Source organism: Cellulomonas humilata (assembly GCF_013359775.1).
Taxonomy (GTDB): Bacteria; Actinomycetota; Actinomycetes; order Actinomycetales; family Cellulomonadaceae; genus Cellulomonas; species Cellulomonas humilata.
In genome coordinates this window covers 227,496-284,219 of the sequence record NZ_JABMCI010000071.1, presented here as the reverse complement: position 1 = coordinate 284,219, position 56,724 = coordinate 227,496, and the positions used below count along the sequence as shown (strand labels likewise).

The window sequence follows — 56,724 nt, the reverse complement described above, 5'->3', positions numbered from 1 at the left end:
CCGGGACGTCGACGACGGTCCAGTGCCACCAGCCGGCGGGGCCGGGCGCGTCCGGGTCGAAGCAGCTGATCAGGAACGACCGCGTGGCCTCGGGGAAGCCTTCCCAGGACAGCTGCGGCGAGACGTTGCTGCCGGCGTCGGTGTTCGTGTGGACGTCCGGCAGGCGCTCGCCGGGGCCGACGTCGTCGCTGGTCAGCGTGAAGTCGGGGACGGCCGGGAGCAGCGAGTACGGGTCGGGGGCGACGGGACGGGTGAGGTTCACGGACATGGCGACATCATTCCGCGGGGACCAGCGACGCGCGCGGGGTCGGCTCGGGTTCGCGTCGGCCGACGATCGCCCGCGCGGGCAGGAGCCGGTCGAGGCCGACGAGCACCAGGCCGAGCACGAAGAAGCCGACGCCGTAGATCAGCACGTTGAGCACCAGCCCGCCGTATCCGAGCTCCGAGACGTCGACGAAGCCGTACGGGTAGTCGCTGGTCGGGCTCAGCAGCCCCCGGACCGTGCTGAACGAGCAGTACGCCACCGGGTAGAGCAGCCAGTACGCGGCGGTGCGGATGCGCAGGCGGCGGTGCGGGACCAGGAGCAGGAAGTGCACGAACGTCGCGATCGGCGTCAGGCGGTGCACCAGCTGGTCGTGGGTGAGACCGAGGGCGATGACCTCCTCGCCCGGAGGGGCCGGGTCGAGGATCAGGTAGGAGACGAGCCCGGTGATGAGCAGGAAGAGCGTCACCGCGCCGAACAGCCACGGCGGCGGCTCGGCCCGCCGGGCGAGCACGGCGACGCCGCCCCAGAGCATCACCACGGCGAGCAGCAGGTTCGACTGGTTGGTGAAGTAGACGTAGTCCTCGAGGTCGAACGTCACGCCGGTGCTCGGCGCCCAGAACAGTGCGAGGAACGTGACCGCCGCCAGCGCGAGGCGGTAGATCCCGACGACGACTCCCATGACGTGCCCTCCGTGCTGGTGGTGTCCCACGCCGGCGACGCTGCCGGGCGACGAGAACCTAGCCGAGACCTGCGACGTCACCCGGTCGGCTCGCCGCGGATTGACAGTGCCGGGAGTGTCAGCGTGTACTGAGATACTTCGAACAGATGTTCGATGAAGGTCTCGAGAGCACCCTCTCATCGGCCGATCGAGGGGAGGTCCGCATGTCCGTCGGCACCATGTCGCGCGAGGACCGGGTCCTGCTCGCGCGGGCCGCCCTCGCGCGCGCCGAGCAGCGGACCGGGGCGCGCAGCGTCCTGCCGCTCGGGGGTCTCACGGCTCCCGGCGAGGTGGCCTCCGCGGTCGCTCCTGTCTCCCGCGAGATCTCCCGCGAGATCTCCCGTGAGATCTCCCGCGAGGAAGGGCCGGTGACGCCGGTGGTCGCCCTGGTGCCCGACCTGCCGGTCACCCCCGTCGAGCAGCCCACCGCCGGCATCATCACCAGCGAGCGCCCCCCGATGGCGGTCCCGCCGCCGCTGGCCCCGATCCTGCCCGAGGGGCTGCGCCGCGGCGGCACCACGGTGGTCACGGGGTCGACGTCGCTGGTGCTGGCCATGCTCGCCCACGCGTGCGCCGGCGGGGCGTGGGCGGCCGTCGTCGGACAGCCGACCATCGGGCTGCTGGCCGCGTCCCAGGCGGGGGTGTCGCTCGACCGGCTGGCCGTGATCCCGCACCCGGGCCTCGAGGCGCCGACCGTCGTGTCCGCGCTGCTCGACGGCGTCGACGTGGTGGTGGTCGGGCCGGGGGCAGCCCTGACGGACGCGGAGCGCAGGAAGCTGTCCGCCCGTGCCCGGGACCGTGGCTCGGTGCTGCTGTCGACCGCCGACTGGCCGGGCGCCGGCGTGGTGCTCACGGTCGAGTCGGGCCGGTGGACCGGGGTCGACGCGGGTGAGGGGCGGCTGCGCACGCACGAGATCCGGCTGGTCCGCACCGGTCGGGGGAGCGCCGCCGTGCCCCGTGCGCTCGACCTGACCCTGCCGATCGGTTCCACCGTCGCGCCGCAGGTCGAGGCCACCTCACCGGGACTGAGGCTCGTCGGATGAGCACGCGCACGACCGTCCTGTGGGTCCCGGACTGGCCGGTGGTGGCCGCGGCGACGTCCGAGCAGGTGCCCCCGCACGTGCCCACCGCCGTGCACGACGGGCGGCAGCTCACCGCCGTGTCGGCGCTCGCGCGGGCCGAGGGGGTGCGTCGCGGGATGCGGCGACGGCAGGCGCAGGGCGTGTGCCCCGAGCTGGTGCTGCTGCCCGCGGACGACGCGCGCGACGTGCGGCTGTTCGAGCCGGTCGCGGCGGCCGCGGAGACCGTGGTGGCGGGCATCGAGGTGGTCCGCGCCGGGATGCTGCTGCTGCCCGCGGGCGGCGCCAGCCGGTACCACGGGTCGGAGGAGGCGCTCGCGGAGCTGCTCATCGACGCGGTCGCGGACGGGTCGGGCCACGAGTGCGCGGTGGGCACGGCCGACGGGCTGCTCGCGGCGGTGCTGGCCACCCGGACCGGCGCGGTGGTGCCTGCCGGGGCGTCGGCGGCGTACCTGGCCCCGCGCGCGATGAGCGAGCTGGTGCACGCGGCCGTCACCGACGAGGCGGCCTCCGCGGTCGCCCAGTTGGTGGACCTGCTGCACCGCCTGGGGCTCCGGCAGCTCGGTCAGCTCGCCGCCCTGCCGCCCACCGACGTGCACGCCCGCTTCGGGCGGCTGGGCACGTGGGCGCAGACGCTCGCGCGCGGCGACGACGAGCGCCCGCCGGCACGGCGTCGCCCGGAGGCCGACCTCGAGGTGGCCACCGACCTCGACCCGCCGCTCGACCGGGTCGACTCGGCGACGTTCGCCGGCCGCCGACTGGCCGAGGAGCTGCACGCCCTGCTGATGCAGCACTCGGTGACGTGCGGGCGCCTGCAGATCGCGGCACGCACCGACGAGGGCGTCGACCTGGTGCGCACCTGGCGGACCGACCTGGGCGGCTGGGGCGGGCTGACCCCCGCCCGGATCACCGACCGCATCCGGTGGCAGCTGGAGGGCTGGCTGGCGTCGAGCGCGGTCGAGACCGCGCGGAGCCGGGCAGCCGACGACCCCGCCGCCCGCGCCCGGTCGAGGACGGCGCGGGACGCCGTCGCGTCCGGGAGGGACCCCTGGGCGCACGACGACCTGCCGACGAACCCGTGGCCCGACGACGAGTCCCGCGCGGTCACCCTGGTGCACCTCGCGATCACCGCTCTGGACGTCGCGCCCGCGGGCGCCGAGCAGGGTCGGCTGTGGGGCGGACCGTCGGGCGGGGACCTGCGCGCGCACCGGGCGCTCGACCGGGTGCAGGGGATCGTCGGGGGGTCGGGCATCCTCGTCGCGACGTTGCAGGGTGGGCGGGACGTGCGCGACCAGGTGCACCTGCAGCCGTGGGGCGAGCAGGCCGAGCCGGCGCGGCCGGTGGACCGGCCCTGGCCCGGGCGGCTGCCTGACCCTGCCCCGGCGAGCGTGCTGGACCCGCCGGAGCGGGTCGACGTGCGCGACGCCACCGGGATGCCGGTGGTGCTGGACGTGCGCAGCGGGATGAGCAGCGAGCCGGCGTGGGTGCGGTGGCTACCTCGGGGGTTCGACGACGACCGTGGGGCAGGCCCGGACCGCCGCGCGGGTGCCCCGCGTGGGCACGAGCCGCGTGAGGCACCCGTGAACGCGTCGCGTGGGCGTCGTCGGGCCGAGCCGTGGGACGTCGCCGTCGCACAGGTGCGGTCCGCCGCCGACGAGCCGCGCGCCGTGGCCGGGTGGGCCGGACCGTGGCTGCTCAGCGAGCGCTGGTGGGTGGCGGCCGACGACCGCCCCGGCCTGCGGGCGCACCTGCAGGTGACGTTCGACGACGGCCGCGCGGTGCTCCTCGCGTGCGCGGCGGGCGGCTGGACGTGCGAGGCGACGTATGACTGAGCGGTCTGCACACTTCCCTCCGCGGTACGCCGAGCTCCACGCGCACTCCGCCTTCAGCTTCCTCGACGGCGCCAGCCAGCCCGAGGAGCTCGCCGCGGAGGCGTCGCGGCTCGGGCTGGGCGCGCTCGGGCTCACCGACCACGACGGGCTGTACGGCGTCGTGCGGTTCGCGCAGGCGGCCAAGGCGGTCGGGCTGCCCACGGTGTTCGGGGCGGAGCTGCACCTGCCCGCGCCGGACGGTCGGCGACACCCCCGGGAGGCCGCACGGGTCACGCCAGGCCCGCCCGTGCTCGACCTGCCGACCGGCATCCCCGACCCGCGCGCGTCCCACCTGCTGGTGCTCGCGCGCGGCCCCGACGGGTACCGCGCCCTGTCCCGGTCGATCGCGGAGGCCCACCTGCGCACGGGCAAGAAGGGCGCCGCGGACTACCGGCTCGACGAGCTCGCGGCGACCGCGGCCGGGCAGTGGCTGGTGCTCACCGGCTGCCGCAAGGGGTCGGTCCGGCGTGCGCTCGCGGGCGGCGACCCGTCCGGGGTCACCGGCGTGACCGCGGCCGGGGTCGAAGCGGCCCGGACCGAGCTGGACCGGCTCGTCGCGCTGTTCGGCCGGGACAACGTGGCGGTCGAGGTCACCGCGGTCGGCGACCCCTACGACGCCGACCGCGCCGACGCCCTCGCGCACCTCGCGGCCGACGCCGGCCTCCCGCTCGTCGCCACGGGGAACGTGCACTACGCCACCCCGCGCGACGCCGATCTGGCCGCCGCGCTCGCCGCCGTCCGGGCGCGCTCCTCGCTGGAGGACCTGGACGGCTGGCTGCCCGGCGGCCCGATGGCGCACCTGCGGTCGGCCACCGAGATGCTCGCGCTGCACCGCCGGCACCCGTCGGCCGTGGTGACAGCGGCCGACCTGGCCGACGAGTGCGCGTTCGACCTGTCCCTCGTCGCGCCCCAGCTCCCGCCCTACCCGGTCCCACCCGGCCACACGGAGGCCACGTGGCTGCGCGAGCTGGTACGCCGGGGTGCTCTCGAGCTGTACGGGCCGCCGGAGTCGGAGCGGGTGCCCGGCGCGTACGCGCAGCTGGCGCACGAGCTGACCGTCATCGAGGACCTCGGCTTCCCCGGGTACTTCCTCGTGGTCTACGACCTGGTCGACTTCTGCCGCCGCAACGGGATCCTGGCGCAGGGCCGCGGCTCGGCCGCCAACTCGGCGGTCTGCTACGCGCTGCGGGTCACGGCCGTGGACGCGGTGCGGCACGGCCTGCTGTTCGAGCGGTTCCTCGCGCCCGAGCGGGACGGGCCGCCGGACATCGACGTGGACATCGAGTCCGCGCGCCGCGAGGAGGTCATCCAGTACGTCTACGAGAAGCACGGCCGGTCGCACGCCGCCCAGGTGGCCAACGTCATCTCCTACCGGCCGCGGTCGGCCGTCCGGGACGCCGCGCGGGCGCTCGGGTACGACGCGGGGCAGCAGGACGCGTGGGCGTCGTCGATCGAGCGATGGGGGAGCCTGCGGGCGGACGCGCCCGCGCCTCCGCCCGAGAAGCCGTCGTCGTCAGGACGGCCGGCGCGCCCGCACGTGGACCACGTCGGTCCCGTGCCCACCACGGCCCGCGAGGTGCGTCGGCGCACGCAGGCCTCGATGTGGGGGAACACGTGGGAGCCGCCGTCGGTGGTGCGCGCCCCGAAGGGTGTCGACACGCCGGGCATGGCCACCGCCGACGGGCACGACGTCGTCCCGGCGATCCGGCCCCCATCGGCCAGCGACCTCGACGAGATCCCCGAGCACGTCATCGACCTGGCCGACCGGTTCCTGCGCCTGCCGCGGCACCTCGGCATCCACTCGGGCGGCATGGTCATGTGCGACCGGCCGGTGATCGAGGTGTGCCCGGTGGAGTGGGCGCGGATGCCGGGGCGCACGGTGCTCCAGTGGGACAAGGAGGACTGCGCGGACGCGGGGCTGGTGAAGTTCGACCTGCTGGGTCTCGGCATGCTCACCGCGCTGCGCATCGGGTTCACGTCGGTGCGCGACCACGAGGGCGAGGAGCTGGACCTGCACGGGCTGCCCGCGGAGGACCCGCGCGTGTACGACCTGCTCAGCGCCGCGGACACCGTCGGGGTGTTCCAGGTGGAGTCGCGCGCGCAGATGGGCACGCTGCCGCGCCTCCAGCCGCGCACGTTCTACGACATCGTCATCGAGGTCGCCCTCATCCGCCCCGGTCCCATCCAGGGCGGCTCCGTGCACCCGTACATCGAGCGCGCGCACGGCCGCCAACCGGTCACCTACCTGCACCCGCTGCTGGAGAAGTCGCTGGCCAAGACCAAGGGCGTGCCGCTGTTCCAGGAGCAGCTCATGCAGATGGCCATCGACGTCGCCGACTTCACCCCGGCGGAGGCCGACCAGCTGCGCCGGGCGATGGGCTCCAAGCGGTCGACCGAGCGCATGGAGGCGATGCGCGGGCGGTTGATGTCCGGCATGGCGAAGCACGGGATCGACGCCGAGACCGGCACCCAGATCTTCGACAAGCTCAAGGCGTTCGCCGACTTCGGGTTCCCCGAGTCGCACGCCTACTCGTTCGCGTTCCTGGTCTACGCCAGCGCGTGGCTGAAGGTGTACCACCCGGCGGCGTTCTACGCGGGGCTGCTGGCGGCGCAGCCGATGGGCTTCTACTCGCCGCAGAGCCTGGCCGCCGACGCCCGCCGGCACGGCCTGGAGGTGCTGCGCCCGGACGTGCAGGCCTCCGACGTGCAGGCGTGCGTCGAGCGCCTGGGTCCGACGCGGGCGGACGGTGAGCCGCGGCTGGTGCCGACCCCCAGCGGGACCGGACCGGTCACCGCGCCAGGGGTGCGCACGGGGAACGGCGACCGGTCGCTCGCGGTCCGGCTGGGGCTGGCGTCGGTGCGGTCGGTGGGGGAGGACGTCGCGCAGCGGGTGGTCGACGAGCGCCGCGCGCACGGCCCGTTCGCGGACCTGCGACAGCTGGTGCGGCGGGTGCAGCTGTCGACCGCGCAGCTCGAGGCGCTCGCCACGGCCGGGGCGCTCGACAGCCTGGGAGTCACGCGCCGAGAGGCACTCTGGGCGGCTGGTGCGCTCGCGCAGGAGGGACCGGACACGCTGCCGGGGGTCTCGGTGGGGGTCAGCGCCCCCATGCTGCCCGGGCTCAGCGACGTCGAGATCGCCACGGCGGACGTGTGGGCCACGGGGGTGTCCGTCGACTCCTACCCGACGCAGTTCGTGCGCGACGGGCTCGATGCGGCAGGCGTCCTGCGGGTCGAGCAGGCGTACACGCACGTGATCGGCCGGCGGGTGGCCGTCGCCGGGGTCGTCACCCACCGGCAGCGACCGGGGACGGCCGGTGGGATCACGTTCCTGTCCCTCGAGGACGAGACCGGGCTGCTCAACGTCATCTGCTCGGCGGGGTTGTGGCAGAAGTTCCGCAAGGTCGCCCGCACGTCGCGCGCGATGGTGGTCCGCGGGCGGCTGGAACGGTCGGACGGGGCCACCAACCTGGTGGCCGAGCACCTGGCCGCGATGTCGTTGAAGGTCAGGTCGACGTCGCGCGACTTCCGCTGAGGCTCAGGGCTGCTTGACGGCCTCGTCGTCGTCGATCTCCTCGACCGAGTCGACCGGTTCGACGTCGTCGTCGGACTCGTCCTCCTCCATCGGAGGGTCCAGCGTCCGCAGCCGGGAGAAGATCGCCCAGCACACCGCCACGAGCGGCACCGAGATGACCGCACCGAGGATGCCGGCGGTCAGGGTTCCCGCGGTGACGGCGAGCGCGATGACGACCGGATGGATGGACACCTGCTTGCCCATCACGATCGGCTGCAGGATGTGCCCCTCGAACTGGCCGATCAGGGCGATGCCGATACCGACGATCGCGGCCGAGAGCAGACCGTTCGCAGCGAGCGCCACGATCATCGCGATGACCATCGCCAGCGGCGCACCGATCAGCGGGATGAACGCACCGATGAACACCAGCACGGCGAGCGGCGCCGACAGGGGCACGCGCAGGATGCTCAGCAGGATGAACGCGAGCATGCCGTCCGTGACCGCGATGATCACCGTGCCGCGGGTGTACCCGGAGAACGTGTACCAGCCGGCGCCACCGGCCGTCTTCCAGCTCTCGCGCACGCGGGTCGGCAGCTGGTTGAGGAACCAGGTCCACATCTCGCGGCCCCGCGCCAGGAAGAACACCGTGCAGAAGATTGCGAGCGCCAGGGCCGTGAACACCTCGACCACCGAACCGGCTCCCGCAGCCGCCTGACCGGCCAGGTCCCCGGCGTGCTCCTGCACCCACTGCTGACCGTTGCTGATCCACTCGGCGATCTGGTCGTTGGTGATGGTGAACGGCAGCGGGCCGTTCTCCAGGAACTCGGTGATCTGGTCGATGCCGTCGCTGAACTGCTTGGTCAGGTCGGTCCACTGGTTCGCGATCGAGTAGCCGACGTACGTCAGCAGCCCGAGGAAGAACACGATCCCGCCGAGGATGCCCAGCGCCGTGGCGAGCCCGCGGGGGATCCACCGCGCGAGGAAGTCGACGACCGGCCGCAGCACCGCGGTGAACACGAACGCGAGGAACACGGCGATGAACAGCAGCTGCACCTTGGAGGTGGCGTAGAAGATGAGCCCCACCATCGCGATGACCACGAGCAGCCGCCACGACACACCGGCCGCACCGCGCAACCAGCGAGGGGCCGTGTGCTCCGTGCCGTAGGCGCTCGGGTTGCGGCGCGCACCGGCAACCTTCCGCGCCGTAGGGCTGGCAGGAGCCCGTCCCGTCGAGGTGCTGGTGTCGGTCATCGGGCTCCCCGCTTCGCGGCCGAGGGGTTGCTGTCTCGGCGTCTGCCGTCAGTCTGCCCCGGGGGGCCGATGCGTGCTCGCCCGCCGCGCCGTGCTATCTTTTTTGCCGCACCTGAGGGCGCCTCCGGGTGCCCTGCGGTCCACCTGTCCGGGTGGCGGAATGGCAGACGCGCTAGCTTGAGGTGCTAGTGCCCTAACGGGCGTGAGGGTTCAAGTCCCTTTCCGGACACTCGTTGAGACAGCGACGAAAGTGCCCCTGATCTGCGGAGACGCGGACCGGGGGCATTCTTCGTCCGGGGCCGGGTCAGCGGGTGGGCGCCCGGCGGTCCAGGCGGGCGGCGAGCGCGTACAGCCCGACCGCGACGATGACGACCCCCCCGAACCGCACGGCGGTGCCGGGCCAGGAGGTCCAGAGCTGCTCGTGGGACGCGACCAGCGACACGAGGAGCGCGAACGCGACAGCCGGGACGGTGAACAGGGCGATCAGGCGCGGGTTCGTCATCGTTGACCGTCCGGCTCTGGTCCGGCGCGGTGCCGGCCCCACGCCGGCCTCGATGTCGACGTCCCGACAGGATGAGGCAGCCCGTGACGTACGTCACCTCCGGTCTCGCGATCCGGACGCGGGACGCCCGCGGACCGGCTACCTGTCGACCGGGTCGACTGCGGGGACGGACGCCGGGGACGCGGGCTCCTGGCTGGTGCCGCGCCAGTCGGCCAGCACACGCATCAGGTGGTAGATGATCAGCGCGGCGGCGGTGCCCAGTGCGATCCCGCCGAAGACGAGGTCGCCCGGCGCCCAGGTGAAGTTGGCGATGCCGATGACCAGCGCGACGGCAGCCGTCGTGAGGTTCTTCGGGTCGGAGAAGTCGACCCGGTTCTGCACCCAGATCCTGGCGCCCAGGATGCCGATCATCCCGTAGAGGACCGTCGTCGCGCCGCCGAGCACCCCGGCGGGGATCGAGGCGACCACCGCACCGAACTTCGGCGACAGGGAGAGCACCAGGGCCGTGGCCGCGGCGACCCAGTACGCGGCCGTGGAGTAGACCTTGGTGGCGGCCATGACGCCGATGTTCTCGGCGTAGGTGGTGGTGCCCGAGCCGCCGCCGAGCCCGGCCAGGGTGGTCGCGATGCCGTCGGAGAACAGGGCGCGGCCGGCCAGCGGGTCCATGTCGTGTCCGGTCATGGCGGCGACGGACTTCACGTGACCGATGTTCTCGGCCACCAGGACGAGCACCACCGGGACGAACAGCCCGAGCACGGCGATGTCGAACGTCGGCGCGAGGAACTGGGGGAAGCCGACCCAGTCGGCGGCGCGCACGCCGGAGAAGTCGACCTCGCCGCGCAGGTTGGCGACCGCGTAGCCGACCAGGACGCCGACCAGGATCGAGAGCCGCCCGAGGATGCCGCGGAACAGCACTGTGCACAGGATGATCGCGAGCAGCGTGCCCAGCGCGGTGATCGGCGCCGCACGGAAGCCGTTGCTGCACGTCTCGACGATCTCCCCGTCGACGACGCTCTGCGAGCACGTCCCCCACGCGACCGGGGCGAGGTTCAGGCCGATGAGCGCGACGATCGTGCCCGTGACGACGGGCGGCATGAGCGTGTCGATCCACCCCGACCCGGCGACGTGCACCACGGCGCCGATGGCGGCGAGCAGCACGCCGACCACGACGATGCCGCCGAGCGCCACCGACTGCCCGCCGGTGGCGGTCGCTGCCGCGATGGGTGCGATGAACGCGAACGAGGAACCCAGGTAGCTCGGCAGCTTGTTGCGCGTGATCAGCAGGAACACCACGGTGCCGACCGCGGAGAAGAACAGGGTCGTCGCCGGCGAGAAGCCGGTGAGCAGCGGGACCAGGAACGTGGCGCCGAACATCGCCACGACGTGCTGCATGCCGATGCCGATGGTCCGCGGCCAGCTCAGGCGCTCGTCGGGTGCGACGACCTCGCCGACGGGAACCGTCCGTCCGTCACCGTGCAGACGCCATCCGATGCTCATGGGGCAGTCCCTACTCGTCGAAGTCGATGGGCAGCGGTCGCCCCCGCGCACCTGTGCGGCACGCGGACGCTAGCAACGCGGCCCTCGGTTGCGCCAGCAGCGTGCTCCGCCGGCTCAGCGCGGGTCCGCGACCAGGCGCAGCGGCCTGCCGATAACCGTCGACAGCCGCTCGACCTCGCGCTCGACCGCCGCACGCGCGGGGGCGTCCTCGAACCACGCCACGGCGACCTCGTCGTCGGACTGCGACCACGTCCCGCGCACGACACCCCCGACCACCGCAAGGTTGGCCCCGCGGCTGATCGCAGCGCGCTGGGCGACGGGCACGACGTGCGGGTCGGCGGTGCCCGGCCCGAGCACCCACTGGTCGTACCGCGGCAGCAGGCGGACCGTCGTCGACGGGCCAGCCGCGGTCAGCTCCTCGACGTCCTCGCGCAGGACGAGTGCCGGTTCGCCCTCCACCTCGACGGAGGCCAGCTGCTCCCCGAGGCCGGCGATCCAGGTCCGGAGGTGCCCGCGCCGGACGCCCAGACCCTCGCCGAGCCAGTACTGGAGGTGCGCGGGGGTCGTCGGCCCGTACGCCCGGACGTAGGACTCGACGGCACGCGGTCCTGCGACGTCGACCTCCACGAGCCCGCTCCAGCCGGGGTTGCCGTCCAGCCGCTGCAGCGTCGCCTGGCCGTCTCGCGCCGGACCGAAGCACAGGTCGCCCTGCCACGCGAGCGCCTTGAGCAGGGTCCACGGGTTGTCGGCGAAGACCTTCTGGAGGTGGCGAAACGCGGGCTCGGCGGTGAGCGTCTCCCCGAGGTCGTCGGGCGTCAGCGGCCCGTCGGCGAGGGCGTCGCGGACCGCCTGCCGGAACGCGGGCCAGTCCGACGGGGTGAGCCCGTAGTAGGTCTGCCAGCTGGGCAGCTCCCACATCCGGCTGGAGGCGCGCAGCGCGAGGAAGACGCCGGCGTCCTCGGGCGTCGCCACATGGACCGCGCCGCGGAACGCGAACGTGCGGACGAGCATGCCGTCGGAGATCGCGTGGACCAGCTCGCCCGGCCGCGGACGCAGCTGCCGGGCGCCGAGCGCCAGCTCCGTCGTGGCGTCGCTCTGCGCGGCGACAGCGCCCAGCGCCCGCACCACGTCGGTGGCCGACACGTCGGCGACCGGGTCCAGCAGCTGTCGCCGCATCCGCCAGGCGAGCGCCTGCGGCCACGTCACCGGCTCAGGCGGCACCGGGCACCTTGTCGGTGACGTCCTCGTAGCCCTGGGTTCCCGGCAGCTGGCTCGGCGCGTAGACCAGCCGGACGACGCCCGTCGGGAAGACGTCGGAGCGCAGGAGCCGCAACGGGTAGATGGGTTCGCCGTCGTCGAACAGCCGCTCGCCGTGCCGCGCGGCGACGGGGTGCACGAGCAGGCGCAGCTCGTCGAGGAGCCCGGCGGCGAGCAGCTGGCGGACCACCGAGACCGACCCGGCGACCAGGACCTTCCCGATACCGACGTCCGCCTTCAGCGCCGTCACGGCCTCGACGAGGTCAGGTGCCGCCTCGGCGTGGCGCCAGCCCAGCTCCTGGGCACCGCGCGTCGCCACCACCTTGCGCACGTCACCGAGCTGAGCGGCGAACGTGGCGTCCTGGCCGCCGGCGGCCTCCCGCTCCGGCCAGGCGCCCGCGAAGCTGTCGTACGTGACGCGCCCGAGCAGCAGCACGTCGACGTCCTCGTAGTCCTCGCCGACGGCGGCGCCCATGTTCTCGTCGAAGTACGGGAAGTGCCACGCCGGATCGATCTCGGCGACTCCGTCGAGCGAGATGAACAATGTCGAGACGATCGTCGCCATGTGCGTCCTCCTGGGTCGTCAGCGGCCGCCCACGCGACCGCCCGACACGATCAGACCGCACACCACCCACATCGGGACAGACCCTCAGCCCACCGGGACCGACGCGAGGAACGCCCGGATGTCCCCGGCGAGCTCCCGCGGGCGCTCCATCGCGGGGAAGTGACCGCCCCGGGGATGCTCCGCCCAGAAGGCGAGACGCCCGTCGGGGTCGAGGATGCGGCGCATCAGAGGCTCCTCACCGAACGCCACCATGCCCTGCGGGCGGTCGTGCGTGCGTCCCCACGCCATGGGGGAGTGCGCCGCTTCGTAGAGCAGGTTCGCGCCGCCGTCGCCGCCCCGGCCGAACCACGCCACGCTCACCAGCGTGAGCAGGTCGTCGACGTCCACGGCGTCCTCGGGCAGCTCGCGCGACGGGTCGGTCCACTCCTGGAACTTCTCCGCGATCCACGTCAGCTGCATGACCGGGGAGTCCGTCAGTCCGTACGCGACGCTGAGCGGCCGCGTCGTCTGGACCTGGAGGTACCCGAAGTCCTCGGCACGGGCCGCCTTGAGGGCCTCGTGCCGCTCCTTCTCCTCGGGGGTCAGGTGGTCGGTCGGCGGGGTGTAGGCGGTCGCGATCGCGCCGGGATCGGTGGCGACGAGCGAGGCGATCACGCGGTCTCCCGCATCGAGGCAGAGCTGCTCGCTGATGCCGGCGCCGACGTCGCCACCGAACACGGTGTAGCGCTCGTAGCCGAGCGCGACCATCACGGCATCGAACGCGGCGCCCGTCCGGACGAGGTCCCACCCGTGACCGGTCAAGGGGGTGGAGAACCCGAAGCCGGGGATCGAGGGCGCCACGACGTGGAAGGCCGGGCCTCCGTCCTCGGGCTCCGCCAGCGCGGGTGCCAGCGTCGCGAACTCCACGAACGACGCGGGGTAGCCGTGGCAGAGGAGGAGCGGGGTGGCCCCCTCCTGGCTCGACCGCAGGTGCAGCCCGTGGATCGGCTGCCCGTCGACGTCGGCGACGAACTGCGGCATCCGGTTCAGGCGACGTTCCTGCGCGCGCCAGTCGAAGCCAGTGCCCCAGCGCTGCGCCAGGTGCTGGGCGTACGGCACGGGGGTGCCGCGTTCCCACCCGGAGGTGAGGTCGGCGGGCCATCGCGTGCGGGCGAGCCGCTCGGTCAGGTCGGTGACCTCCGCGGCGGGGATGGCGATCTCGTACGGTCGGATGTCCACGGCGTGCGTCCTGTCTCCCGAGGTGGTCCCTGCCCTCGTGAGTCAGCCACGCGGTGCTCGCCCTGTCTTGAACCAGAGCGACACTCAGACGGGTTCGTCGCGGTCCCGGGACTGTCCGGGGGTGTACCCGGTGAGCCGCTTGAGGTCGCGGGTCAGGTGTGCCTGGTCCGCGTAGCCGAGGGCGTGGGCGACGTCCGCGATGCCGCCGCCGCGCTGGAGCCGGTCCACGGCCTCGCGCGCACGGGCGATCTGCCGGACGCGCCGCGGGCTCATGCCGGTCGTGTGCGTGAAGTGCCTCTCGACGGTGCGGGTGGACAGCGGCACCGGGTCGCCCGCGAGCGCCGTCTCGACGACGTCGTCGCGGGCGAGCAGACCGCGGTCGGCCAGGGCCTCGACGAGCGCGTCGACGCGCGCGTCGACGAGAACGCCGTCGGTCCCCGGGAACGGCCACGACGAGCCGGCCAGGACGAACGTGTCCGGCGAGGGCATGGGGAGCGCGACGGTGCGGTCCCGCATCGCGTCGACGGGGACGTGGGTGAAGTAGGCGCCGGGAGCGAACCGGATGCCCAGGTTGCGGTTGCCGGCGACGTAGGGGACGACCGTGGGCTGCGACGACGGACCGCTCAGGAGCACCCGGCTGCCGTGGGCGCCGACCGTGAAGATCATGTCCCAGCGGGCGTCGGCGGACGCCAGGTAGGTCCCGTCGCTGGTGTCGACCGTGTGCCAGACGACGTCGACGTAGCGGGAGGCAGAGGTTCGCTCGTCGTAGACGAAGCTCATGCCCAGTCAGCGTAGACCGGCCCCGCCGACGGGCGGCTTACGCGGCGGTGCCGAAGTCCGAGCGCGGTGAGCGGCGTGCGGGACCGAGCACGACCGCGCCGTGGGGGACCACGGTGTCGGTGCTCACGCGCGCCCGGGTCGCGACGATCGCAGCCTCCCCGATGCGGGCGCCGGCGTTGATCTGCGCCCCGTCGGCGATCCGGGACCCGGAGCCGAGGTGCACGTTCCGGCCGATGCGCACGCGCGCGCCGATCATCACGTCGGAGTCGATCCAGCTGCTCGCGCCGATGTGGGTGCCGTCGCCGACGATGGCCCCGGCCTCGACGTACGCGGACTCGTGCACGGTCGCGCCCACGTGGACGCGGGCGGTGACCTCGACCAGCCCGCCGCCGTTCGGGTGCCTCACGTACGCGGCCACCCGGCCGTGAGCGCTCTCGACCTCGACGTGCCCCGGCTTGCGTTCCGTCCTGCTGCCTGACACGTCTGCTCTCCTGCTCGTCGCGACGACTCGGGCGCCGTCGCCCGAGGCCCCCCGAGGGCGCGGGCGTGTGGCGCCGGGCCGGCAGGGACAGAGCAATCGTCCGAGGTGACGCGGCCACGGACCAGTGACCAACGGCCCACCACGGAGGAGCTGTCGCTCAGGGGACCCAGACCGGCGTGAGCGGCGGCACGAGCAGCAGGGGGTCGGTGTCGAGGTCGACCACCTGCGATCGCGCCGGGGGCGTGTCCACGCTCTCGAACCTGACCGTGGCCTGACGGCCGCGGACGTGCACCACCCAGCCGCGACCGAGGACGGGGTGCTCGACGTCCAGGCCCGGCCGGGAGTTCTCCTCCGTCAGCGGCCCGAGGCTCGTGGGGGCCTCGAGCGGCTCGTCGTCGACGACCGGCGGGGGTTCCTCGTCACCCCACGGCAAGGTCAGCTGCGCGTGCGCGGACAGGTTGTGGAACGACACCCCGAGCAGCCGCACGGAGTCGCTGATGCCGGCGGCGCGCGCGGCCTGGTGCGCCGCCGCCCGCAGCTCGGCCGGCTCCGCGGACGGCTGCGGGAGCGTGACCGAGCGGGTCAGCGTGGTGAAGTCGGCGAACCGCACCTTGGCGACCACGGTCCGCGCGCCGCCGCCGTGGGCGGTGAGCCGACGCAGCGCCTCGTCGGCCACGCGGTCGATCGCCGCAGCGATCAGGTCCGCCCCGAAGATGTCCTCCGCGAACGTGCGCTCCGCACCGACCGACTTGCGCTCGCCCCCCGGTGCCACCGGTCGCAGGTCGATGCCGCGGGCCAGCCGGAAGAGGTTGACGCCCGACGACTCCCCGACGGTCATGGTCAGGACGTCGAGCTCCTGCCGGCGCAGGTCGGCGACGGTGCGGACGTCGAGCCGCTCGAGCGCCGCCGCCGTCGCCGGGCCGATGCCGGGCACCGCGCGCACCGGAAGGGGCAGGAGGAAGTCGTCCTCGTCGGCCGGTTCGACCACCAGCAGCCCGTCCGGCTTGCCGGCCTCGGACGCCAGCTTGGCGATCAGCTTGGTCCGGCCGATGCCGATCGAGACCGCGAGTCCCGTGCGCTCGCGGATCCGGGCCCGGACGTCGGCCGCCGCGCCGGCGGGGTCGTCGGCGAACAGGCCCGCCTCCAGGTCCACGAACGCCTCGTCGATGCTCAGGGGCTCGACCAGCTCGGACAGCGTGCCCAGCGTGGCCATGATGATCCGCGAGTACGCCGAGTACGCCTCGAACCGGGGGAAGAGCACCGCCGCGGCCGGGCTGAGCCGGCGTGCCCGGCTCATGGACATCGCGGAGCGTGCCCCCGACCGACGCGCCTCGTAGGACGCCGTGGAGACCACCCCGCGCGGTCCCGTGCCGCCGACGAGCACCGGACGGCCCCGCAGCGACGGCTTGTCGCGCTGCTCGACCGCCGCGAAGAACGAGTCCGCGTCGGCGTGCAGCACGGTCGCGCGGGTGCGCAGCCGCGAGGCGTCGGCGAGCTGCAAGGGGTCCACGCCCCTACTCTGCCTGCCGCGACACTCTGCCTGCCGCGACACTCTGCCTGCCGCGACGCGGTGGGCCGCGCGCTCAGGCGATCGCGAGTCCGCCGCGGTTGCGCAGCTCGTGCAGCGCGTCGAGCAGGATGCGGTTGAACGCGACGGGTGCGTGCGAGTTCACGTCGTGGCCGGCACCCGGGACGATCGTGAGCCGGGTGCCCGGTCGCGCGTCGAGGTAGCGCCGTTCGTCGAGGCGCAGCGGGTCACGGCGACCGTTGACCAGCCACACGGGCACGGCGGTGCGACGTAGGTCCGCCAGCGGTGAGTACCCCGCGAGCTCCGTGAGCATGTCGGTGACCACGTTCCAGTCCGGGCCGCCCAGCCGCAGCGCCCGGGTGACCATCCCTGACGCCCGCCGGTACGCGCCCAGCGGCTTGCCCTTGATCTCGGTCGAGCAGCCCGCGAGGACCACGCCGGCGATCCGGTCCCCGTGCTGGCGCGCGTACGCCAGGCTGGTGTACCCGCCCAGCGAGAGCCCCACCAGCAACGGAGGTTCGGGGCACGAGTCGACCGCTGCGCCGATGGCCTCGAGAGCGCCCTCGAGGCTGAACCGTTCGCTCGCCCGCAGGCCGTGGCCGGGCAGGTCGAGGGCGATGGTGGGGTGACCGGAGCGCTCGAGCGCGTCCACCTGGCGGCGCCAGATCGCCGACGACGTGCGGGTGCCGTGCACGAGGACGATGGGTCGACGGTGGATGAGGCGCTCCTCGGGGGGCGGCGGTGAGGTGGTCCGCGGTGAGCGTACTCGCGGTGCCTGGGAGTTCGGCGGGAGAGCCTGCGCGTCCGGTGTGAAGGGTTGGGTCAGACGTCGGGCGCGCACTCGCCTGCGCCCAGCGCGGCCAGGCCGGCCCGGTCGCCGCCCGCGAACCCGGCGACCAGGAGCTGGGTGCTCGGGTACATCAGCTGGGTGGGGTCGTCGACGTGGTCGAGGCCCACCAGGTGACCGAGCTCGTGGGTCACGATGCCGAGGGCGGTGGGCTGGGTGCTCGGCGCGGCGACGAGCGGCGCGATGTCCTCGGCATCGAGCGTGACCGACCCGCTGACGTAGACCGTCTGGCCCGCACGCGTCACGGTGGCCGACCCGGCGATCCCCGCGACGTCGCCGACGAGCTCGGGGGACTCGGCGGACGTCGACCAGGCGATCAGGACGGGGGCCCAGCGGCGGCCGTAGACGCTCGGCTGGTAGGCCTCGCGGTCGACGCTCGGCGCCTCCTGGGTCTCCCCGTCGTCGATGAACTGGAGGCCGGTCGCCGCCGACACGCTCGCGATCGCCTGCCGGACCAGCTCGCCGCCACCCAGGGGAGCGCCGTCCGGACGCACGACGTAGTGGATCGGGCGGCACGGGCTGTAGGCCACGGGTCCGCTGCCGTCGGGCTGCATGCCGGTGAACGCGAACGCGCCCTGCCCCGGCTGGACCACCGGGGGCGCACCCAGGGGGAGCGCCGACTCCTCGAGGCCCCCGGGCGGCCCGAACGCGGACGAGGTCGCCATCCACCACCGGCCCCCGAGCACCAGCGCTCCGACCGCCAGCGCGACCATCAGGAGGAAGCTCACGCGCGGTCCGCGCCGGATGGGCACCGGCGGTCCCAGGAACCGGACTGCCGGGACGTCGCCGCCGGGACGGGGATGCGGCAGCACGACCGGGAAGGGGGCGTCTCCGCGCGCGCCGACCCAGGGGTTGAGCCCCTGCGGCTCGCCAGCACTCACGCCGTGCCCTCCCCGTGCTCCGACCGTCGGTGCGCGCAGGATCGCACACGGTTCTGGCGCGAGTGCGGCGTTCACCCGAGCGGAGCAACGCAGGACCGCCGCACGCCCGTCACCCGTGGCGATACTGAGCTCGGACGTCGGAGCACTGAGGGGGAGGAGCATCGCGTGGCCGGTCTCGTGGTCCCCGCGATCCTCCGGGACGGGCCGGGTCGCACCTCGGCCGGCCGTGAGTGGATCGGTCGGCTGCCGGAGCTCGTCGAGCGGGCCGCCCGGCGCTGGGACGTCGCGCTGGACGACCCGTTCACCAGCGGCGCCGCGTCATGGTGCGCGCCGGGGTCGCTCCCGGACGGGCGCGCCGTCGTCCTCAAGATCTCGTTCCCGCACGACGAGGCGCGGCACGAGGCTGCTGCGCTGCGCGCGTGGCACGGGCACGGCGTCCCCGAGCTGTTCGACTCCGACGACGACGACTGGGCCCTGCTGCTGGACCGGGTCGCCCCGGGTACCCCGCTGACGGCGGCGCCGGGGACCGCGCAGGAGCGCCTCACCGCCGCGGCGGAGGTGGCCCGGACGTTGTGGTCAGCGCCTGTCAGGGTCGTCGTCCCCGCCCTGCGCGAGGTCTGCGAGGGCTGGGCCGACCTGCTCCGCGAGCGCGGCTCGCGGCACGGGGTCGACGTCCGGGTCGCGGCGGACCTCCTGCGCAGCCTCCCGGGCCACGCCGACGCGCTGGTGCACGGCGACCTCAACCCCGGCAATCTCCTCGCCGCGGGCGACGACCGTTGGGTGGCCATCGACCCGAAGCCGATGCGCGGGGACCCCGCGTACGACCTGTGGCCGCTGCTCGAGCAGGTCGACGACCCCTTCGAGCACCCCGACCCCGCCGCGGTGCTGGGCGAGCGGATCGGGCTGCTCGCCGGGTTGCTCGACCTCGACGCCGACCGGGTGGCCGCGTGGGGGTTCGCGCGGTGCACCGAGTCGGCGCTGTGGGTCTGGGACCAGCTGCACGACGAGGCGGGCGCGCGACGGATCCTCGGGCAGGCGGACGTCTGGCGACGGCTGCTCGACTGATCAGAGCGACGCGGTGCCCGGCGCGTGCACGTGCTCGAACACCAGGCTCGTCTGCGTGTGGGCCACCTCCGGGCGGGTGCTCAGGTGCTCGAGCACGAAGGCCCGCAGCTCGGGGGAGTCCCGCACCGCCACGTGGACCAGCACGTCGTCCACGCCCGCCAGCAGGTACACGTCCCGCACCTCGGGCCGCTGCGCCAGGCGGTGCGCGACCTCGGCCAGACGTGCGCGCGCCGAGGGCTGGAGGCGCACCGCGATCATCGCCTGGAGCCCGCGGCCCACCGCCTCCGGGTCCACCTGGGCGTGGAAGCCACGCAGCACGCCCGACTCACGCAGCGCCCGCACCCGCGCGTGGCAGGTGGACGGGGCGATGCCGGCCAGGGCAGCCAGCTCCTTGTTCGAGATCCGTCCGTCGCGCTCCAGCTCGCTCAGGAGCCGGCGGTCGACGTCGTCGAGCACGATCGCGCCGAACGCGCTTCGGTGAGGACCGGCGAGAGGGCGCTGCTGCGAATCCATGGCGGACATGTGATGAATCTAGCGAATCTTCGATCGTCGTCACCCGTTCGAAACACAGGAAGTTCAGAATCAGGGCAACTGCTGACGCCCAGCCCGGACGGAGACCACCATGCAGGTCGGCATCCCCAGCGAGGTCAAGAACCACGAGTACCGCGTGGCGGTGACGCCCGCGGGCGTGCACCAGCTGGTCGGCTCGGGGCACCATGTGCTGGTCCAGGCGGGTGCGGGCGCCGGCTCGGCCATCACGGACGAGCAGTTCGCCGCCGCGGGGGCGCGGGTGGTCGGCGACGCCGCCGAGGTGTGGGGGAGCGCCGACCTCGTCTGCAAGGTCAAGGAGCCGGTCGCGTCCGAGTACGGGTACCTGCGCGAGGACCTGCTCCTGTTCACCTACCTGCACCTCGCGGCCGATCGTCCGGCCACCGACGCGTTGCTGGCCGCGGGCACGACGTCGATCGCCTACGAGACCGTGCAGCTGCCCGACGGGACGTTGCCGCTGCTGGCCCCCATGAGCGAGGTGGCCGGACGGCTGTCGACGCAGGTGGGGGCGTACCACCTGATGAAGAACGAGGGCGGCTCCGGGGTGCTGCTCGGCGGGGTCCCCGGCGTCGACGCGGCCAAGGTCGTGGTGCTCGGCGGGGGCGTCGTGGGCCGGCACGCCGCCGAGATCGCCGTGGGCATGCGCGCCGACGTCGCCGTGCTCGACGTGTCCATGCCGCGGCTGCGGGACACGGACTCCGCATTCGGTGGACGGGTCCGCACCGTGGCCTCCAGCGCGTACGCGATCGAGCGCGAGCTGCTGGACGCCGACCTGGTGATCGGGGCCGTGCTGGTGCCGGGCGCACGCGCACCCCACCTGGTCACCAACGAGCTGGTGTCACGCATGCGCCCCGGTTCCGTGCTCGTGGACGTCGCCGTCGACCAGGGCGGCTGCTTCGAGGACACCCGACCCACCACGCACGACGAGCCCACCTACCCCGTGCACGGCTCGGTGTTCTACTGCGTGGCGAACATGCCGGGCGCCGTCCCCGTGACCTCGACCAGGGCGCTGACCAACGTGACGCTGCCGTACCTGAGCGCGCTCGCGGACCTCGGCTGGACGGCAGCGGTCGCCGCCGACCCCGCCCTGGGCGCCGGCCTGACCACGCACGGCGGGGAGCTCTACAACGCCGCGGTGGGCCGGGCGCACGGGTACGCCACCCACGAGGCTCGGACAGGTGCCGTCGCCTGACGCGATGGGCGGCGCACGCGACCGTCGGGAATGATGTCCGCCATGCAGCCGACCGATCTCGCCGCCGACAACCCCTTCGGCGCGCCGTCCACCCTCCCGTACGGCCTTCCCGACCACGCGCAGATCCGCGAGGAGCACTACCGCCCGGCCCTGCTCGCCGGCATGGCCCTGCAGCGCGCGGAGATCGAGGCGATCGCGACGGATCCGGCGCGGCCGACCGTCGAGAACACGCTCGAGGCGCTCGAGAGGTCCGGCCGGCTGCTCCACCGGGCGGTCGTGAGCTTCTACAACCAGTCGAGCGCGGACTCGACGCCCGGCCTCGAGGCCGTCGAGGAGGAGATCGCGCCCCTGTTCGCGGCCCACCACGACGCGATCTTCCTCGACCCCCGCCTGTTCGCGCGGATCTCGGCCCTCCAGGCCGACGCGGACTCCGGCGAGCTGGAGCTGGCGCCCGACACCGCGTGGTTGCTGCACCGCACGCACATCCAGTTCGTCCGGGCGGGCGTGCGGCTCGACGACGCCTCCCAGGACCGCCTGCGCGCGCTGAACGCCGAGATCATGAGCCTGGAGACCGCGTTCGGTCGCGACCTGCTGGCGGCGACGAACGCGGCCGGCGTGCTGGTCACGGACGAGGACGAGCTCGACGGGCTGTCCGACGACGCCCGCGCGGCCGCGGCGAAGGCGGCACGGGACCGCGGCCACGAGGACGGCTGGTTCCTCGAGCTGGCCCTGCCGACGCAACAGGCGCCCCTGGCGGTGCTCCGCGACCGTGCCCTGCGCGAGCGGGTGTTCCGCGCCTCCGCCGGCCGCGGCGCCTCCGGCCCGCACGACACGCGACCGACGCTGCTGGGCCTGGCACGCAAGCGCGCCGAGCGCGCCCGGCTGCTGGGGTACGCCCACCACGCGGAGTACGTCGCCGCCGACGCGACCGCGAAGAGCGCGGAGGCCGTCGCCGACATCCTCGAGCGGCTGGCCCCGGTGGCCGTCGCCAACGCGCGCGCCGAGGGTGCGGACCTGGCCGAGGCCCTGGTGCACGACGATCCCGACGCCCGCCTGGAGCCGTGGGACTGGCAGTTCTACGCCGAACAGGTCAAGAAGGAGCGGCGCTCGCTCGACGACTCGATCCTGCGCCCGTACCTGGAGCTCGAGCGCGTGCTGGCCGACGGGGTGTTCCGCGCGGCGACGGAGCTGTACGGCCTCACGTTCGCGGAGCGCCACGACCTCGTCGGCTACCACCCGGACGTCCGCGTCTTCGAGGTGTTCGACGCCGACGGCAGCGGGCTCGGCCTCTTCCTCGGCGACTACTGGACACGGGAGTCGAAGCGCGGGGGCGCCTGGATGAACACCCTCGTGGACCAGTCGACGCTGCTGGACGAGCGGCCTGTCGTGGTCAACAACCTGAACATCCCGAAGCCACCTCCGGGCGAGCCCACGCTGCTCACGTGGGACGAGGTGATCACGATGTTCCACGAGTTCGGGCACGCGCTGCACGGGCTGTTCTCCGCGGTCCGATGGCCGTCGCAGTCGGGCACCGAGGTGCCCCGGGACTTCGTCGAGTACCCGTCGCAGGTCAACGAGATGTGGGCGTGGGAGCCGTCGATCGTGCGGTCGTTCGCGCTGCACCACGAGACCGGCGAGCCCATGCCGACGGAGTGGGTGGACACGTTGCTGGCCGCCAGGCAGGACGGCGAGGGGTTCGCGACGACCGAGTACCTGGCCGCCGCGCTGCTGGACCAGGCCTGGTACCGGCTGGCGCCCGACGAGGTGCCGACGGACGTCGACGAGGTCGAGGCGTTCGAGGCGGCCGCCCTGCAGCGCGCGGGCGTGGACTACGCCCCGGTGCCGCCGCGCTACCGCACGACGTACTTCAACCACGTGTTCGGCGGCGGGTACTCGGCCGGGTACTACTCGTACATCTGGTCGGAGGTGCTCGACGCCGACACGGTCGAGTGGTTCCGGGAGAACGGCGGCCTCGACCGCGCCAACGGCGACGTGTTCCGCGCCCGGCTGCTCTCGCGCGGCGGCTCCCTCGACCCGATGCAGGCATTCCGCGACCTGCGCGGACGGGACCCGCTCATCGACCCCCTGCTGGCCCGCCGCGGCCTGCTCGGGGCGTCCGCGCACTGACCAGTCCGGACCAGAGCCCGCACCCGGAGGCCGGTACGGTGGACGGCATGCCCGTCACCCACCCGGCCTCCGGCACGCCCGCCACCGTGACCGCGCAGGACGAGGTCGTGCAGATCTGCCGCGACCTCATCCGCATCGACACGTCGAACTACGGCGACGACTCGGGGCCGGGAGAGCGCGCCGCCGCCGAGCACGTCATGGGGCTGCTCACGGAGGTGGGCCTCGACGCGGAGCTGTTCGAGAGCACGCCCGGCCGCGCGAACGTGGTCGTCCGGCTGGAGGGCGCCGACCGGAGCCGTCCGGCGCTCGTCCTGCACGGGCACCTCGACGTGGTGCCCGCGCGAGCCGAGGACTGGTCCGTGGACCCGTTCGGCGCGGAGGAGACCGACGGCCTGGTCTGGGGCCGTGGCGCCGTCGACATGAAGGACATGGACGCGATGATCCTGTCCGTCGTGCGGCAGATGGCCCGGGAGGGTCGCAGGCCCGCGCGGGACGTCGTCGTCGCCATGTTCGCGGACGAGGAGGCGGGCGGCAGCCTCGGCGCGCGCTGGGCGGTCGACCACCGGCCGGAGCTGTTCGAGGGCGCGACGGAGGCGATCAGCGAGGTCGGCGGCTTCTCGGTCGACGTCGACGGCCATCGCGCCTACCTGCTCCAGACGGCCGAGAAGGGCCTGTCGTGGCTGCGCCTCGTGGCCGACGGTCGTGCGGGCCACGGCAGCCAGGTCAACGCCGACAACGCGGTGACGCACCTGGCCGAGGCTGTCGCCCGGCTCGGTCGGCACCCCTGGCCGCTCCAGCTGACGCCGACCGTGCGTGCGCTGCTCGAGGGGGTCGCGCGCCTGACGGGCCTGCCGTTCGACCCGGAGGACCCCGCTGCCGTCGACCGGCTCGTCGCCGCGCTGGGTCCCGCGTCGAAGTTCGTCGGCGCCACGCTGCGGCACACCACCAACCCCACCCAGCTGACCGCCGGCTACAAGGCCAACGTCATCCCGGGCTCGGCGGAGGCGACCGTCGACGGCCGCTACCTGCCGGGGCTCGAGGACGAGTTCGTGCGGACCGTCGCGGAGCTGGCGGGCGAGCACGTGCGGATCGAGCGGCTGCACCACGACACCGCGCTCGAGGTGCCGTTCAGCGGCGACCTGGTGGACCGCATGGTGGAGTCGCTGCTGGCCGAGGACCCCGACGCGACCGTGCTCCCGTACACGCTGTCGGGCGGCACGGACAACAAGTCGCTGTCGCGGCTGGGCATCAAGGGCTACGGGTTCGCGCCCCTGCGGCTTCCCGCGGACCTGGACTTCGCCGGCATGTTCCACGGTGTCGACGAGCGCGTGCCCACCGACGCCCTGCGCTTCGGCACCCGCGTGCTCGACCGGCTCCTGCGGACCTGCTAGTCGGAGAAGGACGTCTCCGCCAGGGTGCTGCGCACGCGGATGACCTTGCGCCGCAACCAGACCTTGCGCTCGCCGCCGGCGAACAGGAGCGTCCGCGACAGCTCCCACCGACCCAGCTCCGCGTGCTCGGTCAGCATCTTGCGCGCGTCGTTCCGGGACGTCGTCGCCGGGATCCTGAGCACGCGGTACTCGTACTGGCCGCCTTGCGCGACCCAGTCGGGCCGCTTCGTCCCTGTCTGACTGGAAGCCATTGACCACCCCGTCCCGCGCGGTCCGCGCCTACGTCACGATGCTGCGCCCGATGCTCTGACGACGCAATGCCGAAGAACCTTACGCGCTGCCATTGTGCCTCGCGTAAGGCTACGGTCATCGCATGACCGTCGACCCGCGTGCCGCGCTGGACCGCCTGATCGCAGCCCTCGAGGCCCACTACACCGCCGTCGCCGCCCCGCACGGCGAGGACGACCCCGCAGTCGACGACGCCTACGACATCCTGGCCGACGCGTTCGAGGTGTACGACGACGCCCTCGGCACCGTCCACGGCGAGGCCACGCCGTTCTACCTCGCCGAGGAGGACGACGACGACGACCATGACGAGGACGACGAGGACGACGACGAGGACGACGAGGACTACGACGACGCCGACGTCGACGACCTCGCCGACGAGGCCACCCGCTAGAACCGCTCGGGGTAGCCGAGCGTCGGGGCGCTGATCTCGTCGAGTGCCCGGCGGAGCTCGTCGGGCAGCTCCAGGTCCTGCGCCGCCAGCGACCCCCGCAGCTGTGTCGCCGTGCGCGCGCCCACGATCGCCGAGGCCACCCCGCGCGCCTGCACCCAGGCGAGCGCGACCTCCAGGGGCGTGCGCTCGAGCCCCTCGGCCGCGGTGGCCACGGCCTCGACGATCGTCGCCGACGCCCGGGCGAGGTACGGCTCGACGAAGCCCGCGAGGTGCGGCGACGCCGCCCGCGAGTCCGCCGGGATGGTGCGGCGGTACTTGCCGGTGAGGACGCCTCGCCCCAGCGGGGACCACGCGAGCACGCCGACCCCGAGCGCGACGGCCGCGGGGACCACCTCGCGCTCGATCCCGCGCTGGAGCAGCGAGTACTCGGCCTCGACCGCGGTGAGCCCGACCTCGCCCTCGAGCAGGCTCGCCGCACGGGCCACCTGCCACCCGGCGTGGTTGGACAGCCCGACGTAGCGGGCGCGCCCGCTGGTCACGGCGAGGCGCAGGGCCGACACGGTCTCGTCGAGCGGGGTGCGCGGGTCGGGGGTCTGCACGAGCCACAGGTCCACGTGGTCGGTCCGCAGGCGCCGCAGCGAGCCGTCGAGCGAGGCCAGCAGGCCGCCGCGCGACGCGTCGACCACCCCGCCGTTGCTGGTCCGCCGGATGCCCGCCTTCGTGCAGAGCACCACCTCGTCGCGGGGGACCACGTCGTCGAGCAGCTCGCCGAGCAGCTCCTCCGCGCCGCCGTCGGCGTAGGACGCCGACGTGTCGATCAGCGTGCCGCCGGCGTCGGTGAAGTCCCGCAGCTGCTCGGTGGCGTCGTGCGTGTCGGTGTCGCGGCTCCACGTCATCGTGCCGAGCCCGAGCCGGGAGACCCGCAGACCGGTGCGGCCCAGGTGGCGCTGTTCCATGAGGCGCAACACTAATCGGCGCGCGTGTGTCATCTGCGGCAACGCACCCCGGCTATCGTTCCGCTCGTGACGGAGGCCATGGGACTGGGTGAAGCGATCCTTCTGGGGCTCGTGCAGGGGTTGACCGAGTTCCTCCCGATCTCGTCGAGCGCTCACCTGCGCATCGTCGGCGACCTCCTGGGGTCCGACCCCGGCGCGGCGTTCACGGCGATCACCCAGCTCGGCACCGAGACCGCGGTGATCCTGTACTTCCGGCACGACATCGCCCGCATCGCGTCGGCCTGGTGGCGGGCGATCCGCGGCGACCACGGCACCGACTGGCGGTCGCGCGCCGGGATGCCGGCCGGCCAGGTGGCCGACCACGACGCGCTCATGGCGTGGTTCATCGCGATCGGCTCGCTGCCGATCGTCGTCCTGGGGCTGCTGTTCCAGGACTCGATCGAGCAGACGTTCCGCAACCTGTGGCTCATCGCGCTCACCCTGGCGGGCTTCGCGCTCGTCCTCGGCTGGGCCGACGGCCGGGGGGCCAAGCAGCGCCCGCTCACGCAGCTGACCGGGCGGCACGCGGTCCAGTTCGGGTTCTGGCAGGCGCTCGCGCTCATCCCGGGTGTGTCGCGCTCGGGCGGCACCATCACGGGCGGCCTGCTCATGGGCTACACCCGAGAGGCGGCCGCGCGGTACTCGTTCCTGCTGGCCATCCCCGCGGTGTTCGGGTCCGGGCTGTTCCAGCTGGCCAAGAGCGTGGACGACTTCGGCAAGGGCGGCACGCCCGGCTTCGGAGCGACGCTGGTCGCGACGCTCGTCGCGTTCGTCGTCGGCTACCTGGTCATCATCGTGTTCCTGAAGATCGTCTCCACGTTCAGCTACAAGCCGTTCGTGTACTACCGGCTCGGGCTCGCGGCGCTCGTCGTGATCCTGCTGCTCACCGGCGTGCTCGACGCCAACAGCGCACCCGTCACCACGTAGCGCCTCAGAGCCAGCCGGACCGGCGGAACAGCCGGTAGAGCGTGAAGCAGACGCCGCCCATCACGGCGATCGCCAGCGGGTACCCGAGCGTCCAGGACAGCTCCGGCATGTGGTGGAAGTTCATGCCGTAGATGCTGGCCACGAGGGTCGGCGCCGCGGCGATGGCTGCCCAGGACGAGATCTTCCGGACGTCCTCGTTCTGCCGCACCGACACCTGCGACAGGTGCACGGAGAGCATGTCGCCCAGCAGGTCGTCGTAGCCGTCGAGGTGCTTGTCGAGACGGTCGACCCACGCCACGGCCCGGCCCAGCCACGGCTGGGAGTGCCGCCGCTCGCGGGACTCCTCGGCCTCGGCGATCAGCTCGGGGAGCACGGACGTCACCGGTCCGAGCGCCCGGCGGGCCTCGGCGATCTCGCGCTTGAGGTCGTAGATCTTCTCGAGCGGGTTGTGGTGCCGGGCCGACGAGAAGACCAGCCGCTCGACGTCCGCCACCGCGTCGCCGAGCGCGATCTCCACGTCGGACGCCTCCGCCACCAGCGAGAGCACGACGGCGGCGAGCACCTGGTGGACGCCCTCGTCCGGCACCGGGTAGCCGCCGGTGAGCTTCTCCACCGCGTGCCCGATGACGTCGGCGTCGCCCAGCTCGCACATGAGGACGACCTCTTTGCCGACGACGCAGGTCAGCGCCCCGGTGTTCACGTCGTTCGTGGCCTCGACGAAGGAGAGCGTGGGCGCAGTCAGCACGAACTCGCCGTCCGGGGAGCGGTCGAGCCGGGCACGCAACGGGTGGTCCGCCGACGACGGGTGCGCGCCGGGCCCCTTGTGCAGGAGCAGCGCGATGGCGTGCTCGCCGATGCCGTGCCGGCGTGCAGCCTCGGGCAGGTCGGCCATCGACTCGACGATCACCCAGCGCGGTCCTCTCGACGACTCGCCCGGCGGACGCAGGGTCCAGCCGTCCGACGTCTTCACGCAGAGACGTTCTCGGAGGTCGTCGGTGGAGGTCTCGTGCGTCACCTGGGCATTGTGGACCTTGGGACGCGGTTAGGCTTCCGCCGTGCTCACCTGGCCCACCCCCTACATCCCGCAGCTCCCCGGACGAGGCCTGGCCGTGCAGGTGCGCGACTCCTCGACCGACCGGCTGGTGGTCGCCGCGGCGGGCCAGGACGCGACGCTCTACGTCTGCGGCATCACGCCGTACGACGCCACGCACCTCGGCCACGCCGCCACCTACGTCGCGTTCGACGTGCTCGGCCGCGCGTGGCGGGACGCCGGCCACCGCGTGCGGTACGCCTCCAACGTCACGGACGTCGACGACCCGCTGCTCGAGCGCGCGGCGGCCACCGGCGTCGACTGGCGGGACCTCGCCGCTGAGCAGACCGCGCTGTACGCCGAGGACATGACCGCTCTGGCCGTCATCCCGCCGGACGTCTACTCCGGCGTGGTCGAGGCGATCCCGGCCGTCGTGGCTGCGGTCGAGGTGCTGCTCGCCGCAGGGGCCGCCTACCGCGTGCCGACTGCGGACGCGCTGGTCGACGACGGCCTCGGCGACGTCTACGCCGACCTCACGGCCGACATCGACTTCGGCGCGGTCGCGGGCCTCGACGACGACACCATGCGCGCCCTCTCGCACGAACGCGGCGGCGACCCCGACCGGCCCGGCAAGCGCGCCCCGCTCGACCCGCTCCTCTGGCGACGTGAGCGAGCCGGTGAGCCCGCCTGGGACGGGGGCTCGCTCGGTCGCGGCCGCCCCGGCTGGCACATCGAGTGCGCGGTCATCGCCCGCGACGCCCTCGGGCTGCCGTTCGACGTCGAGGGTGGCGGCTCCGACCTCCAGTTCCCGCACCACGAGATGAGCACCTCGCACGCGCGCCTGCTCGACGCCGGCCACGGCGCCCGCATCCACCTGCACACCGGGATGGTCGGGCTCCACGGTCAAAAGATGAGCAAGTCGCGCGGCAACCTGGTGCTCGTCTCCCGCCTGCGCGAGGACGGCGTCGACCCCATGGCTGTCCGCGCGGCCATCCTGGCGCACCGCTACCGCGACGACTGGGACTGGACGGACGAGTCCCTGCGCGCGGCGCAGGAGCGGATCGAGTTCTGGCGCCGGGCGGTGTCGGGAAACGGCGGGCCCGACGCGGACAGCACCCTCGCGGGCGTCCGCGCGGCACTCGCCGACGACCTGGACACGCCGGCCGCGCTGGCCCTGATCGACGCCTGGTCGCACCGGTCGCTCGCCGGCACCGAGGTCCCGGTGGAAGGCGCACCGGGCGTGATCAGCCGGACCCTGGACGCCCTGCTGGGCGTCCGCCTGTAGCTGTCAGCCGCCGGTGCCCTTGTCGCGGCGACGCAGGTAGCGCTCGAACTCCTGCGCGATCGCCTCGCCGCTCGCCTCCGGCAGGTCGGCCGTGTCCTTGGCCTCCTCGAGCTGGTGCACGTACTCGCCGATCTCGGCGTCTTCCGCGGCCAGCTCGTCCACGCCGTGCTGCCAGGCGGCCGAGTCGTCCGGCAGCTCGCCCAGGGGGACCGGCTCGCCGAGCAGCTGCTCGAGGCGGTGCAGGATCGCGAGCGTGGCCTTCGGGGACGGCGGGTGCGCGACGTAGTGCGGGACGGCGGCCCACAGGGACATGGACCGCAGGCCGCGCGCGGCAGCCTCGTGCTGGAGCACGCCGACGATGCCCGTCGGCCCCTCGTACGTGTTGGGCTCGAGCCCGAAGACGTCCCGGACCCCCGCGTCCTCGCTGGTCGCGTTCACGGGGATGGGTCGCGTGTGCGGGACGTCGGCCAGCAGGGCGCCGACCGTGACCACGGTGTCGACGCCGAGGCCGGCCGCGATGTCGAGCAGCTCGGTGCAGTACCGGCGCCAGCGCATGGACGGCTCGATGCCGTGCACCAGCACGACCCGGCGCCCGCTCACCGGTGCTGTCGCGACGGCCACCGCGGTGGTCGGCCAGGTGATCTCACGCCGGCCGTCGGGACCAGGCCCCACCACCGGGCGGTTGACCTGGAAGTCGTGGTACTCCTCGGGGTCCAGCTCGTCGACCTGCTCCGCGCCCCAGACCTCGTGCAGATGCTCCAGCGCCTGGGTCGCGGCGGACCCGGCGTCGTTCCAGCCTTCGAACGCCGCGAGCAGCACGGTCTCGCCGACGGGGAGGTCGGCCGGGGGGGTCTCGCTCATCGGCCCAGCCTAGAGCGATCCCGACGGACCGCCCGGACGGCCGAGCCCGCGCGCGTCGAGGGGTCACCGTCAGCGCTCGTACGATGGACCGATGCCCCGCACTTCCACCGACCTCGTCCTGCCGTCCGCCGTCCTGTGGGACATGGACGGGACGCTGATCGACACCGAACCCCTCTGGATCGCGGCCGAGACCGAGCTCGTCGAGGCGCACGGCGGCCGCTGGACGCACGAGGACGGCCTGACGCTCGTGGGCAACCCGATGCTCGTGTCCGCCGAGCGCCTGCAGGAGCGGGGGGTGGACCTGTCGCTCGACGCGATCGTCGACTTCCTCAACCAGCGCGTGGCCGTCGGGGTCGCGGCAGGGATCCCCTGGCAGCCGGGCGCCCAGCAGGTGCTCACCGACCTGCACGACGCGGGGGTGCCGATGGCCCTGGTCACGTCGTCGTTCCGGATGCTCGCCGAGCCGTTCGCCGCGGCGGTGGGCTTGTTCGACGTGGTGGTGAGCGGGGACGAGGTGTCCCGGCCGAAGCCTGACCCCGAGCCGTACCTGACGGCCGCACGGCTGCTCGGCGCGGACATCGCCGACTGCGTCGCCGTCGAGGACTCGAGCGCGGGGATCGCCTCCGCGATCGCGTCCGGGGCGCGCGCGGTGGGGATCGAGGTCCTTCAGCCCGTCGCGGCGCGCGCGGGGCTGAGCCGCATCGTGTCGCTGGCGGACCTGACGCTCGGGGCGTTCGCGCGCCTCGCGGCCGGTGAGGTGCTGGACCTGCGCCGCGCGAGCTGACGAGCGCTCACGCCGCGGGGACGACCCCGATCGACCGCTCGACCGCACCGGCCGGGATCTCGGGCGGCGTGCCACCGAACGCGGGGCAGAGCGCCTTGAACGAGCACCAGTCGCACAGCTTCGAGGTGCGCGGCCGCCAGTCGCCCGTCCGCGCCGCGTCCTCGATGCCCGCCCAGATGGAGCGGACCCGTGCCTCGACCGTCGCCATCTCGATCTCGGTCGGCTCGTGCGTGAGGATGACGCCGTCGCCCAGGTACTCCAGCTGGAGGCGCTTGGGGAGCACGCCGCGGGTGCGCCAGATGACGTAGGCGTAGAAGCGCATCTGGAACAGGGCCGAGCTCTCGAACCCGGCGCGCGGCGACCGGCCGGTCTTGTAGTCGACCACCCGGACCCACCCGTTGGGCGCGACGTCGACCCGGTCGATGATGCCGCGCAGCAGGGGGCCGCCCTCGTCGAGGTCGGTGGACACCAGCAGCTCGCGCTCGCGCGGCTCGATGCGGGTGGGGTCCTCGAGCGTGAAGTAGGTCGCCAGCAGGGCCTCGGCGCTGGTCAGCCACTCGGCCAGGTCAGCCGGCTCCGCGAACAGCTCGCCGATCTGCGGGGAGCGCTCCAGCAGGGTGGCCCACTGGTCGGGCAGCAGGCCGTGCGCGGCCGCGAGCGTGCGCTCGGGGGCGGGCAGGTCGAAGAGGTGCTCGAGCACCGCGTGCACGAGGGTCCCGCGGGCGGCCGCGGAGCTGGGCGGCTCGGGGAGCCGGTCGATCACGCGGAACCGGAACAGCTGCGGGCACTGCAGGAAGTCGTTGGCGCGCGACGGGGAGAGCCCGGGACGCGACGGCGGGCGCGCCTCGACCGTCTCCGCGGCGGCGTCCTCGACGGCGACCTCGATCACCGTCTCCACCGCGTCGTCGACCGTCACGCCGAGGTCGGGCGAGACGTCGGGGGAGTCCTGGTCGAGATGCTGCACCGTCACCCCCCGAGCGTAGGCGGGGCCGCCGACACGACCGTCCACCGACCCACCTACTCTTGACCGGTGAGCGCTCCTCGACCCCCCGCACGACGATCCTCCGGCTGGGTGATCGGTCATGCCGTCGGCGCCCCGATCATCCTGGCCCCGAGCTGGCTCATCGCCGCGGTGGTGCTGACCCTCATCTTCGCCCCGACCGTCCGCGCCCGTTCCGAGAACCTCGGGGGGCTCGTCTACGTCGTCGCGCTCGGGTTCGTCGTCCTGCTGTTCGCCTCCGTCCTGGTGCACGAGCTGGCGCACGGGCTCATGGCACGCGCCCGCGGGCAGCAGCCGCGCGAGTTCGTGCTCACCCTCTGGGGCGGGCACACCGCGTTCGGCGGCGCGACCCCGACGCCGGGCAGCAGCGCGCTGATCGCGGTCGTCGGGCCGATCGCCAACCTGGTGCTGGCCGGCGGGTTCCTGGCGGTGGCGCAGGGCGTGGACGAGCGGAGCCTCGTGGGGCTGCTCGTCTGGTCCGGGTGCCTGACCAACGCGTTCGTCGGGCTGTTCAACCTGGTCCCGGGGCTGCCCCTCGACGGCGGGTTCCTGCTCGAGGCGGCCGTGTGGGGGGCGACCAAGAACCGGCACACCGGGACGGTCGCCGCGGGCTGGGTCGGGCGGATCGTCGCGGTCCTCGTGTTCGCCTGGGCCCTCCTCCTTCCCCTGGCGCTGGGCCGGCAGCCCGACCTCTACGACGTGATCTGGGGCGCGCTCATCGGCGCCTTCCTCTGGTCGGGGGCCTCGGCCGCGGTCCGGGGCGGTCGCACGCAGAAGGCGGTCGGGCTGGTCACGGTCGCCTCGGTGGGCCGCCGGGCGATCGGGGTCGCGCACACCGAGTCGATCGCCCAGGCCGGCGTCCTTGCCGCGTCCTCGGGTGCCGAGGAGGTCGTCATCCTGTCGCCCGAGGGACGGCCCGCCGCGTACGTCGACCGCGCCGCAGCCGCCTCGGTGCCGGCCGACGCGGCGGGCACCACGCCGGTCACCGCCGTCGCCGTCCCGCTGCCCGGCGGGGCGGTCGTCGACGGGCTCCTCACCGGGCAGCAGCTGGTGGCTGCCGTCGGGCGCGCCACGGAGCACTCGCCCGTGGTCGTCGCCCTGGTGGACGGCCGGGTGGTCGGGCTGATCCGCGCGATGGACGTCGTCGCCGCCATCCGCTCCTAGACTCGGGCACCGTGAACCCCGAGAAGACGTCCACCGGGGCCGCGCAGCGTCGCGGCCTCCTCCGTGCGGGCGACCGCGTGCAGCTCACCGACCCGCGCGGCCGGCTGCACACGATCACGCTCGCCGAGGGCGCGTCGTTCCACACGCACCGCGGCTACCTCAGCCACGACCTGCTGCTCGGTGCGCCCGAGGGCTCGGTGGTGCGCAACACCGCCGGCATCGAGTACCTCGCCGTGCGCCCGCTGCTCGCCGACTACGTCCTGTCCATGCCGCGCGGTGCCGCGGTGGTCTACCCCAAGGACTCCGGGCAGATCGTCGCCATGGCAGACATCTACCCGGGCGCCCGGGTGATCGAGGCGGGCGTCGGGTCCGGTGCGCTGACCATGTCGCTCCTGCGGGCCGTCGGCGACGCCGGCTCGCTGCACTCGATCGAGCGGCGGGAGGACTTCGCGGCGATCGCGCGCGGCAACGTCGAGGGCTTCTTCGGCGGCCCGCACCCCGCGTGGGAGCTCTCGGTCGGGGACCTGTCCGACGTCCTGCCGACCGTGGCGTCGCCCGGGAGCGTGGACCGCGTGGTGCTCGACATGCTCGCCCCCTGGGAGAACCTCGACGCGGTGGCCCAGGCCCTCGCGCCCGGCGGCGTCTTCATCTCCTACGTCGCGACGACCACGCAGCTCTCGCGGCTGGCGGAGGACATCCGCACCGACGGGCGCTACACCGAGCCCGAGGCGTGGGAGTCGATGGTGCGCGGCTGGCACCTGGAGGGGCTCGCCGTGCGTCCGCAGCACCGGATGATCGGGCACACCGGCTTCCTGCTCACCACGCGCCGGCTCGCGGACGGTGTCGACGCACCCCAGCGCCGACGCCGTCCTGCCAAGGGCGCCTACCCGGTGGCACCCGACGGAGCGCCCGCGGTCGACGACTCCGAGCTGTGGTCGCCCGAGGCGATGGGGGAGCGGTTGGTCTCCGACAAGAAGTTGCGCCGCGCGCGCCGCGACGTGGGCCAGGCGCCCGAGACCGGATCGCCGACGAGCTGAGCCGCTCGCGCGCGTCGTGCCCCGGCGGTTGACACTGGTGGTTAGGGTCGTCGGACCAGCAGGCACAGCGCAGTGCACGGTGGACGGAGTCACGACCACGCACCACGCGGAACGGAGGCCGACGAGATGACTGATCCGGCAGCCCCTGGACGGGACCTGCACCGAGAGCTCACCCTGCTCTCGGCGAAGAACGAGCGGCTCAGCGATGCGCTGGTGGCCGCCCGCGAGCAGATCATCGACCTCAAGCGCCAGGTCGACGACCTGGCCAAGCCCCCCGGCACCTACGCCACGTTCCTCGGCTCACGCGCCGACGGCACGGTGGACATCGTGTCGTCCGGCCGCAAGATGCACGTCGGCGCCAGCCCGTCGCTGGACATCTCGCGCCTGCGGCCCGGCCAGGAGGTCATGCTCAACGAGGCCCTGACCGTCGTCGAGGCCGGTGGCTACGAAGAGGTCGGCGAGCTCGTCACGGTCAAGGAGCTGCTGGGCACCGACCGAGCGCTGGTGGTCGGCCGCGGCGACGAGGAGCGTGTCGTGCGCTTCGCCGGTCAGGTCAAGGACGCGCACGTGCGGATCGGCGACGCCCTCACGATCGACTCACGCAGCGGCTTCGTGTTCGAGATCATCCCGCGCGCCGAGGTCGAGGAGCTGGTGCTCGAAGAGGTGCCGGACATCGACTACGAGGACATCGGCGGGCTCGGACCGCAGATCGAGGCCATCCGCGACGCCGTCGAGCTGCCGTTCCTGCACCCCGAGCTGTTCCTGGAGCACGGCCTGAAGCCCCCGAAGGGCGTCCTGCTGTACGGGCCGCCCGGATGCGGCAAGACGCTCATCGCCAAGGCGGTCGCGCACTCGCTGGCGGCCACGGCGGCGGCGGCGCGCGGGGAGTCGACCGCGGACACGAAGAGCTTCTTCCTCAACGTCAAGGGCCCCGAGCTGCTCAACAAGTACGTCGGCGAGACCGAGCGGCACATCCGGCTGATCTTCGCACGCGCCCGGGAGAAGGCGTCCCAGGGGCACCCGGTCGTGGTGTTCTTCGACGAGATGGAGTCGCTGTTCCGCACCCGCGGCACGGGCGTGTCCAGCGACGTCGAGACGACGATCGTGCCGCAGCTGCTCAGCGAGATCGACGGGGTCGAGCGGCTCGAGAACGTCATCGTCATCGGTGCCTCCAACCGCGAGGACATGATCGACCCGGCGATCCTGCGGCCCGGCCGCCTCGACGTGAAGATCAAGATCGAGCGCCCCGACGCCGAGGGCGCGCGGGAGATCTTCGGCAAGTACCTGGTGCCGACGCTGCCCATCCACCCGGACGACATCGCCGAGCACGGCGGGTCCGCCTCCGCGGCCGTGGAGGCGATGATCACGCGCGTCGTCGAGCGGATGTACACGGAGAGCGACGAGAACCGGTTCCTCGAGGTCACCTACGCCAGCGGCGACAAGGAGGTCCTGTACTTCAAGGACTTCAACTCCGGGGCCATGATCCAGAACGTCGTCGACCGCGCCAAGAAGTCGGCGATCAAGGACTTCCTCCAGAACGGTCAGCGGGGGATCCGCGTCGAGCACCTGCTCACCGCGTGCGTCGACGAGTTCCGCGAGAACGAGGACCTGCCGAACACCACCAACCCCGACGACTGGGCGCGCATCTCCGGCAAGAAGGGCGAGCGCATCGTCTTCATCCGGACGATCGTGCAGGGCAAGAAGGGCGCCGAGGGCTCGCGCACCATCGAGAACGTCACGAGCACCGGGCAGTACCTCTGACGGACGGACACCGGCACGGCCGCACTGTCACAGCACCCTAGGGTGGACGGGTGACCGTGCGCCGCGTGATGGGGATCGAGACCGAGTACGGGATCCTCCAGCCCGGACGTCCGCTGGCCAACCCGATGCTCCTGTCGAGCCACGTGGTCGCGGTGCACGCCGCCGCCCGCGAGGGTGCGCGCACGAAGGCGCGCTGGGACTACGACGACGAGGACCCGCTGCACGACGCCCGCGGGTTCCACCTGGCGTCGGCACACCCGTCGATGCTCACGGACGACCCGGAGACGCCGGCACCGTCGGGCGACGGCCCTCAGGCCCTGCCCCGGGCCACGACAGAGGAGTACGAGGACCCCGGCGCCGCCAACGTCATCCTCACCAACGGCGCGCGCCTCTACGTCGACCACGCGCACCCGGAGTACTCCTCGCCGGAGGTCACCAACCCGCTCGACGCCGTCCTGTGGGACCGGGCCGGCGAGCGCGTCATGCTCGCGTCGGTCCGCGCGCTCGCGTCGACCACGGCACTGCCCGACGTCGCCCTCTACAAGAACAACGTGGACGGCAAGGGCGCCACCTACGGCATGCACGAGAACTACCTCGTGGACCGGGCGGTGCCGTTCAACGACCTCGCGGCCCGGCTGATCCCGTTCTTCGTCACCCGCCAGGTGTTCACGGGGGCCGGCCGGGTCGGGCTCGGCCAGCGCGGCGAGGAGGCCGGGTTCCAGCTGTCGCAGCGCGCCGACTACATGGAGGCTGAGATCGGCCTGGAGACCACCCTGCGCCGCCCGATCATCAACACGCGCGACGAGCCCCACGCGGACCCGGACCGGTGGCGTCGGCTGCACGTGATCATCGGCGACGCGACCATGCTGGAGGCGGCCACCTACCTGCGGCTGGGCACCACGTCGCTGGTCCTGTGGCTCATCGAGCGGGCGGTCGCCGAGGGGGGTTCCGGGGGTGCGCTCGCGGCGGTCGACCGGCTGGCCCTGCGCGACCCGGTGCACGCCGTCCACGTGGTCAGCCACGACGTGACGCTCACCTCACGGCTCGAGCTGGCGGACGGTCGCCGGTTGACCGCTCTGGAGGTCCAGCGCGAGTACCTCGCGGCGGTCCTCGCGGCGCTGGCGCACGTCGGCGAGGAGCCCGACGCGCAGACCGCGGACGTGCTGGCGCGGTGGGAGTCGCTGCTCGACCGGCTCGAGACCGACCCGGCGTCGTGCGCCCGCGAGGTCGAGTGGCTGGCCAAGCTCCGGCTGCTGGAGGGGATGCGACGACGCGACCAGCTGGCGTGGGACCACCCGCGCCTGGCCGCGATGGACCTCCAGTGGTCCGACGTCCGGCCCGAGCGCGGCCTCTACCACCGGCTGGTCCAGGCCGGCGCCGTCGAGCTGCTGGTGACCGGCGAGCGGGTGGCCGATGCCGTCCTGCACCCACCGACGGACACCCGGGCGTACTTCCGTGGCGAGGCGGTGGCCCGGTACGGCACCGAGATCTCGGCTGCGAGCTGGGACTCCGTCGTGTTCGACGTGCCCGGCGCGGCCACGCTCCAGCGGGTGCCGATGCGCGACCCGTTGCGGGGGACGCAGGCACACGTGGGTGCGCTGCTGGACCGCAGCCCCGACGCCACGGCCCTGCTCGACGCGCTGGGCGCCTAGCGGACGTCGGCGTGCACGGCGAGCCGGCGCCGGTCGCAGCATCGCGCGGTCGTCGCTCCAAGTTCGCCCGCCCGCCCGTCCGCACCGTGGGCGTCGGGACCGGGAGCGTCGGAAGATGGGCCTAGGGTGGGCTCAGCACGTCGTCTGGCACCCGGGAGGTCACCATGGCTGGTCAGGAACACGTACGCCCGCGCCGCGAGGACGCGGAGCCGGACGACGGCCCGGACACGCCCACCCCGGCAGCGCCTGCCGCGCAGTCGCGGGACGCGGAGGTGGACGCGCTGCTCGACGAGATCGACGACGTCCTGGAGTCCAACGCCGAGCAGTTCGTGCGCGGGTTCGTGCAGAAGGGTGGTCAGTGACCGCCGATGAGCTCACACGACACGTCCGCTTCCGGGCGGCTGCCGCACGCGTTCACTACCCCCGGCTCGTCGTCGTTCGTGGAGTTCCTGTCCGGCCACGCCCCCCAGCTGCTGCCGGGTAACCGGCCGTCCGGCGACGTGCAGGCGCCGCACGGCACCACGATCCTGGCGCTCGCCTTCGACGGCGGGATCGTGATGGCGGGCGACCGCCGGGCGACCATGGGCTCGATGATCGCCAGCCGGGAGATCGAGAAGGTCTTCCCGGCCGACGAGTACTCGGCCGTCGGCATCGCCGGCACCGCAGGGCTCGCCGTGGAGCTGGTCCGGCTGTTCCAGCTGGAGCTCGAGCACTACGAGAAGATCGAGGGCAGCCTGCTGTCGCTCGACGGCAAGGCCAACCGGCTCGCCACGATGATCCGCGGCAACCTCGGCATGGCGATGCAGGGTCTGGCCGTCGTGCCGCTGTTCGGCGGCTTCGACCTGGACCGCCGGCTCGGCCGGATCTTCTCCTACGACGTCACGGGCGGGCGCTACGAGGAGCACGACCACCACGCGGTCGGCTCGGGCTCGGTGTTCGCGCGGGGCTCGCTCAAGAAGCTGTGGCGGCCGGGGCTGGACGCCCCCGGCGCGGTCCGCGTGGCCGTCGAGGCGCTCGTGGACGCGGCCGACGACGACTCCGCCACCGGCGGACCGGACCACACGCGGGGCATCTGGCCGGTCGTCGCGACCGTCACGGAGTCCGGGTACCTGCGGGTCAGCGACGCCGACCTCGCCGCGGTCGCGGAGCAGATCGAGCAGGAACGCCGCCGCTCGCACGAGGGTCGGGGGGGTGCGCGATGAGCATGCCGTTCTACGTCTCGCCCGAGCAGCTGATGAAGGACCGGGCGGACTACGCCCGCAAGGGCATCGCCCGCGGCCGGTCCGTCGTCGTCCTCCAGTACGACGACGGGATCGCGTTCGCCACCGAGAACGCGTCGCGCGCGCTGCACAAGATCTCGGAGATCTACGACCGGATCGGCTTCGCGGCCGTCGGCAAGTACAACGAGTTCGAGAACCTGCGGGTGGCCGGCGTGCGCTACGCCGACCTGCGGGGGTACTCCTACGACCGCGAGGACGTCACCGCGCGCGGGCTGGCCAACGCCTACGCGCAGACGCTCGGCACGTCGTTCACCACCGAGTCCAAGCCGCTGGAGGTCGAGATCGTCGTGGCCGAGGTGGGGCGGGCGGCGGCGGGTGACCAGATCTACCGGCTCGCGTACGACGGCTCGGTGACCGACGAGCACGGCTACGTCGTGATGGGCGGCCAGGCCGAGCGGCTCGGCGGGCTGCTGGCGCAGGAGTGGCGCGCCGGGCTCACCCTTCCGGAGGTCCTGGCGCTCGCCGTGCGGACGCTCGGCTCCCCGGCGGACGAGGGCGGCGAGGCTCGGACGATCCCCGCGGTGCAGCTCGAGGTCGCGGTGCTCGACCGCACACGGCCGCGGCGCACCTTCCGACGGCTCGCGGGGGCGTTGCTGGAGGACCTGCTCGACGCAGACTGATCGAAGCGGTCCGGGGCGCGGGGTCGAACGGAGGGGAGCACGGCGATGGACAGACGGATCTTCGGCCTGGAGACGGAGTACGGCGTGACGTGCGCCGCCCAGGACGGTCGCGGGCTGTCGGCCGACGAGGTCGCGCGCTACCTGTTCCGCAAGGTCGTCGCGTGGGGCCGCTCCTCGAACGTGTTCCTGCGCAACGGGTCGCGGCTGTACCTCGACGTGGGCTCCCACCCGGAGTACGCCACCGCCGAGTGCGACGACGTCCGCCAGCTGGTGACGCACGACCGCGCGGGCGAGCGCATCCTGGAGGGGCTCGTCGCGGACGCGCAGCAGCGGCTCGAGCACGAGGGCCTGCCGGGCACCATCCACCTGTTCAAGAACAACACCGACTCGGCGGGCAACTCCTACGGCTGCCACGAGAACTACCTGGTGCGCCGGCAGGGCGACTTCTCGCGGCTGTCGGACGTGCTGGTCCCGTTCCTCATCACGCGCCAGATCCTCACGGGCGCCGGCAAGGTGCTCACCACCCCGCGCGGGGCCGTGTACTGCCTGTCGCAGCGGGCCGACCACATCTGGGAGGCGGTCTCCAGCGCCACCACCCGGTCCCGTCCCATCATCAACACGCGCGACGAGCCGCACGCGGACGCCGAGCACTACCGACGCCTGCACGTGATCGTGGGCGACTCGTCGATGTCCGAGACCACGACGATGCTCAAGGTCGGCACCACGGACCTGCTGCTGCGGATGATCGAGGCGGGTGTCCCCATGCGGGAGATGGCACTCGAGAACCCCATCCGCGCCATCCGGGAGATCAGCCACGACCTCACGGGGATGCACCCGGTGACCATGGCGAACGGCCGGACGGTCACGGCGATCGACCTCCAGGAGGAGTACCTCACCCGCGTGACGGACTTCCTGGCCTCCGAGGGCGGTCCGAGCCCGGAGAACAAGCAGGTTCTCGACCTGTGGGAGCGTGGGCTGCGCGCCATGCGCACGGGCGACCTGACGCTCGTGGACCGTGAGCTGGACTGGGTGATCAAGTACCGGCTCATCGAGCGGTACCGCGCCAAGCACGACCTGGAGCTGTCGGACGTGCGGGTGCAGCGCCTCGACCTGGCCTACCACGACATCTCCCGCACCGAGGGCCTCTACAACCTGCTCGCCGCCAAGGGCCTGGTCGAGCGGGTGACCACCGACCTGGAGATCTTCGAGGCGACCGCGGTGCCGCCGCAGACCACCCGCGCCAAGCTCCGGGGCGACTTCGTGCGCGCCGCCCAGGACGCGCGCCGCGACTACACCGTCGACTGGGTGCACCTCAAGCTCAACGACCAGGCCCAGCGCACCGTCCTGTGCAAGGACCCGTTCCGCAGCGTCGACGAGCGGGTGGACCGGCTCATCGAGTCGATGTAGGACGCGCGCCCAGGACGGCGCCGTACAGTGTGGCGGTCTTGCGCGACAGCGGGACGGACCCAGCAGCTGGAAGGAACGACGTGCGACGACTTCAGGGCCGCGCCCTGGTCGCCGGTGTGGCGATCGCTCTGCTGACCCTCGCCGGGTGCACCCCTCCGGCGACGGAACCGGCAGCGGTGACGGTGTCCGGGGAGCCGGGCGAGGCGCCGACGATCACGTACGTCACGCCGTTGCAGGTGGACGAGACGCGCACGGAGCAGATCTGGCCGGGCACGGGAGCCGAGCTGGTGGAGGGTGCGCCGGTGCTCATCGACTTCTGGCTGGAGGACGCCACGGACGCCTCCCTGGTCAAGGAGAGCTACTCCACCAACCCGACGGCGATGCTGCTGACCGAGGAGGACCTCGGCACGGACCTGTACAAGACGCTGCGCGGTCAGCAGGTGGGTGCGCGGCTGCTCCAGGTGAGCCCGGGCAGCGGGTCGGGCGCGACGGACTACCCCACCGTGACGGTCGTCGACGTGCTGCCCACCCGCGCGGACGGCACACCGGCGCCGGTGCGCGCGGACCTGCCCGTGGTCACGCTGGATGCGTCGGGTTCCCCGTCGATCACCCCCACCGGCACCGAGCCGCCGACCACGCTCGTCGCCCAGCCGCTGGTGCGCGGCGCCGGTGAGCAGGTGGGCGCCACCGACGTGGTGACCGTGCAGTACACCGGCTTCGCGTGGACGACGGGGGAGGCGTTCGACTCGACGTGGTCGCACGGGCTCCCGGTCTCGTTCTCCCTCCAGGACGTCCAGGCGTGGGCCGAGGGCCTGGTCGACCAGCCCGTGGGCAGCCAGGTGATGCTCGTCGTCCCGCCCACCTACGCGCTCGGCGTCACCGACAGCGAGGAGCTGGCCGGTCAGACGGTCGCGTTCGTGGTCGACATCCTGGCCACCGGGCACCCGGAGCAGGCCGCCGGCTAGCGGGAGGGCAGGACCTTCTCGATCGCGGTGACGTCGCTGCGATCCCCGTCGATCTCGACGTCGGCAGCCGCCCCGCGGCCGAACAGGTAGAGCGCCAGCTCGCCGACGTCGCCGCGGACCACGACGGTGCCGTGCTCTCCGGAGCGACCACCCTTCGGCGACCGCAGGTGGTGGCGGACGCCGTCCGTGCGGACCAGGACGACGCCCACCGGCACCTTGCGCAGGCGCAGCGTCCCGGACCGCTTCAGCTGGCCCCAGAGCGCCTCGACCAGCTCGGGGTCCAGCTCGCGTGCCGCCACCGGACCCGCGCCCCGGCGCACGTCCTCGGTGTGCACGAAGAACTCGATCATGTCGGTGGCCTCGGCGACCCAGGCGGCCGGGTGCCACGCTGCCGGACGGTCGGCGACGCGGGCCACCAGGTCCCGGTACGTGCCCTCGGTCGTCGCCTGGTCGGCGAGCGCGGCGATCCGGCTCTCGGCGAGGGCCGCGAGGGCGGGCACGGCGATCCCGGCGCCCACCAGCGCGTTGCGCTCCCGCAGCACGACGTGCGCCGCGAGATGGCGTGCCTGCCAGCCCTCGCAGAGCGTCGGTGCGTCGGGGGTGACGTCGCGGAGGGCCTGCGCGAGCTGCTCGCGTTCGATCTCGTGCCAGGTCATCCCCGCAGGATCGCACGCGAGCGGCAGCGCCGCGTGACGGGTAAGCGCTCGCACCACCGTGAGAGGATGACGGCACCCCCACCAGCTCCACGGAAGGTCCTGTCGTGCCCTCGCGAGACGCGTCACCACCGTCGGTGGCTCTCACCGGCTCCGTCCCTCGTCGAGCGTTCCAGCTGATCGGCCGCGGGATGCGCGCCCACCCCGGCACCTACGCCCTGGCCGTCGGCACGTCGGCCGTCTTCGGCGTGCTCACGGTGGTGGTGAGCCGGGTGCTCGGTGCGGTCACGGACCAGGTCGTCGTCCCTGCGCTGGCGGGATCGGCGCAGGCGCGCGACCGGATCTGGCTGGCGGGCCTGGCCATCGCCCTCGTCGCGGTGACGCTCGCGGTGACGGTCGCCGGGCGGCGCATGTTCGCCGGCAAGGGGTACGCCCTGATCCAGGAGGACCATCGCGCCGCGGTGACGCGGCAGTACCTGCGCCTGCCGATGGCGTGGCACCGGCAGCACCCGACGGGTCAGCTCCTGTCGAACGCCAGCGCGGACGTGGAGGCCGCGACGTCGATCTTCAACCCGCTGCCGTTCGCGATCGGCGTCGTGGTGATGCTCGTCGTGGCCACAGTCGAGCTGCTGCGCACCGACGTCTGGCTGGCGCTGGCGGCGCTGGTGGTGCTGCCGCTGGCGGTCATCGCGAACGTGGTGTTCCAGAACCGGATGTCTCCGGCGGCGATCCGCGCCCAGCAGCTGCGCGCCGAGGTCGCGGACATCGCGCACGAGAGCTTCGAGGCGGCGGTCCTGGTCACGTCGCTGGGCACGGAGGCGCGCGAGGAGGCCCGGTTCGCGCAGCGGGCCGCTGCGCTGCGGGACGCCAACGTCCGCGTGGGCGTCGTTCGGGCGCTGTTCGACCCGGTGATCGACCTGCTCCCGAGCCTGGGCACGCTCCTGGTGCTGGTGGTCGGCACGGTGCAGATCCGTGCCGGGCGGGTGGGGACGGGGGACGTGGTCGCGGCCGCGTACCTGCTCACCCTGCTGGCGGTGCCGGTGCGGGCGTTCGGCTGGGTGCTCGGCGAGCTGCCGCGCGCCCTCGTCGGCTACGACCGGATCGCCCGCGTCATCGACTCGCGGGGCGCCCTGAGCGTGGGGAGCACGCCGTGGTCGCCGACCGGGGGAGCGCGCGTCGAGCTGCGCGACGTCGGCCGGTCGGTGCCGCTGCCCGGCGGCGGGGAGCTGGAGCTGCTGCACGACATCGACCTCGACGTCCCCGCGGGCCGCACGATCGCGGTGGTGGGCCCGACGGGTGCGGGCAAGACGACGCTCGTGTCGTTGGTGAACCGGCTGTACGACCCGTCGCACGGCTCGGTGCACGTCGACGGCCTCGACCTGCGCGACGTCCGTCCCGCCGACCTCGCGCGGCACGTCGCGCTCGTCTCGCAGTCCACGTTCGTGTTCGAGGACACCGTGCGCTCCAACGTCACGCTGGCCGACGACGGTGAGCTGGGGTCCCCGGACGACGACGCGGTCTGGGCCGCCCTGCGGCTGGCGCGTGTCGACGACGTCGTCCGCGCCCTGCCCGGGGGCCTGGACGCACCGCTCGGGGAGCGCGGCGCCAACCTCTCGGGCGGCCAGCGGCAGCGGCTCGCGCTCGCCCGCGCGCTGGTCAGGCGACCGGCGGTGCTCGTACTCGACGACGCGACCTCGGCCGTCGACCCGCGCATCGAGCAGGCGATCCTGCGCGGCCTGCGTGGTGACGGCGCGGCGCAGAGCCCTACCGTGCTGCTGGTCGCGTACCGCATGTCCTCGGTGCTCCTGGCCGACGAGGTGGTGCACGTCGACGCCGGCCGGGTGGTCGACCGCGGGAGCCACGACGAGCTGTTGGAGCGGGACCCCGGGTACCGCGAGCTGGCGACGGCGTACGAGCAGGAGACGGCGCGGCGCGCTGCCGAGGCCGCCGACGAGGAGGCCCTCGAGGTCGTGGAGGACCGGGCATGAGCGAGCAGCCGACCGACCACCGCATGGCGCCGGCCAGCTCGCTGGGTGTGCTGGCGACGCTGCGGCGAGGGATCCAGGTCTCGCCGCAGCTGCTGGTCGGCTGGCGGGTCACCGTCCTGCTGGCCGTCATCGCGTCCATCGGCCGCGTGCTGGTGCCGATCGCCGTGCAACAGACGGTCGACACCGGGATCCTTGCCGACGGCGGCCCGGACGTGCCGCGCGTCGTGGCGCTCGCCGGCCTGGCGGCCCTGGGCCTCCTGCTCGGCGCCGTCTGCTCGGCCTACGTCAACGTGCGGCTCTTCCGGTCGAGCGAGAGCGGTCTCCTGGCCCTGCGCACCCGGGCGTTCCGGCACGTGCACGACCTGTCGGTGCTCACGCAGAACACCGAGCGGCGGGGGTCGCTGGTCTCCCGCGTGACGTCGGACGTCGACACGATCTCGCTGTTCGTGCAGTGGGGCGGGATCATGCTGCTGGTCTCCGTCCTCCAGATCGCCGTCGCGACCGTGCTCATGTCGGTCTACTCCTGGCAGCTGACCCTGCTCGTGTGGGCGGGGTTCGTCCCGCTGTTCCTGGTCCTCCAGCCGCTCCAGAAGCGGGTGAACGCGCGGTACACCGCGGTCCGTGAGCGCGTGGGCGGGATGCTGGGCGCCATCTCGGAGGCCGTCGTCGGTGCCGAGACGATCCGCTCCTACGGGGTCGCCGGGCGCACCCAGCGCCGGATCGACGCCGCGATCGCCGCGACGCGCGAGTCGATGGTGCGGGCGCAGAACCTGGTGGCCGCGGTGTTCTCCAGCGGTGTGCTCGTCGCCAACCTGGTGCTCGCCGTCGTCGTCGTCGCGGGCACCTACCTCGGCATCGACGGCCAGATGTCGGTGGGCCGGCTGCTCGCCTTCCTGTTCCTGGTCCAGCTGTTCACCGGCCCGGTGCAGATGGCCACGGAGATCCTCAACGAGCTGCAGAACGCGGTGGCCGGGTGGCGCCGGGTGCTCGGCGTGCTCGAGACGCCTGTGGAGGTGGTCGACGCGGGGGCGGACGGCGTGCCGAGCCCGCGCGGTCCCGCACACGTGGAGCTGCGCGCGGTCGAGTTCTCCTACCCGGACGGCCCGCCGGTGCTCCGGGACGTCGACGTGACGATCCCCGCCGGTGCGTCGGTCGCGGTGGTCGGCGCCACCGGCTCGGGCAAGACGACCATCGCCAAGCTGGTCGCGCGGTTCATGGACCCGACGCGCGGGTCCGTGCTCCTGGACGGGGTCGACCTGCGGGACATCCCGGTGGCCGACCTGCGGCGACGCGTGGTGCTGGTGCCGCAGGAGGGCTTCCTGTTCGACGGCACCCTCGCGCAGAACGTGGCCTACGGGTTGCGGCACGCTGACGGCACCACGACGGCGGCGGACGACGACGTGCGGATCCGTGCGGCGATCGAGGCGCTCGGGCTGGACGGCTGGGTGGACGAGCTCGCCGACGGCCTGGACACCCCGGTGGGCCAGCGCGGCGAGTCGCTGTCGGCGGGTGAGCGGCAGCTCGTCGCCCTGGCGCGGGCCTACCTGGCCGAGGCGGACCTGCTGCTGCTCGACGAGGCGACGTCCGCGGTCGACCCGGCGACCGAGGTGCGGATCGCCCGCGCCCTCGACTCCCTCACGCGCGGGCGCAGCACGCTGACCATCGCGCACCGGCTGTCGACGGCCGAGGCGGCGGACACCGTCGTCGTGGTCGACGCCGGCCGGGTGGTCGAGGTGGGGCACCACGACGAGCTCGTGGCGCGCGACGGCCACTACGCCGCGATGCACGCCGCCTGGGTGTCCCAGACCCGCTGACCGGTGGACGGATCCGTGCCCGTGGCCGCTGCGTGGCAGGATCGGGACGTGCCTTCCAGCCCCCCGGACACCCTCCTCGATCCCGCCGTCGCCGACCGCCTCACGCGCGACGACCACGGCCTGGTGGCGGCGATCGTGCAGCAGCACGACTCGCGCGAGGTCCTCATGCTCGGCTGGATGGACGACGAGGCGCTGCGCCGCACCCTGACCACCGGCCGGGTCGTGTTCTGGAGCCGCTCGCGCCAGGAGTACTGGCGCAAGGGGGACACGTCCGGGCACGCCCAGTACGTCAAGGCGGTGAGCGTCGACTGCGACGGGGACGCGCTGCTGGTCGAGGTCGACCAGGTGGGGGCTGCCTGCCACACGGGCGCCCACACCTGCTTCGAGGCGGGTGGCCCGCTGCCCGCCGTCGTCGGAACCCGCCCCACCGAGACCGGAGGACCCCTGTGACCGCGCCCGCCGTGCCCACCGACGTGACCGTCGCCGTGGTCCCCTGGGGGAGCACGTGGCCGTCGCTCGACGTGTTCCGGGGGCTCGCGCGCGACCGGCGGGTCATCCCCGTGGTGCGCCGGCTGCTCGCGGACGACGTCACGCCCGTCGGCCTCTACCGGACGCTCGCCGCCGGCCGCCCGGGGACGTTCATCCTCGAGTCCGCCGAGGCCGACGGGAGCTGGGACCGCTACTCGTTCGTCGGCGTGCGCTCGCGCGCCACGCTGACCGTCCGGGACGGCTCGGCGGTGTGGGTTGGCGACGTGCCCGTCGGGGTGCCCGCCGACGGCGACGCCCTCGACGTCCTCGAGCGCACCCTCGACGCGCTGCGCACGCCCGCGATCGCCGGCCTGCCACCGCTGACCAGCGGGCTCGTCGGTGCGCTGGGCTGGGACATCGTGCGGCACTGGGAGCCGACCCTGCCCGCGAACGCCCCGGACGAGCTGGGCGTCCCTGAGCTCACGCTGCTGCTCGCCACGGACCTCGCCGTCGTCGACCACCACGACGGCTCGGTCTGGCTGATCGCCAATGCCATCAACTTCGACGACACGGACGACCGCGTGGACGACGCGCACGCCGACGCGGTCGCGCGGATCGACGCGATGGAGGCGGCCCTTCTGGAGCCGACCGAGTCGGCGGTCGCCGTCCTGGCCGACGTCGCCGAGCCCGAGCTGGCGTTCCGGTCCACGCGCCAGGAGTTCGAGGACGCCGTGCGCACCGGCCAGGAGGCCATCCGCGAGGGCGACGTGTTCCAGGTGGTGCTCTCGCAGCGGCTGGACCTCGACTGCCCGGCGGAGCCGCTGGACGTCTACCGCGTGCTGCGCACCATCAACCCGAGCCCGTACATGTACTACCTCCAGCTCCAGGACGCGGACGGCCGGGACTTCGCCGTCGTCGGCTCCAGCCCGGAGACGCTGGTGAAGGTCACGTCGGGGCGGGTGGTGACGTTCCCGATCGCCGGCTCCCGGCCGCGGGGTGCCACGCCGGACGAGGACCGTCGCCTCCAGGAGGAGGTGCTCGCCGACCCCAAGGAGCGGGCCGAGCACATCATGCTGGTCGACCTGTCCCGCAACGACCTGGTCAAGGTCTGCGAGCCCACCAGCGTCGAGGTCGTCGAGTTCATGGCGGTCAAGCGCTACTCGCACATCATGCACATCTGCTCGACCGTGGTCGGCCGGCTGCGCGAGGGAGCGACCGCTCTCCAGACCCTCGTCGCGACGTTCCCGGCAGGCACGCTCTCGGGCGCACCCAAGCCGAGGGCGATCGCCCTCATCGACGAGATCGAGCCCGCCCGGCGCGGAATCTACGGCGGCACCGTGGGGTACTTCGACTTCGCCGGGGACATGGACATGGCGATCGCCATCCGGACCGCGCTGATCCGCGAGGGTCGCGCGAGCGTGCAGGCCGGTGGCGGGATCGTCGCGGACTCCGTGCCGGCGCTGGAGTACGAGGAGTCGCGCAACAAGGCGGCCGCGGCCGTGCGCGCCGTGCAGATCGCCTCCCGGCTGCGTCGGGCCGGCGCGTGACGGCTCCGGCGACGGTGGCCGGACCTCGTCGTTCCGGACGGGGGCGTGCGGCCGCTCTGCTGCTCGCCCTGGCCGGCCTGACCGCCCTCGTCGCGGTGCCCACGTGGTTCACCACGACCGGCACGACCGCGCTCCAGGGCACGGTGACGGTGCGGGTCGCCGGGTCCCAGGTGGCCCCGGCCCTGTTCGCGGCCGCCGTCGCGATCCTCGCCGCGGGCGCCGCCGTGGGGCTCGTCGGTCGCGTCGGCCGGTGGGTGGTGGCCGCGGTCGTCGTGGCGTGCGGGGTGCTCGTGGTCGGCACGACGCTCGGGGTGCTCGGGGACCCGTCGGCCGCCGTGACCCCGGTGGTCGCCGCGGAGACCGGGGTGGGCAAGCTCGCGGGGCCGGTCTCGACGAGCGTCTGGCCCTGGATCGCGGTCGCGGTCGGGGTGCTCGACGTCGTGGCCGGTGCCTGGCTCGTGGTCGCGTCCCGGGCGTGGTCGGGACCGTCCCGACGGCACGAGAGCACCACCGACGCGGCGAACCCGCCGGCACCCGACGAGCGGTCCGACTGGGACGCCCTCAGCCGGGGCGACGACCCCTCCTGACGTGCGGACCGACTCGTCCGTCGCGTGCCGGACGGCGCCCGGAGGGTCGGATAGGGTGAGCGGAGAACCGAGCACGGAGGGCACCCACTGATGGCCGACAACACCCTGGCGCACCGCGCACAGAACGCCACGACGACCGAGGCGATGCACCTGCCGCCGATGGCCGCCCCGACCAACCACGGCAAGACGCTCGCGGCCTGGTTCACCACCTACGGCGTGATCATCGCGTTCACCCTGGCCGGTCTCGGCGTGCTGTTCGCGCTGGTCTGGCTGTTCTGGGTCGGCATGGCCCTGGTCGCCGCCGTGCTGATCGGCGGCAAGGTGCTCCAGGCGTCCGGCCACGGCCAGGGCGGCGACAAGACGCGTGCCCGGCAGGCACGTACCGGCGGGCACTGACCCGCCCGTTCCACCGCCGCTCGAGAACCGGGTGGCGCACGCGACCCAGGAGGACCGATGTCGACCCCCAACGAGCCGCAGAACCCGTACGGCAGCGGAGATCCGCAGGATCCGAGCAGAGCGCCGCAGGACCCGACCGGGGTCCCGCAGTACCCGGCAGCGCCCCCGCCGCCGCCTCAGCCGCAGTACCCGGCGACGCCCTACCCGGCGGCCGGCGGTGCCCCGCAGTACCCCGCGGCCACCCCGTACGGCTCGGCTCCTGGTTACCAGCAGCCCGCGCAGGCGTACGGCGGCGGGTACGTGTACCCGAAGAACAGCCTCGCGGTCTGGTCCCTGGTCCTCGGCATCGTGTCCTTCGTGCTGTCGTGCGGGCTGTTCACCGGCATCCCCGCGGTGATCGTCGGCAACAACGCCAAGAAGGCCGTCGCCCGCGGCGAGGCGAACAACGGCGGCATGGCCACGGCCGGCGTCATCCTGGGCTGGATCGCGATCGTGCTCTCGATCCTCGGGATCATCCTGTTCGCCGTGCTGTTCTCGAACGCCGACTTCCGGGAGTCGTTCGACACCAACTACACCTACTCCAACTGACGTGGCGACCGTCGACGACGGTCGCCTCCCACAGCCGACCGGCCCGCTCTTGTCCGACGCACCCGCGCCGGCCGTGGCGGGCCGTCGTGCGTCCGTCCGCGGGCCCCTGGTCGGCGGGGCCGTCGTGGTCGCGGCGACCGTGCTGCTCGCGGTGCGGGACCCGCACGCCACGGGCAGCTACGGCGTCTGCCCGCTGTACACGCTCACAGGTGTGTGGTGCCCGGCGTGCGGCGGCCTCCGCGCGACCCACGACCTGGCGCACGGCGACCTGGCCGGCGCCTGGTCGATGAACCCGCTCTGGGTGCTCGCGGTCCCCGTCGTGCTCGCGCTCTGGGGCCGCCTGGTGGTGCTCCGCGCCCAGGGACGCCCGTCGCGGTCGGCGCCGGCCTGGGCCGCGTGGGCGTTCCTCGTGGTGATCGTCGCGTTCGGCGTGCTGCGCAACGTGCCGGCCCTCGCGCCGTGGCTGGCGCCCTGACGGACGGAGATGTCCAGTACGCGGCCTGTGGTCAGGGTCACTCCCGGACCGCCCTACGATGTGGCGCAGGGCCAGATCCATGTTCGGGAGCGAGCAGTGTGGTCCGTAGTCGACCGGGGGAGAAGGTGAGTTGTCGATGACCGTGCTGGACGACATCGTCGCGGGAGTCAGGCAGGACCTCGCCGTCCGGGAGCAGGCCACGCCGCTCGCGACGGTCAAGGAGCGGGCGCACCGTCGTGAGTCCGCGATCGAGTGCGTCGGGCGTCTGCGTGCCGAGGACGCCGTGCGCGTCATCGCCGAGGTCAAGAGGTCGAGCCCGAGCAAGGGTGCGCTGGCGACCATCAAGGACCCCGCCGCGCTGGCCGCCGAGTACGAGAAGGGCGGCGCCGCGGTCATCTCGGTGCTCACCGAGGAGCGTCGCTTCCATGGGTCGCTGGCGGACCTGGACGCCGTGCGCGCTCGCGTGGAGATCCCTGTCCTGCGCAAGGACTTCATCGTCACGCCGTACCAGGTGTGGGAGGCCCGCGCGCACGGCGCCGACCTGGTGCTCCTCATCGTCGCCGCGCTCGAGCAGACCGTGCTGGAGTCGCTGGTGGAGCGCGTGCACTCCCTGGGCATGACCGCCCTGGTCGAGGTGCACGACGCGGAGGAGGTCTCCCGGGCCGCCGACGCCGGTGCCCGCGTGATCGGCGTGAACGCCCGCGACCTGCGCTCGCTCGAGGTGGACCGCACCACGTTCGCCCGCGTCGCGCCCGCCATCCCGTCGCACATCGTGAAGATCGCGGAGTCCGGGGTCCGCGGGCCGCACGACGTCATGGACTACGCCCGCGCCGGCGCCGACGCGGTGCTGGTCGGCGAGGCGCTGGTCACCGACGACGCCCCGCGCGAGTCCGTCGCCGACCTCGTGGCAGCGGGTGCCCACCCGTCCTTGCGGGCGGTGCGGCAGTGACCGGTCGGCCGACCGTCGGCCCGCTCTCGGACAAGCTCCTCGAGGCCACGGCGACCGGTCCGCTGTCCACCCACGCGGGCCCGTACTTCGGCCAGTTCGGCGGCCGGTTCGTGCCCGAGGCGCTCATCGCGGCGTTGGACGAGCTGGACACGGAGTATCACAAGGCGCTGACCGATCCCGCGTTCGGGCGCGAGCTGGCCCGCCTGCACCGCACCTACACCGGCCGGCCGAGCCCGCTCACCGAGGTGCCGCGGTTCGCCCAGCACGTGGCGCCGGGCGTGCGGGTGTTCCTCAAGCGCGAGGACCTCAACCACACCGGCTCGCACAAGATCAACAACGTGCTCGGGCAGGCCCTGCTGGTCAAGCGCATGGGCAAGACGCGCGTGATCGCGGAGACCGGGGCCGGCCAGCACGGCGTCGCCACGGCGACGGCGGCGGCGCTGCTCGACCTCGAGTGCGTCGTGTACATGGGCGAGGAGGACACCCGCCGGCAGGCGCTGAACGTGGCGCGCATGAAGCTGCTCGGCGCCGAGGTCATCCCCGTGACCATCGGTACCCGGACGCTCAAGGACGCCATCAACGAGGCGCTGCGCGACTGGGTGGCCAACGTCGAGACGACGCACTACCTGCTGGGCACCGTCACGGGACCGCACCCGTTCCCGGAGATGGTGCGCGACTTCCACAAGATCATCGGCGAGGAGGCGAGGGCCCAGCTCCTCGAGGAGATCGGCCGGCTGCCCGACGCCGTCGCCGCGTGCGTCGGCGGTGGGTCGAACGCGATGGGCATCTTCAACGCGTTCCTCGACGACCCCGACGTGCGGCTCTTCGGCTTCGAGGCGGGCGGCGCGGGGATCTCGTCGGGCCGGCACGCGGCGCGGTTCTCGGGCGGTCAGCCCGGGGTGCTGCACGGCGCCAAGTCGTACCTGCTCCAGGACGAGGACGGGCAGACGCTGCCCAGCCACTCCGTCTCGGCCGGCCTGGACTACCCGAGCGTCGGGCCCGAGCACGCCTGGCTGCACGACATCGGGCGCGCGGACTACCGGCCGGTCACGGACGACGAGGCCATGGAGGCGTTCCGCATCCTGTGCCGGACCGAGGGCATCATCCCGGCCATCGAGTCGGCGCACGCCCTGGCCGGCGCCATCCAGCTGGGCCAGGAGCTCAGCGGCTGGTCCGGCGACGACGGCCACGACCCCGTGCTGCTGATCAACCTGTCCGGACGCGGGGACAAGGACGTGGCCACCGCCGCGGCGTGGTTCGACCTCATCGAGGACGAGCCCGTGGTGCTGGCCGACCAGGGAGAACAGCTGTGAGTGGTGTGGTCGCGGTCCGGTCCCAGGTGGCGGAGCACCTCGACGCCCTCGGGCGCGCGGCGCTGATCGGGTACCTGCCGGTCGGCTACCCGTCGGTCGACGGCTCCGTCGCGGCGGTCCGGACGATGATCGACGCGGGCGTGGACGTCGTCGAGCTCGGCGTGCCCTACAGCGACCCGGTGATGGACGGCCCGGTCATCCAGCGCGCGGTCGACGCCGCGCTGGCCGGGGGCACGCGCGTCGGCGACACCATCCGCGCCGTCGAGCGGGTGGCCGGTCGCGGCGCCCCCGTGCTGGTCATGACGTACTGGAACCTCGTCCTGCGGTACGGGGTGGACGCGTTCGCGCGGGACCTCGCCGCGGCCGGCGGCGCCGGGCTGATCACGCCGGACCTCATTCCCGACGAGGCGGCCGACTGGATCGCCGCCTCGGACGCGCACGGGCTCGACCGGGTGTTCCTCGTGGCCCCCAGCTCGACACCCGAGCGCCTGGCCTCGACCGCGGCCGCGTCGCGGGGGTTCGTCTACGCCGCCTCGACCATGGGCGTCACCGGGGAGCGCACCACGCTCGGCAACCGTGCCGAGCAGCTGGTCGCCGACACCCGCGCCGCCGGCGCCGCGCACGTCTGCGTCGGCCTCGGGGTGTCCCGGCCCGACCAGGCGGCCGACGTGGCCCGGTACGCCGACGGCGTCATCGTCGGCACCGCCCTCGTGCGCGCGCTGCTCGACGCCCCGGACGAGGCCGCGGGTCTCGACGAGCTTGCCCGGGCCACGTCGGCCCTCGCCGACGGCGTGAGGTCCGCGCGATGACCGCGCTGCTGCCGCTGGCGATCCCGAGCCCGTCGCAGGGGACGTGGCACCTCGGACCCTTCCCGCTGCGCGCCTACGCGTTCGCCATCCTGCTTGGGATCGTCGTCGCGCTCTGGATGACCCGCCGCCGCTGGATCGAGCGCGGGGGAGACCCCGACACCACCCTGGAGATCGCGTTCTGGGCCGTGCCGTTCGGCATCGTCGGCGGGCGGATCTACCACGTCATCACCTCGCCGGACGCGTACTTCGGCGTCGGCGGGGAGCCGATCCGCGCCCTGTACATCTGGGAGGGCGGCCTCGGGATCTGGGGCGCCGTGGCCTTCGGCGGCGTCGGCGCCTGGATCGGCTGCCGCCGCCAGGGTGTCCGGCTCGCGCCGTGGGCGGACGCGCTCGCGCCTGGGCTGCTCGTGGCGCAGGCGATCGGCCGGCTGGGCAACTGGTTCAACCAGGAGCTCTACGGCGGTCCCACCACCCTGCCGTGGGGCCTGCGCATCGACCCGGCGAACATGCCGGTCGGCGACCCGGCGGGCACCCTGTACCACCCGACGTTCCTGTACGAGATGGTGTGGAACCTGGCGGGCGCGGCGCTGCTGATCTGGCTCGACCGCAAGTTCCAGCTCGGCTACGGCCGCGTGTTCTGGCTCTACGTCGTCATCTACACCACTGGACGGCTCTGGATCGAGCTGCTCCGCATCGACCCCGCCGAGCACATCCTGGGGCTGCGGATCAACGTCTGGACGTCGATCATCGTCGGTCTCGGAGCGCTGGTAGCGTTCGTGGTGGTCGGGCGCCGGCACCCAGGACGTGACACGACCCTCCTGCTGGCACCCCCGACCGTGCAGGACGACGAGGAGATCGCGACCGATCCCGCCCGCTGACCCGCGGGCTCTGGTCGCCGCTCCGCACGACGATGCAGGTGGTCCGCGGACCGCGCTGTATGGTCACCAGACCTGGGCCGACGACGTCCCGCGTTCCCCTTGTTCGTGCAATTCCCCGACCTCGTCGGGGACCGTGAGGACGGTGCTGATGTCGACGTCGCCCGCGAGCCCTGGCGCACAGCGCGCGCCGCTGCCGCAGGGTCTTTACGACCCTGCCGCCGAGCACGACGCATGCGGATTCGCCTTCGTCGCCACACTGCGCGGCACGCCCGGCCGGGACATCGTCGACGCGGGGCTGACCGCGCTGCTCAACCTCGACCACCGCGGCGCCGTGGGCGCCGAGGAGGACAGCGGCGACGGTGCGGGCATCCTCACCCAGATCCCGGACGCGTTCCTGCGCGACGTGGTCGACGCCGAGCTGCCGCCCGCCGGCTTCTACGCGATCGGCATGGCGTTCCTCCCCGTCGACGAGACCGAGCAGCGCCTGGCCGTCGCGGCCCTCGAGTCGATCGCGGCCGAGGAGAAGCTCGACGTGCTCGCGTGGCGGGAGGTCGTCGTGACGGCCGACCTGGTGGGTCCCACGGCGCGCGCCTCCATGCCGGTGTTCCGTCAGCTGGTCGTCGCGGACCCGTCGCGCGAGCTGTCGGGGATCGCCCTGGACCGCCGCGCGTACCGGTTGCGCAAGCGCGCGGAGCGGGAGCACGGTCTGTACTTCGCGTCGCTGTCCGCCCGCACCATCGCCTACAAGGGCATGCTCACCACCGGTCAGCTGGAGCCGTTCTTCGCGGACCTGTCCGACCCGCGGTACGCCTCGGAGATCGCGCTGGTGCACTCGCGCTTCTCCACCAACACCTTCCCGTCGTGGCCGCTGGCGCAGCCGTTCCGGATGATCGCCCACAACGGCGAGATCAACACGGTCCGCGGCAACCGCAACTGGATGGCGGCCCGCGAGGGCACGCTCGCCAGCGAGGAGCTGGGCGACCTGGCGCCGCTGCTGCCGGTCTGTACGCCCGGCGGCTCGGACTCGGGCAGCTTCGACGAGGTGCTCGAGCTGCTGCACCTGTCCGGACGCACGCTGCCGCACGCGGTGATGATGATGATCCCGGAGGCGTGGGAGAACCACGCCCAGATGGACCCCGCACGGCGCGCGTTCTACGAGTACCACTCGACGCTGATGGAGCCGTGGGACGGCCCAGCGGCGATCACGTTCACCGACGGCACCCTGATCGGCTCCGTGCAGGACCGCAACGGGCTGCGCCCCGGCCGGTACTGGGTGACGGAGGACGGGCTGGTCGTCTGCGCGTCCGAGGCAGGCGTGCTCGACATCGACCCCGCGACCATCGTCGCCAAGGGCCGGCTCGAGCCGGGCCGCATGTTCCTGGTGGACACCGGCAAGGGCCGGATCATCGACGACCAGGAGATCAAGTCCTCCCTGGCGGCGCAGCGTCCCTACGCCGAGTGGGTCCGCGACAACTCGGTGTTCCTCCAGCAGCTGCCCGAGCGCGAGCACGTGGCGCACTCCGCTGCCTCGGTCCGTCGGCGCCAGCGCGCCTTCGGGTACACCGAGGAGGAGCTGAAGATCCTGCTCAGCCCCATGGCCGCCGCGGGCGCCGAGCCGCTGGGCGCCATGGGCTCCGACACGCCCGTCGCGGTGCTGTCGACCCGGCCGCGCATGCTCTTCGACTACTTCACGCAGATGTTCGCGCAGGTGACCAACCCGCCGCTGGACGCCATCCGTGAGGAGCTGGTCACCGCGATCGGCGGCGCCATCGGCCCCGAGCCCAACCTGCTCGAGGACGGCCCCGGACACGCCCGCAAGCTGATCCTGCCGTTCCCGGTGATCGACAACGACCAGCTGGCCAAGATCGTGCACGTGGCCAAGGAGCCGTCGCTCGGCTTCCGGTCGACCCTGATCCGCGGCCTGTACAAGGTCAGCGGCGGGGGAGAGGCCCTCGAGGAGCGGCTCGAGGAGATCTTCGCCGAGGTCGACGCCGCGGTGGCCGACGGGGTGAGCTTCCTGGTCCTCTCCGACCGGAACTCCGACGCCGACCTGGCGCCGATCCCCTCGCTGCTCCTGCTGTCCGCGGTGCACCACCACACGCTGCGTCGGCACACCCGCACGCAGATCTCGCTCGTCGTCGAGGCGGGTGACGTGCGCGAGGTGCACCACGTGGCGCTACTCATCGGCTACGGCGCAGCGGCGGTCAACCCGTACCTGGCGATGGAGACGGTCGAGG

At 73.3% G+C, this 56,724-nt stretch carries 53 protein-coding genes and 1 tRNA gene (2 of these 54 running past the window's edge); 34 read left to right on the top strand and 20 right to left on the bottom strand.

Annotated elements, in window-relative coordinates:
- Both HP550_RS21575 and HP550_RS21570 read right to left on the bottom strand, forming a co-directional pair.
- Positions 1 to 268: the 5' portion of a YbhB/YbcL family Raf kinase inhibitor-like protein gene (locus HP550_RS21575; RefSeq protein WP_175349723.1), read on the bottom strand. The gene continues 257 nt to the left of window position 1, outside the view; the window shows 268 of its 525 coding nt (coding positions 1-268); it begins with the start codon at positions 266 to 268; its stop codon lies off the left edge, out of view.
- A 7-nt stretch (positions 269 to 275) separates the two neighbouring features.
- Positions 276 to 944: a Pr6Pr family membrane protein gene (locus HP550_RS21570; RefSeq protein WP_175349722.1), complete on the bottom strand. Its 669-nt coding sequence runs from the start codon at positions 942 to 944 to the stop codon at positions 276 to 278.
- 203 nt (positions 945 to 1,147) lie between these two features.
- Here HP550_RS21570 and HP550_RS21565 point away from each other — a divergent pair, with 203 nt between their 5' ends.
- The 3 genes from HP550_RS21565 to HP550_RS21555 are packed head-to-tail and all read left to right on the top strand — an operon-like array spanning position 1,148 to position 7,465.
- A complete protein-coding gene (locus HP550_RS21565; protein WP_175349721.1) occupies positions 1,148 to 2,026 on the top strand; it encodes a hypothetical protein in 879 nt (292 codons plus the stop codon).
- Entirely contained in the window at positions 2,023 to 3,894 is a 1,872-nt protein-coding gene (locus tag HP550_RS21560) for a DNA polymerase Y family protein (RefSeq protein ID WP_175349720.1), read from the top strand. Before HP550_RS21565 ends, HP550_RS21560 begins: the two co-directional genes overlap by 4 nt.
- Positions 3,887 to 7,465 carry a PHP domain-containing protein gene (locus HP550_RS21555; RefSeq protein ID WP_175349719.1) on the top strand — a complete coding sequence of 1,193 codons (3,579 nt, stop codon included), beginning with the start codon at positions 3,887 to 3,889 and terminating at the stop codon, positions 7,463 to 7,465. The genes HP550_RS21560 and HP550_RS21555 overlap by 8 nt, the downstream gene beginning before the upstream one ends.
- Before the next feature lie 3 nt (positions 7,466 to 7,468).
- Here HP550_RS21555 and HP550_RS21550 read toward each other — a convergent pair whose 3' ends face one another.
- Positions 7,469 to 8,695, bottom strand: a complete 1,227-nt coding sequence (locus HP550_RS21550) for an AI-2E family transporter (protein WP_175349718.1) — start codon at positions 8,693 to 8,695, stop codon at positions 7,469 to 7,471.
- A 146-nt stretch (positions 8,696 to 8,841) separates the two neighbouring features.
- Between HP550_RS21550 and HP550_RS21545 the strand changes: the two genes are divergently transcribed.
- Positions 8,842 to 8,924 (top strand) — tRNA-Leu (locus tag HP550_RS21545).
- A 75-nt stretch (positions 8,925 to 8,999) separates the two neighbouring features.
- Here HP550_RS21545 and HP550_RS21540 read toward each other — a convergent pair.
- From HP550_RS21540 to HP550_RS23170, 10 genes are all read right to left on the bottom strand, one after another.
- The gene (locus tag HP550_RS21540) at positions 9,000 to 9,197 is read right to left on the bottom strand and encodes a hypothetical protein (RefSeq protein WP_175349717.1); all 198 of its coding nucleotides are present in this window, start codon (positions 9,195 to 9,197) and stop codon (positions 9,000 to 9,002) included.
- Between the two features lie 138 nt (positions 9,198 to 9,335).
- Positions 9,336 to 10,694, bottom strand: a complete 1,359-nt coding sequence (locus tag HP550_RS21535) for a uracil-xanthine permease family protein (RefSeq protein WP_175349716.1) — start codon at positions 10,692 to 10,694, stop codon at positions 9,336 to 9,338.
- A gap of 114 nt (positions 10,695 to 10,808) precedes the next feature.
- Positions 10,809 to 11,915 carry a DNA glycosylase AlkZ-like family protein gene (locus HP550_RS21530; RefSeq protein WP_343048318.1) on the bottom strand — a complete coding sequence of 369 codons (1,107 nt, stop codon included), beginning with the start codon at positions 11,913 to 11,915 and terminating at the stop codon, positions 10,809 to 10,811.
- Entirely contained in the window at positions 11,905 to 12,516 is a 612-nt protein-coding gene (locus tag HP550_RS21525; protein WP_175349715.1) for a dihydrofolate reductase family protein, read from the bottom strand. The genes HP550_RS21530 and HP550_RS21525 overlap by 11 nt, the downstream gene beginning before the upstream one ends.
- A gap of 84 nt (positions 12,517 to 12,600) precedes the next feature.
- Positions 12,601 to 13,734, bottom strand: coding sequence for an alpha/beta fold hydrolase (locus tag HP550_RS21520; protein ID WP_175349714.1), 1,134 nt, complete (start codon positions 13,732 to 13,734; stop codon positions 12,601 to 12,603).
- 84 nt (positions 13,735 to 13,818) lie between these two features.
- Positions 13,819 to 14,514: a helix-turn-helix domain-containing protein gene (locus HP550_RS21515; protein ID WP_175349713.1), complete on the bottom strand. Its 696-nt coding sequence runs from the start codon at positions 14,512 to 14,514 to the stop codon at positions 13,819 to 13,821.
- 37 nt (positions 14,515 to 14,551) lie between these two features.
- A complete protein-coding gene (locus HP550_RS22850) occupies positions 14,552 to 14,995 on the bottom strand; it encodes a transferase (protein WP_175349712.1) in 444 nt (147 codons plus the stop codon).
- Between the two features lie 157 nt (positions 14,996 to 15,152).
- A complete protein-coding gene (locus HP550_RS21505) occupies positions 15,153 to 16,505 on the bottom strand; it encodes a DNA polymerase IV (protein WP_175349711.1) in 1,353 nt (450 codons plus the stop codon).
- 73 nt (positions 16,506 to 16,578) lie between these two features.
- The gene (locus tag HP550_RS21500; RefSeq protein WP_425484471.1) at positions 16,579 to 17,364 is read right to left on the bottom strand and encodes an alpha/beta fold hydrolase; all 786 of its coding nucleotides are present in this window, start codon (positions 17,362 to 17,364) and stop codon (positions 16,579 to 16,581) included.
- Entirely contained in the window at positions 17,346 to 18,251 is a 906-nt protein-coding gene (locus HP550_RS23170; RefSeq protein ID WP_175349710.1) for a matrixin family metalloprotease, read from the bottom strand. Before HP550_RS23170 ends, HP550_RS21500 begins: the two co-directional genes overlap by 19 nt.
- Positions 18,252 to 18,416: 165 nt before the next feature.
- Here HP550_RS23170 and HP550_RS21490 point away from each other — a divergent pair, with 165 nt between their 5' ends.
- On the top strand, positions 18,417 to 19,316 hold the full coding sequence (locus tag HP550_RS21490; protein ID WP_175349709.1) for an aminoglycoside phosphotransferase family protein: 900 nt from the start codon (positions 18,417 to 18,419) through the stop codon (positions 19,314 to 19,316).
- On the opposite strand, the gene HP550_RS21485 is transcribed toward HP550_RS21490, so the two are convergent.
- Positions 19,317 to 19,838: an Lrp/AsnC family transcriptional regulator gene (locus HP550_RS21485; RefSeq protein WP_343048317.1), complete on the bottom strand. Its 522-nt coding sequence runs from the start codon at positions 19,836 to 19,838 to the stop codon at positions 19,317 to 19,319. It lies immediately after the preceding gene.
- A 100-nt stretch (positions 19,839 to 19,938) separates the two neighbouring features.
- On the opposite strand from HP550_RS21485, the gene ald reads away from it, so the two are divergent.
- From ald to HP550_RS21470, 3 genes are read left to right on the top strand one after another with little or no spacing between them, the layout of a single operon-like run.
- Positions 19,939 to 21,057, top strand: a complete 1,119-nt coding sequence (gene ald / locus HP550_RS21480) for an alanine dehydrogenase (RefSeq protein ID WP_175349708.1) — start codon at positions 19,939 to 19,941, stop codon at positions 21,055 to 21,057.
- A 42-nt stretch (positions 21,058 to 21,099) separates the two neighbouring features.
- Positions 21,100 to 23,184: a M3 family metallopeptidase gene (locus HP550_RS21475; protein ID WP_175349707.1), complete on the top strand. Its 2,085-nt coding sequence runs from the start codon at positions 21,100 to 21,102 to the stop codon at positions 23,182 to 23,184.
- Positions 23,185 to 23,231: 47 nt separating this feature from the next.
- The gene (locus tag HP550_RS21470) at positions 23,232 to 24,575 is read left to right on the top strand and encodes a M20/M25/M40 family metallo-hydrolase (RefSeq protein ID WP_175349706.1); all 1,344 of its coding nucleotides are present in this window, start codon (positions 23,232 to 23,234) and stop codon (positions 24,573 to 24,575) included.
- Here the strand turns inward: HP550_RS21470 and HP550_RS21465 are convergent.
- Complete coding sequence (locus tag HP550_RS21465) at positions 24,572 to 24,826, bottom strand: DUF5703 family protein (RefSeq protein ID WP_175349705.1); 255 nt, start codon at positions 24,824 to 24,826, stop codon at positions 24,572 to 24,574. The two genes, HP550_RS21470 and HP550_RS21465, sit on opposite strands and share 4 nt — an antisense overlap.
- Positions 24,827 to 24,948: 122 nt before the next feature.
- Between HP550_RS21465 and HP550_RS21460 the strand changes: the two genes are divergently transcribed.
- Positions 24,949 to 25,254, top strand: coding sequence for a primosomal protein (locus HP550_RS21460; RefSeq protein WP_175349704.1), 306 nt, complete (start codon positions 24,949 to 24,951; stop codon positions 25,252 to 25,254).
- Here HP550_RS21460 and HP550_RS21455 read toward each other — a convergent pair.
- Entirely contained in the window at positions 25,251 to 26,210 is a 960-nt protein-coding gene (locus HP550_RS21455) for an aldo/keto reductase (RefSeq protein ID WP_175349703.1), read from the bottom strand. The two genes, HP550_RS21460 and HP550_RS21455, sit on opposite strands and share 4 nt — an antisense overlap.
- A 78-nt stretch (positions 26,211 to 26,288) precedes the next feature.
- Here HP550_RS21455 and HP550_RS21450 point away from each other — a divergent pair, with 78 nt between their 5' ends.
- Positions 26,289 to 27,176 carry an undecaprenyl-diphosphate phosphatase gene (locus HP550_RS21450; RefSeq protein ID WP_175349799.1) on the top strand — a complete coding sequence of 296 codons (888 nt, stop codon included), beginning with the start codon at positions 26,289 to 26,291 and terminating at the stop codon, positions 27,174 to 27,176.
- A gap of 4 nt (positions 27,177 to 27,180) precedes the next feature.
- Here HP550_RS21450 and HP550_RS21445 read toward each other — a convergent pair whose 3' ends face one another.
- Positions 27,181 to 28,191: a CorA family divalent cation transporter gene (locus tag HP550_RS21445; protein WP_343048316.1), complete on the bottom strand. Its 1,011-nt coding sequence runs from the start codon at positions 28,189 to 28,191 to the stop codon at positions 27,181 to 27,183.
- 40 nt (positions 28,192 to 28,231) lie between these two features.
- Here HP550_RS21445 and mshC point away from each other — a divergent pair, with 40 nt between their 5' ends.
- The gene (mshC, locus tag HP550_RS21440) at positions 28,232 to 29,491 is read left to right on the top strand and encodes a cysteine--1-D-myo-inosityl 2-amino-2-deoxy-alpha-D-glucopyranoside ligase (protein WP_175349702.1); all 1,260 of its coding nucleotides are present in this window, start codon (positions 28,232 to 28,234) and stop codon (positions 29,489 to 29,491) included.
- 3 nt (positions 29,492 to 29,494) lie between these two features.
- Here mshC and HP550_RS21435 read toward each other — a convergent pair whose 3' ends face one another.
- Positions 29,495 to 30,352, bottom strand: a complete 858-nt coding sequence (locus HP550_RS21435) for a PAC2 family protein (RefSeq protein WP_175349701.1) — start codon at positions 30,350 to 30,352, stop codon at positions 29,495 to 29,497.
- A 91-nt stretch (positions 30,353 to 30,443) separates the two neighbouring features.
- Between HP550_RS21435 and HP550_RS21430 the strand changes: the two genes are divergently transcribed.
- Complete coding sequence (locus HP550_RS21430; RefSeq protein ID WP_246281160.1) at positions 30,444 to 31,136, top strand: HAD family hydrolase; 693 nt, start codon at positions 30,444 to 30,446, stop codon at positions 31,134 to 31,136.
- Positions 31,137 to 31,143: 7 nt separating this feature from the next.
- Here the strand turns inward: HP550_RS21430 and HP550_RS21425 are convergent, their stop codons facing one another.
- Complete coding sequence (locus HP550_RS21425; protein ID WP_425484473.1) at positions 31,144 to 32,052, bottom strand: RecB family exonuclease; 909 nt, start codon at positions 32,050 to 32,052, stop codon at positions 31,144 to 31,146.
- A gap of 114 nt (positions 32,053 to 32,166) precedes the next feature.
- On the opposite strand from HP550_RS21425, the gene HP550_RS21420 reads away from it, so the two are divergent.
- The 9 genes from HP550_RS21420 to HP550_RS21380 all read left to right on the top strand — a co-directional run bounded on the left by HP550_RS21420 (position 32,167) and on the right by HP550_RS21380 (position 42,022).
- Positions 32,167 to 33,300: a site-2 protease family protein gene (locus HP550_RS21420; RefSeq protein WP_175349699.1), complete on the top strand. Its 1,134-nt coding sequence runs from the start codon at positions 32,167 to 32,169 to the stop codon at positions 33,298 to 33,300.
- 11 nt (positions 33,301 to 33,311) lie between these two features.
- On the top strand, positions 33,312 to 34,337 hold the full coding sequence (locus HP550_RS21415) for a class I SAM-dependent methyltransferase (RefSeq protein WP_175349698.1): 1,026 nt from the start codon (positions 33,312 to 33,314) through the stop codon (positions 34,335 to 34,337).
- 126 nt (positions 34,338 to 34,463) lie between these two features.
- On the top strand, positions 34,464 to 36,098 hold the full coding sequence (gene arc, locus HP550_RS21410; protein ID WP_175349697.1) for a proteasome ATPase: 1,635 nt from the start codon (positions 34,464 to 34,466) through the stop codon (positions 36,096 to 36,098).
- 50 nt (positions 36,099 to 36,148) lie between these two features.
- A complete protein-coding gene (dop, locus tag HP550_RS21405; protein ID WP_343048315.1) occupies positions 36,149 to 37,750 on the top strand; it encodes a depupylase/deamidase Dop in 1,602 nt (533 codons plus the stop codon).
- Between the two features lie 164 nt (positions 37,751 to 37,914).
- Positions 37,915 to 38,112, top strand: coding sequence for a ubiquitin-like protein Pup (locus HP550_RS21400; RefSeq protein ID WP_175349696.1), 198 nt, complete (start codon positions 37,915 to 37,917; stop codon positions 38,110 to 38,112).
- Between the two features lie 6 nt (positions 38,113 to 38,118).
- Positions 38,119 to 38,952 carry a proteasome subunit beta gene (prcB, locus tag HP550_RS21395; RefSeq protein ID WP_175349695.1) on the top strand — a complete coding sequence of 278 codons (834 nt, stop codon included), beginning with the start codon at positions 38,119 to 38,121 and terminating at the stop codon, positions 38,950 to 38,952.
- The gene (gene prcA, locus HP550_RS21390; RefSeq protein ID WP_175349694.1) at positions 38,949 to 39,650 is read left to right on the top strand and encodes a proteasome subunit alpha; all 702 of its coding nucleotides are present in this window, start codon (positions 38,949 to 38,951) and stop codon (positions 39,648 to 39,650) included. The genes prcB and prcA overlap by 4 nt, the downstream gene beginning before the upstream one ends.
- Before the next feature lie 45 nt (positions 39,651 to 39,695).
- Entirely contained in the window at positions 39,696 to 41,057 is a 1,362-nt protein-coding gene (pafA, locus tag HP550_RS21385; protein WP_175349693.1) for a Pup--protein ligase, read from the top strand.
- Between the two features lie 80 nt (positions 41,058 to 41,137).
- Positions 41,138 to 42,022 (top strand): FKBP-type peptidyl-prolyl cis-trans isomerase, encoded by an 885-nt coding sequence (locus HP550_RS21380; RefSeq protein ID WP_175349692.1) that lies wholly within the window; start codon positions 41,138 to 41,140, stop codon positions 42,020 to 42,022.
- Here HP550_RS21380 and HP550_RS21375 read toward each other — a convergent pair.
- Positions 42,019 to 42,678: a TIGR03085 family metal-binding protein gene (locus tag HP550_RS21375; RefSeq protein WP_175349691.1), complete on the bottom strand. Its 660-nt coding sequence runs from the start codon at positions 42,676 to 42,678 to the stop codon at positions 42,019 to 42,021. The two genes, HP550_RS21380 and HP550_RS21375, sit on opposite strands and share 4 nt — an antisense overlap.
- A 188-nt stretch (positions 42,679 to 42,866) precedes the next feature.
- Between HP550_RS21375 and HP550_RS21370 the strand changes: the two genes are divergently transcribed.
- From HP550_RS21370 to gltB, 13 genes are all read left to right on the top strand, one after another.
- Entirely contained in the window at positions 42,867 to 44,663 is a 1,797-nt protein-coding gene (locus HP550_RS21370; RefSeq protein ID WP_175349795.1) for an ABC transporter ATP-binding protein, read from the top strand.
- Positions 44,660 to 46,477 (top strand): ABC transporter ATP-binding protein, encoded by a 1,818-nt coding sequence (locus HP550_RS21365; RefSeq protein WP_175349690.1) that lies wholly within the window; start codon positions 44,660 to 44,662, stop codon positions 46,475 to 46,477. Before HP550_RS21370 ends, HP550_RS21365 begins: the two co-directional genes overlap by 4 nt.
- Positions 46,478 to 46,525: 48 nt before the next feature.
- A complete protein-coding gene (hisI, locus tag HP550_RS21360; protein WP_343048314.1) occupies positions 46,526 to 46,927 on the top strand; it encodes a phosphoribosyl-AMP cyclohydrolase in 402 nt (133 codons plus the stop codon).
- Complete coding sequence (locus HP550_RS21355) at positions 46,924 to 48,492, top strand: anthranilate synthase component I (protein WP_175349688.1); 1,569 nt, start codon at positions 46,924 to 46,926, stop codon at positions 48,490 to 48,492. The genes hisI and HP550_RS21355 overlap by 4 nt, the downstream gene beginning before the upstream one ends.
- Positions 48,489 to 49,079, top strand: coding sequence for a Trp biosynthesis-associated membrane protein (locus HP550_RS21350; RefSeq protein WP_175349687.1), 591 nt, complete (start codon positions 48,489 to 48,491; stop codon positions 49,077 to 49,079). The genes HP550_RS21355 and HP550_RS21350 overlap by 4 nt, the downstream gene beginning before the upstream one ends.
- A gap of 90 nt (positions 49,080 to 49,169) precedes the next feature.
- Positions 49,170 to 49,475 carry an HGxxPAAW family protein gene (locus HP550_RS21345; RefSeq protein WP_175349686.1) on the top strand — a complete coding sequence of 102 codons (306 nt, stop codon included), beginning with the start codon at positions 49,170 to 49,172 and terminating at the stop codon, positions 49,473 to 49,475.
- Between the two features lie 57 nt (positions 49,476 to 49,532).
- Positions 49,533 to 50,063, top strand: a complete 531-nt coding sequence (locus tag HP550_RS21340) for a DUF4190 domain-containing protein (RefSeq protein ID WP_175349685.1) — start codon at positions 49,533 to 49,535, stop codon at positions 50,061 to 50,063.
- Between the two features lies 1 nt (position 50,064).
- A complete protein-coding gene (locus HP550_RS21335) occupies positions 50,065 to 50,538 on the top strand; it encodes a DUF2752 domain-containing protein (protein WP_343048313.1) in 474 nt (157 codons plus the stop codon).
- A 136-nt stretch (positions 50,539 to 50,674) separates the two neighbouring features.
- Complete coding sequence (gene trpC / locus HP550_RS21330; protein WP_175349684.1) at positions 50,675 to 51,487, top strand: indole-3-glycerol phosphate synthase TrpC; 813 nt, start codon at positions 50,675 to 50,677, stop codon at positions 51,485 to 51,487.
- Positions 51,484 to 52,800, top strand: a complete 1,317-nt coding sequence (gene trpB / locus HP550_RS21325) for a tryptophan synthase subunit beta (protein WP_425484470.1) — start codon at positions 51,484 to 51,486, stop codon at positions 52,798 to 52,800. The genes trpC and trpB overlap by 4 nt, the downstream gene beginning before the upstream one ends.
- The gene (gene trpA / locus HP550_RS21320; protein WP_175349683.1) at positions 52,797 to 53,609 is read left to right on the top strand and encodes a tryptophan synthase subunit alpha; all 813 of its coding nucleotides are present in this window, start codon (positions 52,797 to 52,799) and stop codon (positions 53,607 to 53,609) included. The genes trpB and trpA overlap by 4 nt, the downstream gene beginning before the upstream one ends.
- On the top strand, positions 53,606 to 54,487 hold the full coding sequence (lgt, locus tag HP550_RS21315; RefSeq protein WP_175349682.1) for a prolipoprotein diacylglyceryl transferase: 882 nt from the start codon (positions 53,606 to 53,608) through the stop codon (positions 54,485 to 54,487). The genes trpA and lgt overlap by 4 nt, the downstream gene beginning before the upstream one ends.
- A gap of 148 nt (positions 54,488 to 54,635) precedes the next feature.
- Positions 54,636 to 56,724, top strand: the start of a protein-coding gene (gene gltB / locus HP550_RS21310) for a glutamate synthase large subunit (RefSeq protein ID WP_175349681.1). It continues 2,477 nt past the right edge of the window; only the first 2,089 of its 4,566 coding nucleotides appear in the window; it begins with the start codon at positions 54,636 to 54,638; the stop codon falls past the right edge of the window.

Excerpts from the sequence above, each read along its gene's own strand:
- HP550_RS21570 (WP_175349722.1), bottom strand. The coding sequence starts at position 944 with ATGGGAGTCGTCGTCGGGATCTACCGCCTCGCGCTGGCGGCGGTCACG.
- HP550_RS21565 (WP_175349721.1), top strand. The coding sequence starts at position 1,148 with ATGTCCGTCGGCACCATGTCGCGCGAGGACCGGGTCCTGCTCGCGCGG.
- HP550_RS21560 (WP_175349720.1), top strand. The coding sequence starts at position 2,023 with ATGAGCACGCGCACGACCGTCCTGTGGGTCCCGGACTGGCCGGTGGTG.
- HP550_RS21555 (WP_175349719.1), top strand. The coding sequence starts at position 3,887 with ATGACTGAGCGGTCTGCACACTTCCCTCCGCGGTACGCCGAGCTCCAC.
- HP550_RS21550 (WP_175349718.1), bottom strand. The coding sequence starts at position 8,695 with ATGACCGACACCAGCACCTCGACGGGACGGGCTCCTGCCAGCCCTACG.
- HP550_RS21540 (WP_175349717.1), bottom strand. The coding sequence starts at position 9,197 with ATGACGAACCCGCGCCTGATCGCCCTGTTCACCGTCCCGGCTGTCGCG.
- HP550_RS21535 (WP_175349716.1), bottom strand. The coding sequence starts at position 10,694 with ATGAGCATCGGATGGCGTCTGCACGGTGACGGACGGACGGTTCCCGTC.
- HP550_RS21525 (WP_175349715.1), bottom strand. The coding sequence starts at position 12,516 with ATGGCGACGATCGTCTCGACATTGTTCATCTCGCTCGACGGAGTCGCC.
- HP550_RS21515 (WP_175349713.1), bottom strand. The coding sequence starts at position 14,514 with ATGAGCTTCGTCTACGACGAGCGAACCTCTGCCTCCCGCTACGTCGAC.
- HP550_RS21485 (WP_343048317.1), bottom strand. The coding sequence starts at position 19,838 with ATGTCCGCCATGGATTCGCAGCAGCGCCCTCTCGCCGGTCCTCACCGA.
- ald (WP_175349708.1), top strand. The coding sequence starts at position 19,939 with ATGCAGGTCGGCATCCCCAGCGAGGTCAAGAACCACGAGTACCGCGTG.
- HP550_RS21475 (WP_175349707.1), top strand. The coding sequence starts at position 21,100 with ATGCAGCCGACCGATCTCGCCGCCGACAACCCCTTCGGCGCGCCGTCC.
- HP550_RS21470 (WP_175349706.1), top strand. The coding sequence starts at position 23,232 with ATGCCCGTCACCCACCCGGCCTCCGGCACGCCCGCCACCGTGACCGCG.
- HP550_RS21465 (WP_175349705.1), bottom strand. The coding sequence starts at position 24,826 with ATGGCTTCCAGTCAGACAGGGACGAAGCGGCCCGACTGGGTCGCGCAA.
- HP550_RS21460 (WP_175349704.1), top strand. The coding sequence starts at position 24,949 with ATGACCGTCGACCCGCGTGCCGCGCTGGACCGCCTGATCGCAGCCCTC.
- HP550_RS21455 (WP_175349703.1), bottom strand. The coding sequence starts at position 26,210 with ATGGAACAGCGCCACCTGGGCCGCACCGGTCTGCGGGTCTCCCGGCTC.
- HP550_RS21450 (WP_175349799.1), top strand. The coding sequence starts at position 26,289 with ATGGGACTGGGTGAAGCGATCCTTCTGGGGCTCGTGCAGGGGTTGACC.
- HP550_RS21435 (WP_175349701.1), bottom strand. The coding sequence starts at position 30,352 with ATGAGCGAGACCCCCCCGGCCGACCTCCCCGTCGGCGAGACCGTGCTG.
- HP550_RS21430 (WP_246281160.1), top strand. The coding sequence starts at position 30,444 with ATGCCCCGCACTTCCACCGACCTCGTCCTGCCGTCCGCCGTCCTGTGG.
- arc (WP_175349697.1), top strand. The coding sequence starts at position 34,464 with ATGACTGATCCGGCAGCCCCTGGACGGGACCTGCACCGAGAGCTCACC.
- HP550_RS21400 (WP_175349696.1), top strand. The coding sequence starts at position 37,915 with ATGGCTGGTCAGGAACACGTACGCCCGCGCCGCGAGGACGCGGAGCCG.
- prcB (WP_175349695.1), top strand. The coding sequence starts at position 38,119 with ATGAGCTCACACGACACGTCCGCTTCCGGGCGGCTGCCGCACGCGTTC.
- prcA (WP_175349694.1), top strand. The coding sequence starts at position 38,949 with ATGAGCATGCCGTTCTACGTCTCGCCCGAGCAGCTGATGAAGGACCGG.
- pafA (WP_175349693.1), top strand. The coding sequence starts at position 39,696 with ATGGACAGACGGATCTTCGGCCTGGAGACGGAGTACGGCGTGACGTGC.
- HP550_RS21375 (WP_175349691.1), bottom strand. The coding sequence starts at position 42,678 with ATGACCTGGCACGAGATCGAACGCGAGCAGCTCGCGCAGGCCCTCCGC.
- HP550_RS21370 (WP_175349795.1), top strand. The coding sequence starts at position 42,867 with ATGCGCGCCCACCCCGGCACCTACGCCCTGGCCGTCGGCACGTCGGCC.
- HP550_RS21365 (WP_175349690.1), top strand. The coding sequence starts at position 44,660 with ATGAGCGAGCAGCCGACCGACCACCGCATGGCGCCGGCCAGCTCGCTG.
- HP550_RS21345 (WP_175349686.1), top strand. The coding sequence starts at position 49,170 with ATGGCCGACAACACCCTGGCGCACCGCGCACAGAACGCCACGACGACC.
- HP550_RS21340 (WP_175349685.1), top strand. The coding sequence starts at position 49,533 with ATGTCGACCCCCAACGAGCCGCAGAACCCGTACGGCAGCGGAGATCCG.
- trpC (WP_175349684.1), top strand. The coding sequence starts at position 50,675 with ATGACCGTGCTGGACGACATCGTCGCGGGAGTCAGGCAGGACCTCGCC.
- lgt (WP_175349682.1), top strand. The coding sequence starts at position 53,606 with ATGACCGCGCTGCTGCCGCTGGCGATCCCGAGCCCGTCGCAGGGGACG.